Origin of the sequence: Micromonospora sp. D93 (assembly GCF_018070365.1) — a bacterium.
GTDB lineage: Bacteria > Actinomycetota > Actinomycetes > Mycobacteriales > Micromonosporaceae > Micromonospora > Micromonospora ureilytica.
Window position 1 is genome coordinate 1 of record NZ_JAGPXW010000016.1, and the last position, 56821, is coordinate 56821.

Consider the following 56821-nt stretch of genomic DNA (forward strand, 5'->3'; position numbering starts at 1 on the left):
GGCAACGGACAGCATGCTCTTACGGAAGATCGTGTTCATGAGGGGTAGCTCCTTCGGGGGTAGGACACCCCGACCGCCAAAGGGGGGCGGCGGCAGGGTGTGAGCACCTCGTCCGGCGCTGCACAAACAAGGGGAAAGTCTTCGGGGGGGGGGCGCCTACGGTGACTCGGCGTCTGCCGGCGGCCTACGGGCGGGGGCTCGTGGCGCCGGGTCCAGGTGTAACGACCGGGGGGGCCGGGGTCATTCCGGGGTTGGCCCATCCGTTGGCACCCGCATCGCGGCGGTGCCCGGTGCTCGTTCGTGGGGACTCCAACGACCGGGCGGAGGCTGGCATTCCCACCTGCGCTACCAGCCCCGCAGGGCCGGGCGGCGGGTCGGTGGTGCTGCGATCGTCAGGGTATGTAACGACCCCGGCCCGGCCACGATTCCGGCCCACGGGTGCGACCGGTCACCACCCACAAACACCCACCACCGGACAAACCCCGTACCCAACACCCGGAACGCGGCGTCAAATCGCCTCACACTCGCATGATCCACTCAGGTTCACCGAAGTCGCGGTGTCCCGGACGCCCGGACACCCGGACACCGCGACTTCATGAAACCCGAGTCGATCACGATTTGCCGACGGGCACCGGGTCGCATGAAACGGACAAAACTCGCGGGGGTCAGGGTCATGCGGGAGTCTTGGGGCAGCTCGCTGGGGTCGTCCTGAGCAACACCGGCTTGGGTGGGAGTTACCCTGACACCATGCAGGCCGTCTCCCCCACCGCGACCGGCGTGGCTTTCCTGGCCCGCCCGGGTCGCCCGGCTGTGGTGGCGCGGACGCTCGCCGAGCTGACCGGGCCCACCCGAGGTGCGGTGGAACTGCCGGTACGGCTGATGTGGAACGCCGAGCGCACCTTCGACCTTGGTGACCCGGACCAGCTTCTCTGGATGTACGAGAACGTGCTTCGCGAGACCACTCGGGCCGACGATCTGCGCGCCCTGATCAACGGGCGGACGCTGCGTCGGGTGTGGCGACTGCTCAACCTGCCTCGGGGCGTACGCCAGGCGTGGGAGAGCCGGCACCGCGGCCTGCGCGCGGCGTGATCGAGCCTCATCTGCACGAGTTCTACCGGGAGGTGGCCCGGGTGGCGCTGGCCGCCGCCGGGCCGTACCGGTTCGTGCTGGGTGGTGGGGTGGCGTGGGCGGCGCACGGGCTGGTTGCCCGACCGACGGAGGACGTCGACCTCTTCGCGGACGTGGAGGGCGCCGCAGCGGCGGCGTCCGCCGGAGTGCGGGTGGCACTGGAGCGGGCCGGGTTCATCGTCAGTGATGCCGACCCGGACAGTGACCTGGCCGAGCTGTTCGACGGGTACGAGCAGGACATGAAGGACTTCGTGGTGAGCCGCGACGGACGGCAGATCCGGCTCAGCCTCGCTCGGTTGGACCGTCAGCAGAGCCCGGTGGTGATGGACCTCGGCCCGGTGATGGACGTCCGTGACCTGGTGGCCAACAAGATCGCGGCCCTGGTCAATCGGCGGGAGGTTCGCGACTTCATCGACGTGGCCGCGGCCCTCGACCACTATGACGTGACCGAGCTGCTGGTCCTGGCGCGGCAGGTCGACCCCGCACTGGACCCGGACGACGTACGCGCCGCCGGCCGTTACCTGGACCGGCTCTCGGATCAGCGCTTCGGCAGGTACGGCCTGGGTGCCGCGGACGTCGCCGAGATCCGGCAAGGCTTCGCCGCCTGGCCACGCTGACCGGGTGGGCATCCGCGCGGACGCCCACCCGGCGGCGGATCACTTGGTCGGTCGACCGCCGGTGACCCCCAGGATCTCGCCTGTCACGTAGCTGGACTCCTGCGAGGCGAAGAAGACGTACGCGGGCGCCAGCTCGGCCGGCTGCCCGGGGCGACCCTCCGGGGTGTCGGTGCCGAACTGCTTCGCCTTCTCCTCCGGCATGGTGGATGGGATCAGCGGCGTCCACACCGGGCCCGGTGCGACAGCGTTGACCCGGATGCCCTGTTCGGCCAGGTCGGCGGCGAGGGCCTTGGTGAAGTTGGCGATCCCCGCCTTCGTGGTGGCGTAGTCCAGCAGCTGCGGCGACGGGTCGAAAGCCTGGATCGACGACGTGTTGATGATCGCCGACCCCTCGGCCAGGTGGGGAACGGCGGCCTTGCAGAGCCAGAACATCGCGTACAGGTTGGTCTTGAAGACCCGGTCGAACTGCTCGGTGCTGATCCCGAGGATTCCCTTGTCCTGCGACATCTGGTACGCCGCGTTGTTGACCAGGATGTCGAGGCCGCCCAGGTCCCGCACCGCCCGATCGACCAGTTCCTGGCAGTGCGCCTCGTCGGTGATGTCACCGCGTACCGCGACGCCCCGCCGTCCGGCGGCCTCGACCAGCCGGATGGTCTCCCGGGCGTCGGCGTCCTCCTCCTCGCCGAGGTAGGAGATGAGCACGTCCGCGCCCTCCCGGGCGAAGGCGATCGCGACCGCCCGGCCGATCCCCGAGTCAGCGCCGGTGATCAGCGCCCGCTTGCCGTCGAGCTTGCCGCTGCCCCGGTACGACTCCTCGCCGTGGTCCGGCCTCGGGGTCATCTCCCTGGTCGACCCGGGCGTCGACTGCTGCTGTGCGGGTTGACCGGACTGCTGGCCGTACTGGCTGGTCGGGTCCTGCTGGGTGTGCTGGTCCTCGCTCACCGATATCTCCTCGCGCCGCGCGGGAAGCGGGGGCTGTCCCGCGAGTTCTCGTTCCTCATCGGCCTACCCCGCCTCGGCCTGCGGAAACCGCTGCGACGGTCGGGGCTGGCGTGGCGGGAGCGCCGGCTGCTGGTTATGGTGCGCAAGGCGCTCACGAGGCGCGTCCACCCCCATGGAAAGGCACGTCATGACCTCTCCCTCCGGCCCGTCGCGCCGCCAGGTGCTCGTCGCCGCGGCGGCCGCGGCGACCACCCCGCTGATCGCCGCCGCGCCCGCGCAGGCGGCCGGCGCGGCCCGGCCGCGCACCTGGGACCTCACCCTCCTGGGCACGTCGGACACGCACGGCAACGTCTACAACTGGGATTACTACCGCGACGCCGAGTACGACGACAGCAAGCAGAACGACATCGGCGTGGCGAAGCTGGCGACTCTGATCAACCAGATCCGTCGGGAGCGGCGCGGCCAGGCGACGCTGGTGCTCGACGCCGGCGACACGATCCAGGGCACGCCGCTGGCCACGTACTACGCCAAGCAGGAGCCGATCACCGCCACCGGGGAGAAGCACCCGATGGCACGGGCGATGAACGTCATCGACTACGACGCGGTGACCCTGGGCAACCACGAGTTCAACTACGGTCTGCCGTTGCTGGACCTGTGGATCCGTCAGCTCGGCTTCCCGGCGCTCGCCGCGAACGCCGTGAACGCGAAGACCGGCAAGCCGGCCTTCCTGCCGTACGTCATCAAGAAGGTCTCCCTCGGTTTCGCCGCGCCGACCCTGCGGGTCGGCATCCTGGGATTGACCAACCCCGGTGTGGCCATCTGGGACAGGGGCAACGTCGAGGGCAGGCTGCGCTTCGACGACATGATCGCGACCGCCGCGAAGTGGGTGCCGATCATGCGGGCCCGCGGCGCGGACCTCGTGCTGATCTCCGCGCACGGTGGTGACAGCGGCACCTCCAGCTACGGCCCCGAGCTGCCGAACGAGAACCCGGTGGCGCTGATCGCCCAGCAGGTGCCGGGGATCGACGCGATCCTCTTCGGTCACGCGCACAACGAGGTGGTCGAGCGGTTCGTCACCAACGAGCGCACCGGCACGCAGGTGCTGCTCTCCGAGCCGTCGAAGTGGGGCCAGCGGCTCACCCGGATGGACTTCACCCTCGCCCGCGAGCGTGGCCGGTGGACGATCACCAAGAAGGCCGCCACCATGCTGAACACCAACACGGTGGTCGAGGACCCGAAGGTGCTCGCCGCCGTGCGGGCCCAACACCAGAAGACCGTGGCGTACGTCAACCAGGTCGTCGCGACCTCCACTGTGGAGTTGTCGGCCGCGGAGTCACGGTACAAGGACACGCCGATCCTGGACTTCATCAACCACGTGCAGACCGAGGTGGTCGGCGCGGTGCTGGCCGGCACCGCGTACGCCGACCTGCCGGTGCTGTCGATCGCGGCGCCGTTCAGCCGGACCGCGGTCTTCCCCGCCGGTGACGTCAAGATCCGCGACGTGGCCGGCCTGTACGTGTACGACAACACCCTCGAAGCGGTCGTGCTCAGCGGGGCCGAGGTCCGCGCGTACCTGGAGTACTCGGCGAAGTTCTTCCGCACCCTCGCCCCGGGCACGCCGGTCGACCCGGAGCAGATCAGTGACCCGGCCGTGCCGGACTACAACTACGACGTCTTCTCCGGCGTGGACTACGACATCGACATCTCCAGGCCGGTCGGGCAGCGGATCACCCGCCTGGTGCTGGCCGGCACCGACACTCCGGTGGCCGACAACGCCCAGTTCGTGGTGGCGGTGAACAACTACCGGCGCAGCGGCGGCGGCAACTTCCCCGGCATCGTGAAGACCCAGGTCTACAACGCGCAGCAGGAGATCCGTCAGCTGCTCATCGACTGGGCGCAGGCCAAGGGGACGATCGACCCGGCCGACTTCTTCCAGCCCAACTGGCGTCTCGTCCGCGAGGGCGTGCCGGTCTTCTGACCGCAGCGCAGCACATACGGGCCGTGGGTGGCGTCACCCGCGGCCCGTCGCGCGTTCTCAGCCCTGCACGTTCCAGCGGATCGGGTCCTCGGACTCCTCCGGCCGGTCGCGCCCGGGATCAGTCTCGGTCAGCGCCACCCGCTCGTCGGGACGGACGGCGGGCGGCAACTCCCCGAACCGCGCGTGGCGCAGAAACGCGTACTCGTCGTCGGTGAACGGCTGCTCGTCCATCAGCGCCTCCTCCTGCTCCCCTGCGATTGTCCGGCGGCCGAGCTGGTCGACACCAGTAGCCGCGCGCACACCCTGTAGGGCGTCCTAGGATCCTGGGTGAGCGGTGGTGGGCTGGCGCGATCGGTGCGGTAACCGGTCGAGGACCGCGAGGGCAGCCCGGATGGGACGGCGGCGCAGCATCTCGTCGAAGCTCGCCCGCCCCTGGCAGAACTGAACGAACATCCGCCAGCCCGGCGGGGTAGCCAACAGGGCGTGGAACACATCCGGGCGGCGGGTGAACACGTCGAGCAGCCGAAACCCCGCCCGCATCTCCGGCAGCAGGCTCTCGGCCACCGCCCGTTCGTACCCGGCCAGATCACCGCCCGCGACCGCCGCTCCGGCCAAACCGCCGGAGCGCAACGCGAAGCTGATGCCCTCCCGACTCCACGGCTCCAACAGCCCCGCCGCATCCCCCACGACCAGCACCCGGCCGTTGCGCAACGGTGAATCCTCCGCTCGGCAACGGGTCAGGTGGCCGGAGTCGTGCTCCGCCGGCAACCCGGTCAGACCCAACCGGTCGACGAACCGCCGCAGGTACTCGCGGGTCCCCTCCCCCGCGCCCCGACCGGCGATCACGCCGACGGTCAGCCGATCACCCTTGGGAAAGACCCAGGCGTACGACCCCGGCATGGCGCCCCAGTCCAGCAGCAGCCGACCCCGCCACTGCTCCTGCTCGACAGGGGACACCGGAATCTCCAACTCCAGACCCAGATCCACCTGCCGGTACCGGACCCCGACGTGCCGGGCGGTCACCCCCGACGAGCCGTCCGCCCCGATCACGGCACGAGCCGCGATCGTCGTACCGTCGGCCAGCCGCAGGCGTACCCCCTCGGGGTCCTGCTCGATCGCGCGGACCGCGACCCGCTCCCGCACCTGCGCGCCTGCGGCGACCGCCGCCGCGCGCAGCCGGTCGTCGAACTCCTCGCGGCGCACCATCGTCACCACCGGACTGTCGTTGCGGCGGGTGAACTCCCGACGGCCGTCGCGGGTGAACGTCACCCGGTCCACCCGGTCGTGCGCGGGCACCTCGATCCGACCCTGGACGGCCGCCAGAGACGTGCCGATCAGGCCACCGCCGCAGGTCTTGTACCGCGGGTGCGCGGCGCGCTCGACAACGAGTGTGGAGACGCCCGCACGAGCAGCGGCGTGCGCCGCGGACAGCCCGGCGGGGCCAGCGCCGACGACGACGAGATCCCAAATGATCACGGAAGCAGCCTAGGGCACCGCCGCCGCACGACCGGCGGACCCGCCCGCCGCCGCGACCGCCCGATCGGGTGTGCATCTTCGGGCACCGAGGGGGTAACCGGCGCACGGCAACCGCCACCGCAGTGGCGGACGAGCAGAGGAGGAACCATGCAGCAGGTGCAACTGTCGGAGGCCGAGCAACGGGTGTACCAGGCGGTCACCACCCTTGAGGCACGCGGGCAGGTGCCCTACCCGGATCTGATCGCCGAGGAGTCCGGGCTGACCGGGGAGCAGGTAGCCAGCCCCCTGCACCTGCTCACCGAGAAGGGCCTGCTGCACCGCGAGGACTCACCGATGGCCGGCCTCGACTTCGGTCCCCGGTTCTGCGCCCGCCAAATGGCGTGACCGACGGAACCAGCCGGCACGGTTCGCCCCCCGAAGACCCGGGTAGCGGTCAACCATGGATGACCGAGGGTCGACGGGGGGCACGATGAGCGCAGCGCAGACGCCGCAACCGGTGACCGCTGCCGAGAACCGACGACGCTGGCAGGCGGTCGGCGTCGGACTCGTCGCCGCGTTCATGACGCTGCTCGACGTCAGCATCGTCAACGTCGCAGTGCCGTCCATCGACCGGGCGCTGCACGCGTCGCCGAGCGACCTGCAGTGGATCCTCTCCGGGTACGCGCTCACCTTCGGCCTGGCACTGGTGCCCGCCGGCCGCTTCGGCGACGCCCGCGGTCGGCGCAACGCGTTCGTCTTCGGCATCGCGCTGTTCACCATCACCAGCGCGCTCGCCGGCCTCGCCACCACCCCGACGTGGCTGGTCATCACCCGACTGCTGCAGGGCGCCGCCGCCGGCATCGTCAACCCGCAGGTCATCGGGCTGATCCAACAACTGTTCCGCGGGCCCGAACGCGCCCGCCCATTCGGGCTGCTCGGCGCCACCATCGGCATCTCCACAGCCGTCGGGCCGCTGCTCGGCGGGCTGCTCATCGCCATCGGCGGCCAGGAACACGGCTGGCGCTGGGTCTTCTTCGTCAACGTGCCGGTCGGTGTCCTCGCGGTGATCCTCGGCTGGCGACTGCTGCCCGGCCGCCCCGCCGGTCAACCCGGCTGGCGTCGACTCGACCCCGTCGGCGTCCTGCTACTCGGCATCGGTGTCGTCCTGGTCCTGCTGCCACTGGTGCAGGAACAGCAGTGGCGGACCCCCTGGAAGTGGGCGCTCATCCCGGCCGGCCTGGCAGTGCTGGTCGCCTTCGGGCTCTGGGAACGACGGTACGCACGCCACCACCAACCCCTGTTCGACCTTCGCCTGTTCAGCCTCCAGTCGTACACCCTGGGCTCGATCCTGGCGCTCGTCTACTTCGGCGGCTTCACCGCGATCTTCTTCATCTTCACCCTGTTCCTGCAGATGGGTCTCCACTACAGCGCCCTCGTCGCCGGCCTGGCCATCACCCCCTTCGCCCTGGGTTCGGCGGCCGCCGCCGTGCTCGGAGGCCGCATCGTCAACCGCTTCGGCCGACCACTGGTCGCCATCGGACTGCTCACCGTCGTCGTCGGGCTGGCCGCGACGGTGATCGCGCTGCACCTCGCGCCGGACGCCCCAGCGCCCTGGGTCGCCGCCGGGCCCCTGCTCGTCGCCGGCATCGGTAGCGGACTGGTGATCGCCCCGAACCAGACGATCACCCTCTCCGAGGTGCCGGTGGACCAAGCGGGCAGCGGCGCGGGCATGCTCCAGACCGGTCAGCGGATCGGCGCCGCAGCCGGTATCGCCGCCGTCGGCTCGGTGTTCTTCTCATCCCTGGCCGACAGCCGAGGCGACTGGACCAGCGCCTTCGAACGGTCCCTCATGCTGGCCACCGGCATCATCGCGCTCGCGCTGATCGCCGCGCTGCTCGACATCTGGCGCAGCCACAATCACAAAACCTGATCTGGGTACGCCGCTGGCCGGCACCCCGGGTTCCGGGTGCCGGCCAGCGGTCGGTGTCGTGCGGCGGTGCTGCCTTGCGGGCGCGGTGGTGCTGGCGTGCTGTGGTGCTGGCGTGCGGGTGGTGCCGTTTGGTGGTCAGCTGTTCCAGTGCTGGGCGACGAGGTCGGTGGCCTGCTGCTCCCACTGGGCGTACGCGTCCGGGTAGGCGGAGACCTGGACGGTCTGCGCGGCGTCGGTCAGGGGCATGTCCTGCCAGCCGTCGACCTGCTTCAGACCCTTCAGGAACGCGGTCGTCGAGTAGGCGGGGTCGGTGATCTGCTCCGGGGTGCCCCAACCGCTGGACGGGCGCTGCTGGAACAGGCCCAGCGAGTCGTGGTCGTTGATGTCGCCGAGGTGGCCCAGGTTCTCCAGCTTCGACTCCTGCAGGCTCGTGGCGATGGAGATGACCGCGGCCCGCTCCGGGAGACCGGCCTTCTTCGTGGCGGCGATGATGGCCTTGACGTTGGTGGTCTGCTCGTCGTTGAGGGTGATGTGGGACTGGTCGCCCTGCGGCTTCGACGCCTGGACGGCCACCGCGACCGGCTTGGCGTCCACGGGGTTGGCGTGGGCGGCGATCGGGCCGGCGAACACACCGCCGGCGAACGCGAGACCGGCAACGGACAGCATGCTCTTACGGAAGATCGTGTTCATGAGGGGTAGCTCCTTCGGGGGTAGGACACCCGCACACACCGATCGGGGGAACGGCGGTGACGGGTGTGAGCACCTCGTCCGGCGCTGCACAAACAAAAGGGAAAAGTCTTCGGGGGGTGACGCCTACGGTGACTCGGCGTCGGGGCCGGCGGCCTACGGTGGGGGGCTCGTGGCGCCGGGTCCAGGTGTAACGACCGGGGGGCCGGGGTCATTCCGGGGTTGGCCCATCCGTTGGCACCCGCATCGCGGCGGTGCCCGGTGCTCGTTCGTGGGGACTGTAACGACCGGGTGGAGGCTGGCATTCCCACCTGCGCTACCAGCCCCGCAGGGCCGGGCGGCGGGTCGGTGGTGCTGCGATCGTCAGGGTATGTAACGACCCCGGCCCGGCCACGATTCCGGCCCACGGGTGCGACCGGTCACCACCCACAAACACCCACCACCGGACAAACCCCGTACCCAACACCCGGCCTGCGGCGTCACGTCGCCTCACACTGGCATGATCCACTCGGGTCTACGGAAGTCGCGGTGTCCCGGGCGCCCGGACACCCCGACTTCATGAAACCCGAGTCGACCACAATGGGCTGGCCCCATCAAAGCCTACAAAACGGACACGGCCTCTGTTGCGGTCGGGCGCGATCATCGCAACTCCCCGGGGACCGCCTCCCGCTGCCGGGTAGACCCTCCTGGTGGGTACGCCGAGGCCGCAGTCGGCGAGCGCACCGGCCGTACCGGCCGTGCGTCGACGTCGGGTGTCGGCGGGCATCGGCCGCACCGGGGGCGGGTCGGTCGGAGGGGCAGTGCTGGAGGGGTCTGCGTCCTTCTGGACGGGCTGGCGCCCGTCGGAGTGTTCCGACGGGCGCCAGCTTGCGTGCGATCCGGGCGCGGCCCGGTGGTGTTGATTAGTGCGCCGCACCACCGAAGCGCTGGCGGCGACGCCAGGCCAGGGTCAGCAGCAGCATGACCGCTCCGGCGCCGACCAGGCCGCCGCCGAGCTTCATGGGTGTGCCGAGGCTGTCACCCGTGACGGGCAGCGGCTGCTTCTTGTGCAGCACCCGCAGCTCGGTGGTGGCGGTCCGGCCGGACTCCCGGCCGGTGGCGGTGAAGGTCAGCAGACCCGTCACCGACGGCTTGTAGCTCTTGGTGAAGCGACCCTGGGCGTTGGTGTACGCCGTGAAGTTCAGGGGCGCGCTCGCCTGGTACGCCACCGGGGTCATGGCCACGGTGCTGCCGTCGCTCCGGCGGGCCGGAGCCTGACCGCCAGCCGGGGCGGCCAGCGGAGTCACCGTCACCGAGATGTCGACGGTCTCGTTCGGGCCGAAGCCGGTGCCGGTCAGCAGTACCGTCTCGCCGAGGAAGATCGTCGGCCGGTTGACGGTCAGCGAAGCGGCTGCCGGCGGGTACGGCGGCGGCTGGGGCGGGTCGGTGGTCGCGCTGGGCGCCGGCTGCGGCTGTGCCGCCCCCGCTGCCGTCGGCACGGCCACCACGGCCAGGCCGACCGTGAGCGCCATGATGATGCGGGATAGCCGCATGATTGGTTCCCTCCTACTGGTCACAGCTTGGTGCGGAATGAACTTGGGTGGTCCAGGGGCTGGCGGTGGGGGTCAGCCACAGCTCGGCCTGTCCGACGCCGGTCTTGGCCGTCAGCACGGTGACCTCCAGCGCCCTCTCGGCGCCGGGGCCGACATCCACGCTGGCCGTCGCCACCTGGCGGCGGCGTTCGGTGCCGCTGCCAAGTGCCGTCTCGACCCCGTCGAGCCGGGCCTCGAGCACCGCTCCACCAGCCGGGCTGAAGATCGACACCAACGTGCGTGCGGTGTACGGATCACCAGCCAGGCCGAGGCCGAGGACCGACTCGCTGAGTCCGGACTTCGGCGCCGTCGAGCGGAGGGTCACCCGCAGCCGGAGCTCGCGGCGGCCGTCAGGCCGGCATTCGCCGACCGTCAGGTTCGCCGTCGGCCGCAGGTAGTAGCCGAGCTTCGCGCCGCTGCCGTCGTTGAGGAACACTCCGACCGTCGGCACGGTGTCCTGTTCCGGAAGCGTCCCGGCCATCCGGCTGTCGCCGAATGTCCGCTGTTCCTCAGGTCGGGCACTCCAGAACAATATCCGCCGTTCGGTGATAGCACGGTCAAATGCGGACAACAACACCTTCGGGTTGACATTCTTCTTGAAGAAGGCGTCGAAGACCGCCGACGCCGACGCCGCGAAGAACTCGTCCTGCTGTTTGATGTCCAGTCGTTGGTAGCTGTCGTTGAGCAGCGTCTGCACGACCTTCTCGCTGGCGAGCGGCACACCACCGGGCACGAGCACCGGGCCGGTCGCCTTGAGCAGGTAGGACAGCACCACCGGGTCGACGGCGAGCACGCCGTCGACAGTGGTGCCGGTCTTGCGCCGGAACATCTCGCGGTAGAGCGCGGCGGCGGTCGGGAAGTGCGGGGACAGATTGACGTCGGCGGGGTAGATGCCGGGTAGGTCGGTCCAGAGGGCACGGGTCTCGGCGGGCAGCTTCAACGCCGGGGTGAACTGACCGAGCGAGGCACTGCTGCCCTGCTTACCCATCTTGACCTTGCCGTTCTCGGCCTCGATCATCGCGTACGCGCCGAACATGCCGCCGGTCGCACGCAGTTCGGCGAGGTTCTGCGAGACGAGCAGGTAGCGGCGCGGGCCGTTCGCGCCGAGAAGCGGCGGTAGCAGGCGGGCTCCCTGGTCGGCGGCCGTGGTGAGGCTGGCCAGCCGGTCGATCTCGTCACGCAGGTCGGTCAGCGCCTGCCGGATCTGGCTGACGAGCCGGTCGGCGGGCACCGCGGCCAGGTCCTGGCGCGTGCGCTGCACCGACTCGTCCACCCGGGTCAGCTCGGCGGAGACGGCCGTGAGTCGGGCCAGGTCCAGCCGGCCGCCGGCCGGCACCAGGCTGGTCAGGTCCGTGCGGAGCAGGGTCGGGAACGCCTGCCGGGCCAGGTCGTCGATGGCGACGGCGATCTGCCGGACGGCGTCGAGGTCGTCGCCGGCGATCGGCGTACGCCGGCCGAGCTGCCAGCTCGGGTCGGTCGTCGCGGTTCGGGCGGCGCCGGCCTGCTCCTGAAGGGCGGCAAGCGTCCGCAGGGCGCGGTCGGTGTCCCCACCGACGACCTGGGCGCTCAACTCTCGGGCCAGTCCAGCGGCGTTGATCAGGTGAGCGCGCGCCTGCCAGCCGCGGAAGCCGATCCACCCGCCGGTCGCCAGCAGCAGCGAGCCGACCACCAGGGCGCCCAGGAGGGCCCGTCGCAGTCGGGCACGCCGACGACGCCGGGACCGGCTCCGCCGCCGGATCGGTCGTTCGCTCACCGTCACACCACACTCCCGTTCACGGAACCGGACAGAAGGTCGATTCCCTGACGTTCTTAGCATGCCTCAGGGAATGTCGTACTGTTATTGCGTTTGTCGCCCTTTAAGTAAGTTTTCTTCGTGACTCCGTGCGGGCTGCGCTTCTCGTCCGGCCGCCTCGTGCAACAGCCGTTCGATCTGGTCCACCCCGGCGGGCAACGACATCTCGCGCAGGTACGCGGCCCGCCCCCGGCGACCCATCTCGGCACGGGTCGGCGGCGGAATGGTGGCGGCCAACCAGAACCGGTCGGCCAACGCCGCCCAGTCCTCCGGTGGGCAGGACAGCCCAGCCCGGGCCCGTTCGACCAGCTCGGCCGTGTCCCCGCCGGCCGACGCGATCACCGGTGCGGCACAGGAGAGCGCCGCCTGGAGCTTGCCGGGCACCGTGCCGCGCAGCTCCGGGAGGTCGCGCAACATGACCAGCTGGTAGTCGGCGGCGGCGTACAGCTCGGGCATGTCGACAGGCGACCGCCGCTCCAGGAAGCGGACGTTGTCCGCGCCCAACTCGGCGGCGAGCCCCCGCACCCGCCGCTCCGCCGTGCCCGAACCGACCAGGACCAGATCCATCGTCCGGTCCAGCGCCGCGGCCGCGCGGACCGCGGTCTCCAACCCCTGCCGCGCCCCGATGGTCCCGGCGTGCATCACCACGCACCGACCGTCTCGACGGACGAGCTGACGGGCCGCCGCGTTGGGCGTCGCCGGGTGGAAGATCCGCTCGTCGGTCCAGTTCAGCACCAGCCGAACCCGGGCCGGGTCGGCGCCGGCGGCGACCACCAGGTCCCGCATCGACGGCGCGGCGATCGCGATTCGCGCCGCGGTGCGGTAGATCCGGGTCATCGTGCTGCCCATCCGCGCCGCCCAGCGCCCCTCGCCCCCCTCGTCCGCGCCGTCGCGGGCCCAGACGTCCTGTACGTGCAGTACCGCCGGCACTCGCCCGAGCAACCGGAGCACACCGGCGGCGGCGAACGTCGTCGCCGGCAGTTGGAACACGTAGAGCACGTCCACGTCGCCGAGGAACCGGCGCGCGACCAACCCCGCGCTGCCGGCGAAGGAGAGGTAGCTGGCCATCCGGCCGCGGATCGACGCACCGCCCCCGGGGTACCGGGGCACCCGTCGGACGCTCAACCGCTCACTGTGGGTCTCGTGGTGCCACCGCTGTCGCCAGCCGGGATAGACGTGCCCGCCGGGGTAGTCGGGGAAGCCGGTGAGAACCCGTACCTCGTGCCCACGCGCGGCCAACTCCTCGGCGAGGCTCCCGGGGATGAACGCCGGCTCGGGTGGAAAGTGGTACGACAGGATGCCGATCTTCACCGGTCCGCCCCCGTCCCGCAGGGATCGGCGCCGGTCGGCGCGGCACCACGGCCGGTGAGCGCGCGGCCCGCGTACGATGCCGACAACCCCTCCCCGCACGGCCACCGGCGTCGACGCACCGCCCTCGCGGTGCGAGCGCCCGTGTCCGTACCGATGAGAGGGGCACCGATGGCTGATCGCGTGTTGTTCGTCTGCCACGCCAACCTGTGCCGGTCGCCGATGGCCGAGTACCTGGCCCGCCGGTTGCTGGCCGACCAACCCGTCGAGGTGGCCAGCGCCGGCACCGACGCGATCGACGGGCTGGTCATGCACCCGTACGCCATGGAGGTCGCGACCGAGAGCGGCGCGGACGCGGCGGCGTTCCGGACCCGGGGTTTGCGCCCCGAGTACCTGGTCGACGCGACGCTCGTGCTGACCGCGACCCGACGCCAACGCTCGGTCTGCACCTCGTTGGCGCCGGGAGCGCTGCACCGGACGTTCACGCTGCGCCAGTTCGGCCGGCTGGCCGCCGCGGCCGAGCCGCCCGCCGACTCGGCCGACGACCCGTTGCGGGCGGCGATCGCCGCCGCCGCCCAGGCCCGGGGACGGCTGCAACCCGCCGCCCCGGACGAGGACGACCTTCGGGATCCGATCGGCGGTACCGAGGCCGACTTCCGACGCTGCGCCGAGGAGATCGAACGGTCGCTGCGACCCCTCGCCGCGCTCATCGGGGCAGCCGGGTGAGTTCCTGGGTGTGGTCGGGGACACCGTTGACCCCGTCGGCGGTAGCGCTGTGCCGGCCGGACGCGGCCCGGTCGGCCGGCACCGACGCACCGGCCGTCGTGGCGACCACCCGGTAGGCCTCGTACTGGTACGCCTCGGCCTTGGCCACCTTGGCCATGTTCAGCACACAGCCGAGCAGCCGGACCGAGACCGAGTGCAGTGACCGGGCCGCCGCGGCCACCTGGGTCCGCGACGTACGGCCCTGCTGGGTCACCAGCAGCGCGCCGTCGGCCTGCACGGCCACGACCACGCCGTCGGTCACCGCGAGCAGCGGCGCGGTGTCGATGATCACGATGTCGGCCGACTCACGCAGCGTCAGCAGCAGGTCCGACATGGCCTTGGAGCCGAGCAGTTCGCTCGGGTTCGGCGGGGCCGACCCGCTGGGCAACACCAGCAGCGACTTGTCTCCCCAGCGCTGCACGACGTCGCCCACCTTCACGTCGCCGACCAGCACGTCGGTGAGGCCGACGCCAGCGTCCAGGCCCAGGTAGTCGTCGACCTTCGGGCGGCGCAGATCCGCGTCGACCAGCAGCACCCGCCAGCCCGCCTCGGCCAACGCGATGGCCAGGTTGCAGGAGAGCGTGGTCTTGCCCTCGCCCTGTAGAGCGCTGGTCACCGCGATGACCCGGGCCGGCTCGTGGACGTCCACGAAGCGCAGGTTGGTCCGCAGCTTGCGGACCGCCTCGGCGCGTGCCGAGGTCGCGGCGTCGCCCACGATCAGCGGGGCGTTGCGGGCGTTGGCCTCGAACGGAATCTCACCGAGCAGCGGGCTGCCGGTGGCGCGTTGCAGGCCGGCGGCGTCGCGCAGCCGGACGTCGGCGACGCCCCGCAGGATCGCCAGGCCGATGCCGAGGATCAGGCCGACCAGGCCACCAAGGGCGAGGTTGCGGACCGGCTGCGGCGAGACGGGGCTGGCGGTGACCCGCGGGCCACTGACCACCTCGATCTTGATGGGCGCCTTGCCCTCCGGCGTCGTCTCGACCTTCTGGACGAGTTCGACGAACTTGTTGGCGAGGCTCTCCGTCACGCGCAACGCGCGAGTCTGGTCGGTGTCGGTGACCGTCGCCCGCAACAGAACGGTGCCCGTCTCGGTGGTGGTGCTCACCCGGCGCTGCACCTCGTCCGCGGTGAGGCCAACCGGAGTCTCGGCCACCACGCTCTGCGCCAGCCGGTCGCTGCTGAGCAGGTCGGCGTACGACTTGACGCGCTGCTGGAGGAAGAGCCCGCCCTGGTAGGCGTCGGTGACGCCCGTGTTGGGGGTGGTGACGAAGAAGGTCACCGAGGCGACGTACCGAGGTTGGGCCCGTACGGTCAGAAACGCCGAGACGCCGAGAGCCACCATGACCGTGACCAGCGCGACCCACCAGTGCCGACGCACGTGGCGCAATTGGCGGAGCAGGTCCATCAGGCGCGCCCCCGTGCCGGTCCGGTTACGGCAAAGAACTTCACGAAAACCCCCAAGGTCGTCTCTAAACTCGTGAAACCATTAAAGCGGCTCATACGGCTTATGTCCGGAGTTATGTATTTTCCGGCGGCGAGATGTGCGTCCGCATGACCAACCCGACAAACGTCCATTCGGCTGCGGCGTGACAACGGGGAAAAAGTCGAAGGCCGATCGGCCCAGCGTCCGATCGGCCCAGCGGTCCCCGCCGACCGCGCCGCCGGATAGGGTCGACAGCGGTGTGCCGGGAAGTCTGGTCGGCGACTGGATTCATGCTGTCCCGACTCTCGTAGGTGAGCACGCAGATGACCTCCCACACCCCACCACCGGGGCAGCGCCCGCCGAGGATGCGGCTGTTCTCGCGATCATCCTGGCCGGAGGCCCGGCACCTGGCCGACGTGCTGCGTACCGAGACCGTCGGTGGCGTGCTGCTGCTGTCGGGCGCCGTAATCGCGCTGATCTGGGCCAACTCCCCGTGGTCCGACTCGTACACCCGGCTCGGCGACGTCGTGCCCTGGCCCGGCGCGCCCTGGCACCTCGACCTGGACCTGGCCACCTGGGCGGCGGACGGCCTGCTGGCGATCTTCTTCTTCGTGGTGGGCCTGGAGCTCAAACGGGAGTTCGTCGCCGGTGACCTCCGCGACCCGCGCCGCGCCGCGCTGCCGGTGGCGGCCGCACTCGGCGGGATGCTGCTGCCGGCGCTGATCTACGTGGCGGTGGTGCTGAGCGCGGGCGGGGAGGGCCTGCGCGGTTGGGCCATTCCGACGGCCACCGACATCGCTTTCGCGCTCGCCGTGCTCGCGGTGGTCAGCTCACATCTGCCCCAGGGCCTACGCGCATTCCTGCTCACCCTGGCGGTGGTCGACGATCTGTTCGCGATCACCATCATCGCGATCTTCTACACCGCCGACTTCCATCCCCTTCCATTGCTCGCCGCGTTGGCACCGATCGGGCTCTTCGCGGTGCTGGTGCAGCGGGGGCGTACCTGGTGGTGGGCGCTCATCCCCCTCGCGGTCACCGCCTGGGTCCTGATGCACGCCTCGGGCGTGCACGCCACGGTGGCCGGCGTCCTGCTCGGCTTCACGGTCCCGGTGCTCGCCCGCCGACCGGCGGGCGGCGACCAGCCGGTCACCGGCGACGCGGCGCCGAGCGCTGCGGGGGCGGGCGAGGGAGGTCTCGCCGCGCGCCTGGAGCACCGCTGGCGGCCGGTCTCGGCAGGCGTCGCAGTGCCGATCTTCGCCCTGTTCGCCGCCGGGGTCACCCTGCGCGGCACCGACCTGGGCGCCCTGCTGAGCGACCCGATGGTGATCGCCATCGCCGCCAGCCTGGTGCTCGGCAAGAGCATCGGCATCTTCGGCTCGACGTACCTGCTGGCCCGGTTCACCCGCGCCGAACTGGACGAGGACATCACCTGGGCCGACCTGCTCGGGATCGCCCTGCTGGCCGGCGTCGGGTTCACCGTCTCGCTGCTCATCGGCGACCTGGCCTTCGGAACGGACAGCACGGCCGACGACCGGGTCAAGGCGGCCGTGCTGCTCGGCTCGGCGATCTCCGCCGGACTGGCCGCCACCGTGCTCAGCCGCCGCAACACGGCGTACCGGAGGGTGGCCGAGCGGGAGCGGCTGGACGCCGACGGAGACGGCGTACCCGACGTCTACCAGCGCCCCGACGCCCGCTGACCGCGTCGGCGCCGGCCTACGCTCAGTGGCGACGTTCGGCCGGCGGCAGGTCCTCGGTCTCCTCGACCAGCGCCTCGGCCGTCGGCCCGGTGAGGTCGTCACCCGGCACCGCCACCTCCTCGACGCGATCCCGCTCGTCGGTCTTCCCGCCGGGCGGCGGCTCCGGAGCGGTGCCGTCGCCTGCGAAGCCGTACTCATTCGGTTCGTCGTGCCGGCCCATGTGGTCATCCTCCCGCTTTTCCGGTTTCACCTGTTGAGGCCAACGGTAGGTGGTGATCGTCGTCGGCGCAGGGCGCCGAAGATTGTCGGCCGGACCACGGTGGTGGTCTGCTCAGCGCCGCCCCGAGCAGTTGACGCAGGGCGATGATCGCCACCGCGCCGGCCAGGCCGTTCCAACCCGGCTCGCCGACGAGCCGGAGGAGGCCGGCCGCGGTGAGCAGGTCCAGCAGTACGCGGACGCCGCTCCGTAACGCCCCGGTGCTGAGGGTGGTGACCACCCCGGCGACCAGTGCCAGGGCGGTGACCGCCGTGACCAGGGCGTCCATCACTGACGACGCTGCCCCTCGGCCACCTGGTGCTGCTCCTGGCGGATCTCGCGGCCCAGGAAGTAGTTCAACGCCGTTCGGATCGTCGCGATGGCGGCCAGTTGGCCGATCTGCGCGAACGACGGGGACACCGCCGTGCGCAGCACGTCGGCCGCCAGCTGGAATTCCAGGCCGAGGGTCAGAAACCGACCGAGCGAGAGCCGGATCGACGTGAAGCGGGCGGCGGTGCGGTGTCGCAGCCCCTCGACCACGAACCGCGCCGCCGCCCACACCGCGCCAACGAAGATCACCAGCGCGCCGGCCACCTCCACCACGGCAACCAGCACCTGGTCGCCCTGGCGCAACAACTCGGCCGGCTCCACCCAGGGCCGTTACCCGCCCTCGGGGCAGCTAGTCGGCGCTCAGGTCAGCTCGTTCACCGCCTCCAGGATCAGCCAGAGACCGGAGATGGCGAAAAGGATCGCGGCACCGTACTTGATGGTCTTCTCCGGCAGCCGCCGACCGAGCATCCGGCCGACCAGGATGGCCAACGCGTCCGCGGCCACCATGCCGATGGTGGAGCCGAGCCAGGTGCCAAACCAGCCGTACTTGGTGGCGAGCGTGATCGTGGCGAGCATCGTCTTGTCGCCCAACTCGGCCAGGAAGAACGCCACCGAGACCGCCACGATCGCGGTCTTGCTGGTCTTCTCCGCCTTGCGCTTCTCCTCCTCGGTGAGCTTGTCACCGCGCAGCGTCCACGCGCCGAAGCCGAGGAACGCCACGCCGGCCACCAGGGAGATCCACTCGGTCGGCAGCACCGCCCCGAGACCCACGCCGATGGCGACCGACGCCAGGTGCACCACAGCGGTGGCGACCGTGATGCCGATCAACACCGGGATCGGTTTGAACCGCGTGGCGAAGGTCAACGCCATCAGCTGGGACTTGTCCCCCAGCTCGGCGACGAAGATGACGCCGAAGCTGATCACCAGCGCGGCGAAAAATCCCTCCATGACATCCTTCCCGTTCACGCCGGGAGGAGGTACAGGGGCGCCCTCGACCCGGCTGCAACAGCCTGAGTCGAAGGTCTCGCCCGCCCCGGACAAGACCGGGGCCGCGTGGCCGGGTGCGGAACGCACCAGTATGTCGACCACGACATTGGGGGCTACTCCCCTTCGCGCGATCAGCCTATCGGATCACCACCCGGCCCGACCGAGGCGGGTGAACAGGCTCACCGCGCCCGCGCCAGCGTGACGCCGAAGAGCGCATCCGGGTCGGTCCAGAACTCCGCCGTGGCGAAACCGGCAGTGGCCAGCTCGGCGGCGATCCCCTCCGGGTGGAACTTCGCCGAGACCTCGGTACGCAGCTCCTCCCCCGCCGCGAAATCGACTGTCAACCCCAGCACCCGCACGGTCATCGACCGGGTCGCCCGCAACCGCATCTCGATCCACTCGTGATCGGAATCCCAGACGGCGACGTGTTCGAAGGCGGCCGGGTCGAAGTCGGCGCCCAACTCGCGATTGATCACGTGCAGCACGTTGCGGTTGAACTCGGCGGTGACCCCGGCGGCGTCGTCGTACGCGGGCACGATCACCGACGGGTCCTTCACCAGGTCCGTGCCGAGCAACAGCCAGTCACCGACCTCCAGCGCGGCGCGCATCGCCGTGAGGAACTCGGCCCGCTCGGCGGGCAACAGGTTGCCGATGGTCCCGCCGAGGAACACCACCAACCGCCGGCCGCCGGTGGGCAGCCGGTCCAGTTGCCGGGTGAAGTCCCCCACGATGCCCCGGACCCGCAGGCGGGGATAGTCGGCGGCGATCTGGGCGGTGGACCCCCGCAACGCGCTGACCGACACGTCCAGGGGGACGAACGTGCCCAGCTCACCCCGGCGGGTGAAGGCGTCCAGCAGCAGCCGGGTCTTCTCCGACGAACCGGAACCCAACTCGATGAGCGTCTTGGCCCCGGTCAGTGCCGCGATGTCGGGAGCGTGCGCGGCCAGCACGGCCCGCTCGGCCCGGGTCGGGTAGTACTCGGGCAGTCGGGTGATCTCCTCGAAAAGCTCGCTGCCCCGGGCGTCGTAGAACCACTTCGGCGGCAGCCACTTCCGCCCGGAGCTCAGCCCCGCCCGGACGTCGTCGCGCAGGCCGCGCTCCAGGTCACCCTCTTCGAGGTAGATCTCCAGTGGTTCCGCGGTCATCGGTTCGCTCCTCTCGTTCGATCAACCGTTGCGTGCCTGCGCACCGGGGCCGGCAGTGGACGTACCCGCACCTCGCCCGCGGTGGCGACGACCAGGTGCCCCTCCGGCACCGACCGCCACCCCGGATCGTCGTCGTGTGGCTCGGAGGCGAGCAGCACCGAACCCGGCGTCTCGCGGACCGACAACGCGTGCCCGGCCACGCTGGCCACCACCCGGTGCCCGTCGGTGAGCAGCAGGTTGAGCCGCGACCCGGGTGCGGCGGCGGCGACGTCGGTCACCGTCCGCCCGACCGCCTCGGCCGCGTCGGCGCCAGCTCGCAGCAGATGCCGCACCAACGCCCACAGCAGCGCCGAGTCGGTGGCCGCGTCCAGGGTGAGCAGGTCACGCACCGGCAGCTCGGCGGCGAGCGGCACCACGGCGTCCGGCCAGCCGCGGACCACCCCGTTGTGGCTGAACAGCCACCGCCCCTCGGCGAAGGGCGCCGCCGCGCCGTCGAGCAGCGCCATCCCGACCGTGGCCGAGCGCACCGCCGCCACCACCGCCGCGCTGCGGGTCACCGCCGCGAGCTGGGCGATGGTCGGGTCGCTCCAGATCGGCTGCGCCCGCCGGTACCGCACCGGCTCACCCTCACCCGGGTACCAGCCGACACCGAACCCGTCGGCGTTGATCGTGCCGCCGCCACGCATGTCGCGGGGCGCCCAGGACTGCCGCACCAGCGAGTGCGGAGGGTCGAACAACAGCTCGGCAAGGGTGACCGGCGGCCCCAGGTAGGCCAGGTGGCGACACATCAGCGCCCCCGGCCCGCCGCCGGGCCGCCGGTCGTGCGGTGGCTCACCGGTACGACTCGTCCGGTCGCACGTCCCGGGCGCAGCGGAACCCGCTGAAGATCTGCCGGCGGATCGGGTAGTCCCAGTTGCGGAAGGTGCCCCGACAGGCAGAGCGGTCGGTGCCGAACGAGCCGCCGCGCAACACCCGGTAGTCGTCGCCGAAGAAGACCTCCGAGTATTCGCGGTAGGGAAACGCGGCGAACCCCGGATGCCCGTCGAACGCCGTCGACGTCCACTCCCAGACGTCGCCGATGAGCTGGTGCACACCCAACGGCGACACGCCGGCCGGGTACGCGCCCACCGGCGCCGGCCGCAGATGGCGCTGGTCGAGGTTGGCGTGCGCCTCGGTCGGGTCGTCGTCCCCCCAGGGGTAACGGCGCGACCGCCCCGTCGTCGGATCCCACCGGGCCGCCTTCTCCCACTCCGCCTCGGTGGGCAGCCGCTTGCCGGCCCACGCCGCGTACGCCTGCGCCTCGTACCAGCACACATGCACCACCGGCTCGTCGGCGCGGACCCGAGCCCACTGACCGAAGCGCCGATACGACCAGTCGTCGCCGTCGGAACGCCAGTGCATCGGCGCGCTGAGCTGCTCCTGAACCCGATGCTCCCAACCGGCCGGGCTCCACCAGCGCCGCTCGGAGTAACCGCCGTCAGCGATGAAGGCCGCGTACTGGCCGTTTGTCACCGGGGCGGCGTCGATGACGTACGCCGGCAGGTCGACCCGGTGCGCCGGACGTTCGTTGTCCAACGCCCACGGATCGGTGTCGGTGCCCATGGTGAACTCGCCCGCCGGCACCAGCACCTCCGCGCCGGCCCGGACCGACGGCTCGGGCGGCGCCGGGGCGTGCAGCACCGCCGGACCCGACCGCAACTGGTGGGTGGCGAGCATGGTCTCGTCGTGCTGCTGCTCGTGCTGCACGATCATGCCGAAGGCGAACCCGTCGGCGACCAGCGGCCGTTCGGTGAAGGCCATCGCGTCGAGCAGGTCGTGCACCTTGTCCCGGACGGTGGCCAGGTAGGCGCGCGCCTCAGCGGGCGGCAACAGCGGCAGCGCGGGGCGGTCCCGGCGCGGCTGCTTGAACGCGTCGTACAACTCGTCGATGTCACACCGGACCGGCTCCCGGCCCCCGACGTCACGGACCAGCCAGAGCTCCTCCTGATTTCCCACGTGAGCGAGGTCCCAGACCAGCGGCGACATCAGCGGTGAGTGTTGGCGCGTCAGGTCGGCGTCGTCGACCACCTCGGTCAACAACGTGGTACGAGCCCGGGCCCGCGCCAACTCCACAGCGATGCGATCGCGCAACCCCGGCTCACTCCTCGCGCTCACCGAACCGCCCTCCGTTCGCGACTGCGAGGCTCGCAACCCCGGCTCACTCCTCGCGCTCACTGGTCCCTCCTCTCTGTGGCGGCCAGTCGCCGCCGTACACCTCTTTGAATCTCGTCGTGAGTGCTGGCCGGCAGCTCCAGTCGGGGTAGCGCGGTCAGGGCCAGGTCGAGCAGGGCCGCCGCGGCCCCGGCCAGCGTCGGGTCGGCCAGGCCGTGCCGGGCGGCGGCGGACCAGCGCTGCGCCACAGGCGTGGCGATCGTGTACGCCGCACGGACGGTGCGCGGGTCGCCGAACAGGGCGGTCAGCACCGCCAGCGGCAGCCGCCAGTCCCGATCGGGTTGCGCGTCCAGGTAACGCAGCTCCAGGTAACCGCGTGGTCGCACCGGCGGGAAGATGGTGCTGACGTGGTAGTCGAGGTCATCGGTGGTGGGCGGTTGTGGCAGCGCGCCGTCGAGCCAGTCGGCGAAGGTCACGCCGGGTGGCGCGGCCCAGTCGGCGTCGTGCCGGCGAAGACAGAGCAGCGGCGCGGCGAGCACGTACCTGGTCCAGGCGTCGATCGGATCGTCCCCGGCGCGGGCGGGCGACCAGACCGGGCGGGTCCGGGCCGGGTCGATGGCCAGCCAGGCGGCCATCCGGGCGGAAGCCCAACCGGTGCGCCGCCCCGCGTGTCGAGCGGCGGAGGCGAACGCCGCGAGCAGTGGGGGCCCGACCGCGTGGGCCGCGGCCCAACGGTCGGCGACCTGGTCCGGTTCACCGGCGTCGAGGCAGATCTGCAGGCCGGCGGTGCTGTACATCATCGTGCGGCCGGCCGGGCCATGGCGGTCGAAGGCTCCGCGCATCGCGCGGTAGCGGGGGGTTTCCACCACCGGGCGAGGCCGTCGGTGGGGGTCGATGCCGCTGCGGCCGAGGACCAGCCCGGCGGCGGCCAGCAGGTCGGTGACCTGGGCGATGTCAGCCTCGGTGGCGCGGATCAACACGGCGACCGAGGGGCGGGGCGGGGTGGAGATCTCCAACTGGCCACCCGGCTCCAGGGTGACCACGCCGCCCTGTCGCAGCGGCTCGGCCGGGCTGGTGGCATCCAGCGTGGCGGGGCTGTGCCGCCCGAGCGCCGTCCGCAGCCGCGTCGCGTCGACGGGTCGGGCGGGATCGGCGGCGTCGTGCACGGTCCATTCCAGTTCGACACCGGTGTGGGTGGGTGGGCCGGTCTTGAAGCAGATCCGGGCCAGGTGTCGGACTGCGGCTGCGGACTCGCGCAGGATGGCGCTGCGGTCCAGGTCGGGTGACGTCACCAAGAGTCGGGCCCCCTCTCCGTGCGCCGGGTCCGGCACACCGTGCCACCGTAAACTGACCCACCGACACCGTCGGGGGCGTGCACGGTGCCACCAACCTCTGTCTAACAGAGGAATTTCCGATCCAGGGCGGAACCAACGGGCTCCGGCCGGCGACCGTTCAGCCGGCGGCGGGGTGGCCCGCTCGCGGCGGTGACGGCGGGGTCTTCGCCGACGGGGACGGCCCGCCCTTCGCCGACTCGGAGGGCTTGACCTTCGCCGACTCGGTGGGCTTCGCCTCGGGCACCAGCCGCTGGCAGTACGCCTCGACCTCGGCGGGGCCGCCGGCGGCGGTCACCAGCCGCTGGAAGGCCGGCGTACGCAGTGCCTTCTCCCGCTGGTCGGGCTTCTTGGCCCGCCACGCGCGGCACAGTCCGTGCAGTTGGTCGGCGGGTGCGGGAACGGCCGACGGTGTGGCGGTGACGGGCGACGGCGCGCCGGGGACCACCGACCGACCGGGCTCGGCCGACCGGGGCACGCCATGGTGCGGTGTGGGCGACGGGCGCGACGGGGCCGGCGCCACCGGGTCTGGCGCACGGTCGCGGGTGACCGCGGCGAAGGCGGCCCCCGCGGTGGCGGTAGCGGCCACCGCGCCGATCCAGGCCACCGCGCCGGTGGTCACCCGACGACGGCGTGGCCGCTGCGGCACGGCCGGCACCGGGTTGGCCCGGGCGGCCCGGAACGCGGCCAGCGCGGCCTCCTCGCCGGCCAACTCGCCGGGGCGGACGGGGCCGGTCGCCGCGGCGAGCAACGCGGCCACCGGCTCGGGCGGGGGCACGTTCGGGTCGGCCAGGTGCGCCTCGGGTGATGTCGCGGCCGCTTCCGTGGGCGTCGCGGAGTGCCAGTGATCAGGCGTGTTGTCCATCCGGGCGTGGGCCGAGTCGAGCAGCCGCTCGGTGTCGGCGTGGTCGGCCCGCCGGAACGGGTTCATCGGGAGTCCCCTCACGTCAGCCGTCCGCCGCTTCGGCGTGCGGTGCTCGCAGGGCGGGGCCGCTCCCCGTGCGCGGCGGCGGCACCCCCTCGACCCCGACTGGCGACCCGGCCGGGCTCTGCCGCTCCAACAGGACCGCGAGCCGGCGTAGACCTCGGTGAGCGGCGGTCCGCACGGCCCCGGCCCGACGGCCCAGCACCCGGCCGGCGGATCCCGCGTCCAACCCGATCACCGCCCGCAGCAGGACCGCTTCGGCCTCCCGTGGCGGAAGGGTGGCGATCAGCGCGAGAGCGGTTTCGGTACCGATCGTCTCGCTGGCTCGCTCGGCGGTGTCCGCGTCGCTGGCCACATCGACGAGCGCCTGCACCGGGACCGGCAGCGAGGGGCGACGGCGCATCCGACGCAGGTGGTCCATCGCGCGGTTACGGGCGATGGTGACCGTCCAGGCCCGGAACTCGCCCCCGGTGAAGCCGGGCAGGTCACGGGAGATCTGAAGCCAGGTCTCGGAGGCGACGTCCTCGGCGTCCGCCCCGACCAGGGCGGTCAGATAGCGCAGCAGCCCGGGCTGGAGGCTGCGGTAGAGGAAACGGAACGCTTCCTCGTCTCCGGCCTGCGCGGCGCTCACCACCTCCGACAGGTCGGCGGTCATCGGCGGCCCACGCATGACCCGGGGCGAGCCGGCCCGCCCCGGCGCACGGAGGCGCGCCACGCGGCACGAGTCGTCCGCCCGATCAGCACCCGCACCGCACCGCCCTCCGCCGCTCTGATTGTCCCCGCGACCACGATTGTCGGGGCGGCGTGTCCGGGGCCAACGCCAGGGTGGTCGATCGGCGCGCTGCCCGCCGAGGTAGCCGGGCGGCCCGAGCCGGGCTAACGCTAAGAGGGGGCTCACCACGCGACAAGTCGGCGTCGCGTCACGGAAGAGTGACAATTATCAACCGCGCGGAACGGCGCGTCGTCGTAACGGGATGTGAGCAGGGGACGCCAACCGTGGCTGAAGGCGCTTTCTTGCCGCCGTCGACCACCCGGACGACGGAAATTGTCGCTTTTCGTGACACCGCACATCCGCAGCGTCACCGAGACCGATCGTCCACACAGGTCAAGCCGGATCAGTCGGTCCGAACCACCCGCCCGGCGGCCCTGCCACGGCGCGCCGCCCCGCGCCACTCTAGGTACGGTAATGCGGTGTTGTCATCGGAGGTCGTGCTCAGCGGTCGCTACCGCTTGGACGAACGTGTCGCCACGGGCGGCATGGGCGACGTTTGGCGTGCCTCCGACCTGATCCTCGGCCGGCAGGTCGCGGTCAAGGTTCTGCTGCCGGCGCTGGTGTCCGATCCCGACTTCATCGCCCGGTTCCGCGCCGAGGCCCGGATCATGGCGGCGCTGCGGCACCCCGGCATCGTGCAGGTCTTCGACTGCGGCGAGGACGACCTTCCCGGCGGTGGTCGGGCTGACTACCTCGTCATGGAGTTCGTCGCCGGCGAGCCGTTGTCCAAGCGGATCGAGTCGGCCGGGCGGCTCGACGTGGCCGAGACGATGTCGATCGTGGCCCAGGCGGCCGCGGCGCTCAACGCGGCGCATCGCGGTGGCATCGTGCACCGCGACGTCAAACCCAGCAACCTGCTGGTGCAGGAGGACGGCACTGTCGTCCTGGTGGACTTCGGCGTGGCCCGCTCCACCGACATCACCAGCATCACCAGCACCAACGCGGTTCCGGGCACCGCGCTCTACATGGCTCCCGAGCAGGCCGCCGGCCGGCCGGTCAGCGGTGCCACCGACATCTACGCCCTGGGCGCGGTCACCTACTGCTGCCTCACCGGCAGTCCGCCGTTCACGGGTGACAATCCGCTTCAGGTCGCCGTCCGGCACCTGGACGACGAGCCGCCGGAGCTGCCGCACGACATTCCGGAGGCGGTCCGCGCCCTGGTGTCGCGTGCCCTGGCGAAGGATCCGCTGGAGCGGTTCTCCAGCGGATCGGCGATGTCCGAGGCCGCTCGGACGGCGGTCACCGGCGGCGAGCCGCCGACGGCGATGGCCACGCCGGTCGCGCTGCGCGACGCTGGGCCGGGCACCCGCACGGACGTGCCGGCCGGCGCCGCGGTGGCAAACAGGCGCCAGCGGCGGCGGGGTCCGTTGGTCGGCGCGGCGGCGGCCATGCTTGTCGCGCTGGTCGGGCTCGGCGCGGCACTGGCCGCGACGCGCAACGCCAGCGAGGACCCGGCGGTCAATCTGCCGACCACCTCCCCGACGGTGGCGCCGAGCGGCCCCGTCGACCTGCCCGCGGCGAACGAGCAGATCACCAGCGTCGAGCCGGGCCGGCCGAACCGGCCGAACGCCCCCGGCAACTCTCCGTCGGCCTCGGTCTCCGCGACGCCGAGCCTGCAGCCGAGCGAGACCGCCACCTCGCCGACGCCGACGGCGGCCGTCACCACGGGGGCGCCGACCGGTGCGCCGACGGCCACCGCGACGGCGAGTGAACCTCCGCCGCCGTCCGACCCGCCCACCACCATTGTCGCGCCGGTCGAGCCGGAGGTGCCGGCCGGCGACTGAGCCGCCCCCAGTCACCGACCCCGGCAACCCCAACAGCACCGATATCCCCAAAGCGGACTTACGTCGCCGAAGGCGCCTCTAGGCTCTCAGCAGGCCATTTACACCATCTGCTGCGGGAGCCTGGGTGAGCGCTGAAAAGCTGGTCGTCATCGGTCAGGGGTATGTCGGACTGCCACTGGCCATGCGGGCCGTCGAGGCGGGGTTCGACGTGATCGGCCTCGACGTCGACGCCGACCGGGTGAAGCGTCTCGCCTCCGGCGAATCGTTCGTCGAGGACATCCCGGCTGATCGGCTGGGCCGGGCGTTGGGCAGCGGCCGCTACCACCCCAGCACGGAGTACACCGACGCCGACGGGTTCGACATCTGCGTCATCACGGTGCCGACCCCGCTGCGCGACGGCACCCCGGACCTGAGCTTCGTCGAACAGGCCGGCATCGGTATCGGCCCGTACGTACGCTCGGGCTGCACGGTGATCCTGGAATCGACCACGTACCCGGGCACCACCGAGGAACTGCTGCGCCCGCTGTTGGAGTCGGCCAGCGGTCTGACCAGCCCCGGCGACTTCCATCTCGGCTACAGCCCCGAGCGGATCGACCCGGGCAACCCGACCTGGCGGCTGGAGAACACCCCGAAGGTGGTCTCCGGTGTGGACCAGGCGTCACTGGCCCGGGTGGACGAGTTCTACAAGCGCCTCGTGGAACAGACCGTACCTGTGGACTCCACCCGCGTCGCCGAGCTGACCAAGCTGATCGAGAACACCTTCCGCCAGGTCAACATCGCACTGATCAACGAGCTGACCATGCTGTCGCACCACCTCGACATCGACGTCTGGCAGGCGATCGACGCCGCCTCGACCAAACCGTTCGGCTTCCTGCCGTTCCGGCCCGGCCCCGGCGTTGGCGGGCACTGCCTGCCGATCGACCCGTGCTACCTGTCGTGGCAGGTCAAGCGCCGCCTCGGTCGGCAGTTCCGGTTCATCGAGCTGGCCAACGACGTCAACCACGAGATGCCCGAACACGTCGCGCAGCGGATCATGGGAGGGCTGAACCGGGACGGCCGGGCCGTCAGCGGCGCCCGACTGCTGCTGCTCGGTCTGGCGTACAAGAAGAACACCGGCGACATGCGCGACTCCCCCGCCGTCGACGTGGCGCGGCGGCTGCAGGCCCTCGGCGCCGAGGTGCACGCCGTCGAGCCGTACGCGGAGGCGCACCAGATCCCCGCCGGGGTCACAGTGGTCGGGCTCACCGAGCGGGAGGTGCGGGCGGCCGACGCGGTGGTGGTGGTCACCGACCATGACGCCTTCGACTACGACCTGGTGGTCAAGCACGCCCGCTACGTCTTCGACACCCGCAACCGGTGCGTCGGCCCGATGGTCGAGCGCCTGTAGACCCGGCGCCGCTGGCCGGTCCCGCCGCCCGGGGAAGATGGCGGGGCCGGCCGGCGGATGTCCGTCCGGTCGCCGGGGTCAGACCCGGTCACGGTCGCCGACGGCGACTGGATCACTGGTCGGCGAGCGCCTCGACGACCGGGCGGGACAGCGCCCGACTGGCCGGCAGCACCGAGCCGAGCAGGGCGGCCAGCACCGCGACGCCGAGGATCAGCCCGAGCTGACCGAGCGGCAGCACCACGTGGAAGTCGCCGCCGAGGCGGTCCAGCAGGGCCATCGTGGACGCGCTGACTCCGGTGCCGAGCCCGATGCCGAGCACCGCGCCGACCAGCGCCATCAGCACCGCCTCGACGGCGAGCACCGCCCGCATCCGCCCTCGGGTGAGCCCGACCGCCCGCAGCACGGCGTTCTCCCTGGTCCGTTCGACCACCGACAGGCTCAGGGTGTTCGCCACGCCGACCAGGGCGATGACCACGGCCAGGCCGAGGAGCGCGGTGACCAGGGCGAGCAGCATGTCCACGGTGCCGGTGAGCATCTTCTTGTACGCGCCCTGGTCCATGAGGTTCACCGTCGGGTAGCGGCTCAGCACGGCGGCGATCGCGTCGCGGGCCCGGTCGGGGCTCACCCCGGCGGCCGGGTCGATCTCGGCCAGGTAGCCCCGCTGGGCGGGGAAGAGCGCGGCGAAGTCCTGGTCGGACAGATCGATCACGTGACCGGCGGTCACCTCGCCGCCGGGGGTGTCGTCGGTGACCACGGCGGCCACCCGGAATGACCTGCCTTTGACGGTCACCGGGGAGCCGACCTGCCAGCCGCGTGCCCGTGCCAACTCGCGGTGTACCAGCACCTGCCCCGGCCCGACCCGGCCGGCGTCGCCGGCCAGCACCCCGCTCAGCGTCCGACCGACCAGCGCCGGGTGGGCGGCGCGGATCTCGACGTCGTCGACGACAGTGCTGCGTTGCTCGTGCACCACACCCAACTCGGGGCGGGAGGCGAGTTCACCGACAAGCGCGGCCGGCAGGTCCTGACCGATTCCGCTGACCACGAAGTCGGTCCCGATCCGGGCGTCCACGCTGCGTTCGATGCCGTCCTTGGTGCTGCGCGCGCCAACCATGAACGCCGAAACCAGTCCGATGCCGACTACCAGCGCGGTGGCGGTCGCGGCGACCCGCCGCGGATTGCGCACCGTGTTGGCGACCGCCAGCTCACCGATGGTGCCGAGCACGCGTCGTACCGGCCAGCCGAACACCCGGGCCAGCGCCGGGACGAGCACCGGCCCGAACAGCACGATCCCGAAGAAGGTGAGCACCCCGCCGAGCGCCACCAGCAGCAGCTGACCGGCGCTGGCGGCGCCGGCCAGCGCGGCGACACCGACGGCGAGCACCACCGCGCCGACGATCAGTCGCCCCCGGCCCGCACCCCGGCTCGGCTGCACCGCGGCGTCGGTGAGCGCCGCCACCGGGGCGATCCGTGTGCCCCGCCAGGCCGGCAGCAGGGCGGAGCACACGGTGAGCCCGGTGCCCAGCAGCAGGCCGGTCAGCACTGTCGAACCGGTTACGGTCAGGCCACCGGTGATCGGCACGTCCAGTCGGGACAGCAGCAGCCGCAACCCGCCGGCGAGGGCCACCCCGAGCAGCACCCCGAGCGCGGAGGCGACCAGCCCCAGCACCGCCGACTCCAGCACTGTGGACCGGAAGACCTGTCCCCGGGTGGCGCCGATCAGACGCAGCAGCGCGGTCCGTCGGGTGCGCTGGGCCAGCACGATCGCGAAGGTGTTGGCGATCACGAAGCCGGCCACCGCGATCGCGACCCCCACGAAGATCAACAAAAGCATGCGAAACTGGTCCACGTTGCGGACCGCGTCCTCCACTGCCTCGTCGAGGATCTGCTGACGACTCTTCACTGTGGCTTCGGCGTCGGCCACGGCGCGTACCTTCTCGGTCAGCGCCGCGACGTCGGCGCCCGGTCGGGCCGCCACCAGGACGCGGCCGTAGCCCCGCTCGCCGGTGAGAGCCAACGCGTCCGGCCCGACCAGGCCGACGAACGGACCGCCGACATCGCGGGAGGTGCCTGCCACGTCCACGGTGCCGACCAGGGTGTACGGGCGGGCCGCCCCGCCGGTGGCACCGATCCGGACCGCCGCGCCGAGCGGAAAGCCCTGCTCGGCCACCGTCGGCGCGTCGAGCACCACCTCCCCGGCCCGGTCGGGCAACCGGCCGGCCACCACGTCGTACGAGCGCAGCGCGTCCTCGGTGGGGATGGCGACGAGCATGGTGAAGCCGAGCACCGGCCGACCGTCGGCGCCGACGATCCCGGCGGTGTTGGTCAGCTCACCCGCTGCGGCGGCCACCCCGTCGACCGCCCGCACCCGGTCGACCAGGGCCGGGGGCAACACCTCGCGGCCGGCCGAGTAGACACCCAGGTCGGTGTGACGGTCGAAGGTGCCGGCCCGCTCGTACGCCCCGGTCCGCATCCCGTCGACGAAGATCATCGTGCCGGCGACGAACGCGACGCCGAGCACGACGGCGAGCGCCGAGAGCAGCATGCGCACCGCCTCGGCACGCAACGAGCGCAGGGTCAGGCGGATCATGCGGAGCTCCCGGTGCAGGTGGCGGATCAGACCCCTCCGACGCTATGGCCGGCACCGGTCAGTCGATCTCCACCTGCACGCTCGACCTGCCTGCGCCCCGGGTCGCGGTGCGCCCGCCGGCGGCTACGACCCAGGTCGTACGCGGTGTCATCCGCCGGGCGTGACCAGCCCGCTCTCGTACGCCAGGACCACGGCCTGGACCCGGTCGCGCAGCTGGAGCTTCGCCAGGATCCGGCCGACGTGGGTCTTCACCGTCGCCTCGGCCACGTGCACCCGGGCGGCGATCTCCGCGTTGGACAGCCCCTGGGCGACCAGCAGCAGCACCTCCCGTTCCCGTTCGGTGAGCTGCGCGAGCCGAGGGTCGGCGCTCGGAGCGGCGCCGAGCTGCCCGGCGAACCGGTCCAGCAGGCGTCGGGTGATCGACGGGGCCACCACCGAGTCGCCCTGGGCCACCACCCGGATCGCGGCCAGCAGCTCCTCCGGCGGGACGTTCTTGAGCAGGAAGCCACTCGCCCCGGCCTGCAGGGCCGCGAACGCGTCCGCCTCGGTGTCGAAGGTGGTCAGCACCAGCACGCGAGGTCCACCCGCGGGTCGCTCAGCGCAGAGTCGCCGGGTCGCCTCCACCCCGTCCATGGTGGGCATCCTGATGTCCATCACGACCACGTCGGCCTCGGTGCGGGCGAGCACCCGCAGGGCGTCCGCGCCGTCGATCGCCTCCCCCACGACCTCCAGGTCGGGCTGGGAGTCCAGCACCATTCGGAACCCGGCGCGGACCAGCGCCTGGTCGTCCACGATCACTACCCGGACCGTCATGCCGCGATCACCTCCGTTGCCGGCTCGAACGGTAGCGGCAGCCGGACCTCGACCTGCCAGCCCCCGGTCAGCCGGGGACCGGCGGCGAGGGTGCCGTCGTACACAGTCACCCGTTCCCGCATGCCGAGCAGGCCGTGACCGCCGGACGGCGCCGGGCTGACCAGCGGGCGGCCGCGACCGTCGTCGACCACCCGGACCACGACGGCCTCGGCGGTGTACGACAGGACGACCTCGACGCGGGCGCCGACGCCGGCGTGCTTGAGCGCGTTGGTCAGCGCCTCCTGCACCACCCGGTAGACGGTCAGTTCCAGGCCCGGCGGCAGGGCCGGTGGCGTATCGGTGACGGTGCTGCGGATGTGCAGGCCGGCGTCGTCGAACCGGGCCAACAGGTCGGGCAACTCGGCCAGGGCGAGGCGCCGGTGCTCGGGGTCGGCCGCCACCGCCAACCCGTCGGCCCCGTCCGCGCCGGACGGCCCGGCGTCGCGCAGGACGCCGACCAGCCGGCGCATCTCCTCCAGCGCCTGCCGGCCGGTGTCCGCGACCACCTTCACGGCGGTACGGGCCTGGGCGGGGTCGCGGTCGAGCATGAACCGGGCGCCGTCCGCCTGGACGATCATCACGGCCATGCTGTGGGCGACCACGTCGTGCAGCTCACGAGCGATCCGGGTGCGTTCCTCGGCGACCGCCGCCCGGGACTCGGCCTCCCGCTCGCGTTCCAGCGTCGTGGCCCGCTCCTCGAGGCTGAGCACGTAGAGCCGGCGGGTCCGCACGTTCAGCGCGACCAACCACACCGCGCCGGTGACCAGCGCATACCACAGCGCGGTCACCCACCACTGGATGACGTTGGGGGTCTGCGCGGCGGCCAGCAGCACACCGACGGCCGCGACCGCGCCGGCCAGTACGCCGTCGCGAAGCCGTTCGCCGTACTTCACCACGCTGTAGAGCGCGATAAGGACGGCGACGTCGTAGACGAGCGGGCCCCACTCGGCGATCACCTGGATCAGGGCGAGCGCCGCGACCGCCACCGTCACCACGCTCGGGTGGGTGCGGCGGAACAGCAGCGCCACCGCCATTCCCACACCGACCAGGGTGGCCGCCCAGCCGCCGGGCTGGTTCACCGCCGCGGTCAGGCTGACCAGCGCCACCAGGGCGGCGACGGCCACGTCGAAGGCGACGCCGCGCAGCGGGCGACCGAACAGGGTGCGTCTCACGGTCACCCAGCGTACGTGGCGGGCGGGTGGACGCCTGTCGCGTGACCGGTCAGGGTGGGGTGAGTTCGCGCAGGCGGACGATCTCGATGGCCTGCTCGGTCGCGAGCGAGGTGGCGAGCTCGTTGAGGGTGGGGTCGAGGCCGACCGAGAGCAGGTCGGTGGCCATGGTCACCGCGCCCTGGTGGTGCTCGCTCATCATGTGCACGAAGAGCCTGTCGAACTCCGTGCCACGGGCGTCGGTCAGCTGGCGCATAGCCTCGGGCGACTGCATGCCGCGCATGCCGCTGTGGTCGTGCCCGGGCGCCGACGTCGGCAGACCACGGGTGCTGAGCCAGGTGCGCAGGACGGCGATCTCCGGGCCCTGCCCGGCCCTGATCCGGTCGGCGTAGGCCCGGATGCGGGGATCGGACGCCCGCTCGTCGGCCAGCGCGGTCATCTCCAGCGCCTGTTCGTGGTGCGGGATCATCATCTGGACGTAGACGGTGTCCAGGGCGTTGAAGCGGGGCGGGCTGTCGTCGCGGACCTCGTGGGCGGGCCGGGTGACAGCTGCCTCCCCCGGTCGGCCGGGAACGATCACCGGCGGCGGCTCGGGGCCGGTCGGGGTGGGCGACGGGCTGGCCGACGCCGGGCTGGGCGACGTCGTGGCGGCAGCCGATCGGGGCGAGTCGCCGGTGGCCCGGACGGCCACCACCACGAACACCGTAAGGACGACCATCGTTATGACGACGATCAGTAACCGACCACGTCGGACAGTCATGCCGCACCCCCCTCAGGTCGAGGTCGCAGCGATCTTATCGATTGATGAGTCCACTTTAACGTGACCCAGGTCACATCGATGAAGTCCGACGGTCGGTAAGGTACCGGACATCGCCATCCCCCTTTCGAAGGGCGTCGCCGATGATCAAACTCATCACCCCCCGGCTCCGACAGATCCGGATCGTCAGCCTGGCCGCCGCAGGTCTCCTGCTGACCAGCGTCGCCGTCGCGACACCGAGCAACGCCCAGGAGGCGGCGCCACCGGCAGCGGCTCCGGCCAGCACGATTCCGGGCGTCGACGAGATCCGCAGCAGCCCCAACCTGCGCCAGATCGCCAACGTGCCCAAGCAGGCGCCGTTCGACACCACCGCGGCGCTCAACAGCGACATGGCGTTCCAGGGCAAGTACGCGTTCGCCGGCAACTACAACGGGTTCGTCATCTACGACATCTCCCGGCCCAGCGCACCGAAGATCACCTCACAGGTCAACTGCCCGGGATCCCAGAACGACATCTCGGTCTACGACAACCTGCTCTTCGTGTCCACCGACTCCTCGCGCAGCGACGACTCGTGCGCGAGCGTCGCGCAGCCCGCCTCCGTGAAGGAGTCGTGGGAGGGCATCAAGATCTTCGACATCAGCAACAAGGCCAACCCGCGGTACATCAAGTCCGTGGAGACCGCCTGTGGGTCACACACCCACACGCTGGTGCCGGGCAAGGACCGCAAGAACGTCTACCTGTACGTCTCGTCGTACAGCCCGCGGGCCGAATTCCCGGACTGCCAGCCGCCGCACGACTCCATCTCCATCGTCAAGGTGCCGGTGAAGAAGCCGACCCAGTCGGCGGTCATCTCGACGCCGAACCTCTTCCCGGACGGCGGTTTCCCGGGCAGCGAGACCGGCTCGGCGACCGCCGGTTGCCACGACATCACCGCGTACCCGTCGAAGGACCTGGCCGCCGGCGCCTGCATGGGTGACGGCATCCTGCTCGACATCAAGAACCGGGAGGCGCCCCGGGTCATCACCCAGGTCCGGGACACCGTCAACTTCGCGTTCTGGCACTCGGCCACCTTCAACAACGCCGGCACCAAGGTCGTCTTCACCGACGAGCTGGGCGGCGGCGGGGCGGCCACCTGCAACGAGACCGTCGGACCCAACCGGGGCGCGGACGCCATCTACGACATCGCCGGCCGCGGGAACTCCCGCACCCTGGCCTTCCGCAGCTACTACAAGATCCCCCGTACCAACGCGGACACCGAGAACTGCGTGGCGCACAACGGCTCGCTGATCCCGGTGCTCGGACGCGACATCATGGTGCAGGCGTGGTACCAGGGCGGCATCTCCGTCTGGGACTTCACCGACTCGCGCAACCCCAAGGAGATCGCGTACTGGGAGCGGGGCCCGCTCTCCGCCACCGAGGCCGTGACCGGCGGCTCCTGGTCGTCGTACTACTACAACGGCCACATCTACTCCAACGACATCCAGAAGGGCCTGGACGTCCTGGAGCTGAACGACTGGCGGACCTGGACGGCCAACCTGACCCGGTTCCGTGAGCTGAACGCGCAGACCCAGCCCAGCTACCTGAGCTGGTAGAACCGACGCGCCATCCGGGCCCGGTCCCTCGTCGAGGGGCCGGGCCCGACCGCGTCGGACGCCGCTCGGCCGCACACCGTCGGTGGGGCCCGTCACCTGGGCGGGGGTTGCGGTCCGGCTGGTCGGAGGCTGTGCCAACGTGAGCAGATGTGAAGACCGCAGCCCCGCCCGAGCCCACCGTGCGCTGGCGGCCGCACCCGCTCGACCTGGTAGCGGTCGTCCTCGCCGTGGTCGGGGCCGCCTGCGCGCTGAGCGGGCTCCTGCCCCGCGCGGAGACCACCGCGACCCTGCACCGGATCCTGCCGCTGCTGCTCTTCCTCGGCACCGTGATCGTGCTCGCCGAGTTGACCGCCGTCGCCGGTGTCTTCGACGTGCTGGCCAGCCGGCTGGCCATCGCCGCCCGGGGCCGTTGGGCGGCCCTGTTCCTGCTCTGCGGCGGCCTGGCCACGGTGACCACCCTCGTGCTCAACCTCGACACCACCGCCGTGCTGCTCACCCCGGTGCTGCTCGCGCTGGCCCGTAACCTGCGCGTCCCCGCCGCCCCGCTCGCGGTCACCACCGTCTGGCTGGCGAACACCGCAAGCCTGCTGCTACCGGTGTCGAACCTGACCAACCTGCTGGCCGCCGACCGGGTCGGACTGTCACCACTGGCGTACGCCGAGCGGATGGCACTGCCGCAGCTCGCCGCGGTGGCGGTCACCATGGCACTGCTCTGGTACGCCTGGTGGCGGCGCGAGCGGCCGGTCGGAGGACGATTCGTCCCGCCGGCCCGGCACGTGCCGGCCGATCCGGTGCTGCACCGCACCGCGCTCGCCGGCTGCCTGCTCTTCGTCGCCGGCATCCTCGCCGGGGTGGAGATCGAGTTCGCCTCCACCGTCGCGCTCGCGTTGGTGCTGCTCGGCTTCGTGGTCCGGTCCCCCGCCACGCTGCGACCCGGGCTGGTGCCCGTACGGCTGCTGCTCTTCGTCACCGGCCTCTTCCTCGTCGTGCAGACCCTCGGCCGGCACGGGCTGGACGACCTGGTGGGCGGCCTGCTCGGCGCCGACGGCGGGGCGCTGGGCGCGCTCCGCGCGGGTAGCACCGGTGCGCTGCTGTCCAACACGGTGAACAACCTCCCCGCCTACCTGGCCGGCGAGTCGGTGCTGCCGTCCGGCGACCACACCCGCCTGCTGGCCCTGCTGATCGGCACCAATGTCGGCCCGCTGGCCGCCCCCTGGGCGTCACTGGCCACCCTGCTGTGGTTCGAGCGGTGCCGGGCGGCCGGGGTGAGCGTGCCGGTGACCCGGTTCGTGCTGACCAGCACCGTGCTCGCGATCACCGGCACGCTCGCCGCGGTCGGCGCGCTGCTGCTGGTGAGCTGAGCACCCCACGTCAGTGGCGGGCCGGGCGCGGGCCGACCAGTCGGCGGACCATCGGCGCGGCGTTCCACTTGGCCGCTCCGACCAGGTCGCGGGCATGCTCCAGGACTGTGTAGTCGGGTCGGGTCAGCCCGTCGGCGATGGCCCGGTCCAGGTCGTTGCCGCAGCGACTCAGCACGGTGTCGAAGTCCCGACGGACCGGCTCCTGCAGGTCGTAGCCGAACGCGCGGTGCAGCCGGGCGAAGAGCGGCTTGTAAAGCCGGACCCGCTCGTGCAACCCCGACGAGTACGACATCGGGTTCTTCGGACGACGCAGGACGTAGTCGGGCAGCACGTCGGCGAACGCCCGCCGGACGATCCACTTCTCCTGCCCGTCACGCAGCTTCAGATCAACCGGCAACCGCATCGCCAGCTCCACCACGCTGAGGTCGAGGAACGGCACCCGGGCCTCCACGCCGTGTGCCATGGCGGCCCGGTCGACCCGCTGCAACTCGGTGCGGCACAGGTTGCGGATCCGGTGCAGGAACAGCCGGCGGGCCGCCGCCGGACCGACCTGGTGGTACATCGGGTACCCGCCGAACAGCTCGTCGGAGCCGTCACCGGTCAGCACCACCTTGATACCCAGGTCGCGAAGCCGCCGGAAGATCGGCACCGAGACGACCGCGTTGATGATGTCGCCGTACTCGGTCAGCTCGGAGATCCGGATGGCCTCGCGGACGTCGGCGAGCCGGATGTCGCGCGGACGCAGCTCGACCACCACGTGCGGCACGTCGAGGTCGGCGGCGAGCCGCCGGGCGTACGCCACGTCGGGGCTGTCCGCCACTCCGACCGTCACCGCGACGCAGTCCGGGTGGATGTCCCGCACCTGGCGCAGGGTCAGCGAGCTGTCCAGGCCGCCGGAGAGCACCACCCCGACGGTCAGGTCGGTCTCCACGCGCATCCGAATAGCGTCGCTGAGCGCGGCGCGGACCAGCAGCGCGGCCTCGTCCGGGTCGTCGACGACCGGCAGGCCGTCGCCGATGGAGAGCAGGTCGACGTACGGGCTCAGACGCACGTGCCCGTCCGCCTCCGCCCAGCCGTGGTGCCCGGGAGGCACCTCGGCGATCGGGGCGCCGTGCCCGACGAGGGCCTTGACCTCGGAGGCGAGATACAGGCAGCCGGGCCGACGGGACCAGTACAACGGCTTGACGCCGAGCGGGTCACGGGCCAGGTACGCCCGGCCGGTGGCCCGTTCGACGGCCGCGAAGGCGTACTCACCGCGCAGCCGGGTCACGGCTGCCTCGCCCCACTGCTGGAATGCGGCGAGCAGCACCTCGGTGTCGCTCTCGGTGCGGAAGGCCTGCCCCAGGCGGGTCAGCTGCGCCCGTAACTCGCGGTAGTTGAAGATCTCGCCGTTGAAGCAGAGCAGCCAACGCTCGTCGGTCGACGTCCACGGCTGCACCGCCCGGTCCCGGTCCACGACCCGCAGCCGTCGGGTGCCGGCGAGCAGCCCGTTCTCGGACCGGGTCTCGGTGACCTCACCGCGTGGGGCCAGGGCGGCGAGCATCCGCCGGAAGGTCGCCGGGTCAGCCTCGGGACCGATGCTCAACGCGATGCCGCACACCGACTCAGACCCCCATCTCGGCCTCGTACGCCCGGCGTAGGCGACGCCGTGCGGTGGGCGCGACACACAGGTGCCAGGCCTGCCCCTCGTCGATCACGTTCAGCTCGCCGGCCTCCTGCCGGTTCAGCAGCAGTTCCGCCAGGGCGTCCCGCGCACCGAAGCGTTCGAACCAGGCCAGCTCGACGTCGACCGAGTAGCCGAGGCAGTGCCCACTGGGCAGCATCGCCGCGTAGCCGAGGCGGCGCAGCCGGTACTGGTGTTCGGTGCTGCGGACCAGGCTGGTCACCCACAACGGCGGGGTGGCCGGCGGCGCGATGGCGGTGAACTCACGTCCGATCTCGTTGAGCAGCGCCACCACCTCACGCCGGGCGCGGCGGAACAGCAGTCCCGCGGTGTGCGGGGTGGCGTCGGGTCGCAGTCGGCGACGCAGGCCGCGTGCGGCCCGGCCCAGCATCGTGGCGGGCTGCTCCTGGTAGCGGAAGCGCAGCAGATCGCGGCGGCGCAACCACTCCAGGTCGACAAGTTCGGCGCTGCCGTTGACCTGGTCGTCGGTGACGAAGGTCGGCGCGTCCTGCCACCACAGCACGTCGATGCGGGAGAGCAGGTAGATCCGGACCAGCGCGCCAAGGTCACGCGCCGAGGTGCGGTCGTTCGGCTGGTAGCGGGCCATCTCCAGCAGCAGCGTCTCGCGCGCGCCGATCAGCCCCTGCGGGGTGGCGTCGAGGACCGCCGCGAGTGCCGGCTCCCGCAGCCGCTCGTCGATGAGCACCTGCCGGGCACGGGTGCTCGCCGCGTCGGCCAGGGCGCCGACCTCGACCAGCAGTTCGGCGACGGCGGCCCGGTACGCGGCCAGGTCCGGCGCGGGGGCGGGAGGGCGGCGGGGGGTCGCGCCGGAGGGTCGACGGCGGGCCGGAGCGGTGGGCGACGGAGGCGAACCGGGCTGCTGTCCCGGGCTACGGCTGGGCACTCGCATGACGGGGTCCCTTTCTCCGGTCACGGCACTGGGTGGTTCGCCCTGAAACACACCGTAATCATCGGGACCGGAGCGGACCGAACATTCCTCCTATCTCCCCCCTAACGGAGCGTGGACGTCGCACTCGTCCGGGGTGTGACCAGTTGGGTGGGGTGCCTTTGGAGCTGATGTCGTCAACGAATCACCGCCGCCGGCTTCGCAAGCGGGCCCGTGATGTCACAAACGACTCAGCTCCAAAGGCACCGACCCCAACACGGTCACCCCACCGGCGACCGCCGACCGGGCCGCCCCGCGCGAGCCGCCGAGCGTGGGCCACGCCCGTCAGTCACCGCCCGTCAGTCGCCGCCCGTCAGTCACCGCCCGTCAGTCACCGCCCGTCAGTCACCGCCCGTCAGTCGCCGCCCGTCAGTCACCGCCTGTCGACACCAGGGCCTGCACCTCGGCGTACGACGGCAGCCCCGCCGGTGCGGCGGACCCGCCGAGGCGGACGACGTCGGCGGCGGCGAGCGCGGCGCCCAGGGCGGCCCGGAACAGCAGCGAGCCGGTGCTGACCCGGGCCACCCCGGCGGCGCCCAACTCAGCCAGCCCTGGGCCGCCCGGCTGGTACAGCGCGTTCACCGGAGCGTCGATCCGCTCGGTGAGGACGCGCAGCGTGGCCAGGTCGACGGTCCCGGGCACGAAGATCCCGTCGGCACCGGCCACCCGGTAGGCACGCGCGCGAGCGAGGGTCTGCGGCAGTGGTTCGTCCACCCTGAGCCACCAGGTGTCGGTGCGGGCGTTGACGAACAGCTCCGGCACCGCCGCCTTCACGGCCGTGACCTTGGCAGCGGTGACCTCGGTGTCGGCGAGGGTGCCATCGGCGCGCCCGTCCTCCAGGTTGATCCCGACCACGCCCAGTCCGGCCAACTCCGCCACGTACTCGGCGACCTCCGCCGGGTCGTCGCTGAACCCGGCCTCCACGTCCACGCTCAGCAGCACCGGCAGCCGGGCCAGCCGGCGGGCCAGGGCGAGGGTCTCCCCCGCGGTGGCCGCCGCGCCGTCGGGAAGGCCCGCGGTCGCGGCGACCCCGAGGCTGGTGGTGCCGATGGCCGGATGTCCCCGCGCGGCGAGCGCCGCCGCCGAGGCGTGGTCCCACGCGTTGGGCAACAGCAGCGGGCGGCCGGCGCGGTGCAGGGCGTGGAACGCGGCACGACGGTCGATCATCGGACGCTCACCTCCAGACCCGTCGGCACCCGCAGGGTGGGGTGCGGCTCGTGACGCAACGGGTTCGGACCACGCCGGCACCGTTCCCGCAGCACGTCGAGTACCCCGGTGGCCAGCGCCAGGGCGTGCCGGTCGCCGGGGCAACCCCGCTCCCCCGTCCCGAACGTCACCATCCCGGCACCGGGTCGACCGGGCTGGAACGTCGCGGCCTCGGCGAATGCCTGCGGGTCACGGTTGGCCGCGTCGAAACGCAGCAGGACGGAGCTGCCCGCCGGCAGATCGCGTCCGCCCAGCCGTACCCCGTCGACGGTGACCCGTCGGGTGGCCCGGACCGGCGGGTCGAGGCGCAGCACCTCGGCCAGCAGGTCGGCGGTCCCCGCCGTGGTCAACGCGCGCGCGGTGGCCGGGGACAGCAGGTGATGGGCGGCGGCGCCGATCAGACCGGCGGTCGCGTCGCACGCCTGGACCAGCAGACCGATCAGGTTCGCCCGTACCACCGGTGGACCCTGCGGCGCGAGCGCCAGCAGCGCCGCCACCGCCCGGTCGGCGCGCGAGGTCACCGCCGGGTCCACCCCCGGGTGGTACGCCGCCGCGACGACAGCGACCGCCGTCCCGGCGGCTGCCGGATCAGCAAAGCCGAGTCGATCGGCCAACGCCCGCAGCGGCACCGGCCGGGCCAGTTCCCGCATCACGTCGACGCGGTCGCCGGAGCGGTCGAGCACGGCCACTGTCAGCCGCGCCGCATCCTGTCGCAGGTCGACCGGGTTCAGCGGGGTCAGCGCCGCCACCGCGACCGCCCGACGCTCAGCGTGCCGTCGCGGTGGACTGAACCGGCTCACCGTGGCGCGCAGCCAGGCGAGCGTGCCAGGCGGCCCCGTGTCGACGGCCGGCACCTGGAACGCCGGGTCGGTCAGCGCCGTGCGCAGGTCAGCGTTGCGTGTCACCGACCAGCCGCGCTCCGGTTCGAACGAGGGCGGACCACACGCGGGGGTTCCCGGGGCGGGCGCGATGAAGGGCCAGTTGTCAGTCACCGCCCGACCGTAGGGTGCGAACCGTTCGCTCCACACCGAACGATCCCGCCGCGGTCACACGCTGCTCGCCGGTCAGGCGCGGCCGCTCGTCGGCGCCGGGGCCACCGGCGGGTCGAGGGTGTGTTCGGGGATGGACAGGGCCGCGGCCAGGCCGGAACGGCCGGTGGGAGTGAGACGGACGGCGCGACCGGTGCCCTGGCTGATCCAGCCGAGGTCGGTGAAGCGGCGGCAGAGCGCCGCGCCGAGCGCCCCGGCCAGGTGCGGGCGGCGTTCGGTCCAGTCCAGGCAGTCGCGGACCACCGGGCGGCGGGCGGCACGCAACACGTCCACGGGTACGCCGAACTCAGCCACCCAGGCCCACCCGTCCGGCGTGAGCGCCAACCCGCTGGACCGGTCCAGTCGGCGTTCGCTCAGCAGCGCGTCGTACATCAGCACGCCCAGCCGCCCGGCGAGGTGGTCGTAGCAGGTCCTCGCGTACGCCAGGGAGGCAGCGGCGGTGGTCGCGCGCAGCGACCCGGTCGGTGTGGGCGCGACCGGGGCGTGCCCAGCCAGGTCCTCGATCAGCTGGGCCACCGCCGGACCGGCCAGACGCAGGTAGCGCTGCCGGCCCTGTCGTTCCTCGACGAGCAGCCCACCGCGGACGAGTCGGGTGAGGTGGTCGCTGGCCGTCGACGGGGCGACACCGGCGCGTCGGGCCAGCTCACCGGCGGTCCATGCCCGCCCGTCGAGCAGCGCCAGGCACATCCCGGCGCGGGTGCCGTCGGCCAGCAGGGCCGCCAGCTCGGCCATCCCCCGACCGTCGGTGCCAACGCTCATCGCCCAAGTCTAGGAAAACGGCAGGCCGGCCTGATTGCCCTACTGCCCTACTCTGAAGGGGCCGCGACGCCACTTCGGCAAGTCGGGGCCTTAGCGCCTGCACCGCCGGGCGGATAGAAGTAACCGGATGATCTGGACGAAGTTCAGAAGCGACCGCACCCCTCGCCGACTCCGCGCCGTTTCCGAGCTGCGGTTTCCCGCCAGCGGGCGTCAGCATCTACGAAACCGGTATCCCCATCTCAGCGACGACGACATCCTTCTCGTCGAAACCGCGGCCCGGCAGTGGTTCCGGATCATCGCCCGTCAGCCCAACGCGAAGCTGTCGATGCCGTCGGTGGTCGTGGACGACCTGTGGCAGGAACTGACCCTGCATGAGCGGGACTACGCCACCTTCTGCGACGCCGCGTTCGGGCGCCCTCCGCACCAACCAAGGTCCGCCCCAGGCGGCGACGCGGCCGACGACAATCGACGCCCCCTGCTGCTCACCACGCTGAGCTACGGCCGCCGGGACGAGGGGTGCGGCCCGAACGGCCTTCCGCTGTTGTTCCGAGTGGACCAAGAGCTACAGATCCACGACGGCAACCGCTACCTCGCCGACTGCGGAGGCCGTGGCGAATGCTTCCCGGTTTCCGGCCGGGTCTGCCTGCAACACCTCGCAGGGCCGGGCAAGCGGCCCAAACCACCAGGCATTCGCGGCGACCTGCCCTTCCTCGACGGACGCCACGGCTACGCCGGCGGTGCGGGCGGCAGTGGTGGTGGCGGCGAGTTCAGCGGCGGGGGCGACGGCGGAGGCGGCGACGGCGGTGGGGGCGGCAACTGAGGCTCCGGACGCCGCGCGACGGCCTCAGCCGCGCCTGGCCAGCGAGGTCAGCGACCGGTCCGTGCCGTCGTAGCTGCGCGCGGCGTCGAAGTTCCCCGTCGGACGCTGCCCGCCGGCGACGGCACGAGCCAGCCGCAGGTCCGCGTTGCGGAACCGCAACGCCAGACTCAGGTGCGGCACCCATGCGTCGGGCGCGTGCCACGGGCGGTGTCCGTCGGCCTCGGCAAGAACATCCCAGACGGCGGCGTGCAGCGCGGTCAGCGCCGGACGGGGTCGAACGAGCCAGACCAGTGGGGCGCTGCCGTCGAGGACGACGACCCGGTCGAGAGTGACCGGCACCGGCAGCGCGGCGTCGAACAGCTCGACCAGGCGGTGCTCGACCCCCGGTGGGAACTCGTCGACGGCGGCGAGGGTGAGGTGCGGCCGGTTGGTCGGGTGGGTGTTGCGGGCCAGGCTGGGCAAACCGGCGGCGGCCAGACGGCCCCAGACCGCCCGGAGCGCGACCTCCAGGCCAGCCGAGCAGACCAGTTCCACCGTACGCACGCAGACACGTTAGCCCGGCAGTCCGTGCCACCCCCCACGGATCGCGACCGAGCCACACCTTCAGACGGGGTTCGGTCAGCGACAGGCCCTCGGCCGAGGGCCTGTCGCTGGAGTTGGGTCAGTGTTGGGCTCGCGCGAAGGCGACAAAGCCCCGCCACGCCTCCGGCTGGAAGGTCAACGTCCCGCCGTCACGGTCCTTCGTGTCGCGAACCAGGACAACGCCCGGGAGATTGTCGGCGACCTCCACACACGACCCGCCGTTGTTGCCGCTCTTGGTGCTCTTGCGCCACTGCGCGCCGGTCACGTCCATGATGATGCCGCTTCCCTGAGCAGGTCTAGAGACTGTCCGCGAGAGAGAGCTTCGCCGCGAATGCGTTCCCATCGTCGGTCAAGGGTAGCAATTTCTGGCTGCTGCTCAGTTATTTGTGCATGCGCCTGACCGTCGATGTGTGCCACGCGCCCACCGCCTTTCAACTCGGCGACGATGAACGGCCCGCCCAGGCCCGAGTACATCCCGACCGACGCGGGCACCACATAAACCTGCACCGACGGAAGGTGCGCGCACGTGACGAGGTGGTCGCACTGGTCGCGCATCAAGTCCCGATCGCCGTACGCCGAGCGGCGCAGTACCGCTTCGTCCATCACGGCGATCAGCAGGGGTGGTTGGTCGCGATGGAGGATGCCCTGCCGCCCGATCCGGGCCTTCACGTATTGGTCGACCTCCTCGGCGGACAGTGGTTCGCCGGCCAGCGTCGCCCGCGCATACGCCTCGGTCTGCAAGAATCCAGGCACCCACGCCAGTTCGTACCAACGCAGCGCAACCGCTTCTCGCTCCCAGTCGATCCAAGCACGCAGCCATGTCGGATCCCTGCGCTTCAGGACGTCCGGCCACAGGTCGATTACCTCTCGGCCGAGGATCGTGGCGACCTGGGCGCGGTGCCGCGTCTGCGGAATCCGTTCGGGGTTTGCCCAGCGGGCGGCCGTCTTCGGATCGACCCCGGTTTGAGCGGCGAGAGAGTCCGCCGTCTCACCACATTGGATCATGGCTTCCACGACGGCGTGATTCATCCTTTGTCCTCCCCGGATATCCCGAACGTACAGAGGCCATAGTGCAACGCAGTGTAGTTGCATCGCAACAGTCAGCAGAGTGTTTCTAGACGGCGCGACCGGCGGGGACCCCGAAACCGGCGGGCGTGTTCGTGCCGGGGGCCGCCTCTGAGCGCGCACTCACGGGCGGCCCCTCCCAACGACCGAGAGGCAGAGCGACGTGTCCGAGGACGCCGCGCAGAGCGCCCGCCCGATCAGGACCGGCGACGTCCTGCACCTGACCCGGGCGGCGAGCCCGCAGTTCGTCCGTCCCCTCATCCTGCGGGTCGTCCGCGAGCTGACCGACCGGCATACTTACCACGGCTGGACGTGGGTCGAGGGTTACCGGCTCGCCACCCGTGGCCAGGCCGTGGCGAAACGGGAACTGTTCGTCCTCCGCGAAGGTCTGCGTTGGCTGCCAACGGCCGTGCCCGACCGCCAGCGGGCTTCGTGTGCCCGGAAGGCGGGGACGCCCCGGTGAGGCGTCGGCCCGTGCCCCACCTTCCGACCCATTCCACCTGGCGGTGCCAGTCGCGCGGGATTGCCTGGCCGTGCTCCACGGCGAAGCTGCGCCTCCTCGCCGAGTACCGCGACGACCGGGCAGCCCTGCTGGACCGTCTGACGGCCCTGCGGGACAGGGCCGCGATCCAGCTCGACGGTGCGCCGACGGCCAACCTCGACGACCGGTTCGTCACCTGGGCACACCCCCGGTAGCCGACGGACGCGCTCGTGAGGCGGTCAGAGCCAGCCGTTGTCCCGGGCGGTGCGGACGGCCTCGGCCCGGTCGGCGGCGCCGAGCTTCTGCACGGCGGCGGAGAGGTGGTTGCGCACGGTGCCGGTGGACAGGTGCACCCGGCGGGCGATCACGGCGACCGGGGCGCCGACCTCGGCCAGCCGCAGCGTCTCCAGTTCTCGTGGGGTCAGCGGGCACGGGGGCAGGGTCAGCGCGTCGGCGGCCAGCGACGGGTCGACGTAGCGACCTCCGGCGTGCACGCGGCGGATCACGTCGGCCAGGGCCCAACCCGGCGAGCCCTTGGGCAGGAACCCTCGGGCGCCGGCGGTCAACGCCTGGCGCAGGTGCCCGGGGCGGCCGTGTCCGGTCAGCACGACCACCGCGCAGTCGGGTCGGACCCGGCTCAGCTCGGCGGCTACCGCGATGCCGTCCAGGCCGGGCATCTCCAGGTCCACCACTGCCACGTCCGGGCGGTGCGCCAGTGCTGCGGTGACGGCCGCCGGCCCATCGGCGGCGTGTGCCACCACCTCGATGTCCGGTTCCAGGTCGAGCAGCGCGGCGACGGCGACCCGGATCAGGTCCTCGTCGTCGGCGAGCAGGACGCGGATCACGACCCCGCCGGCACTGTGGCTTCGAGGGTGAAGATCGCGTCCTCCCGGCGTACCCGCAGCTCGCCACCGGCAGCGGCGAGCCGGTCGGCCAGCCCACGCAGGCCGTGGCTGTGCGCGTCCGGGGCACTGTCGTCGGCGCCGTCGTTGGCCACCGTCATCCTGGCCACGTCATCCTCCCGATCGATGCGGATCCGACACCAGTCGGCCCGGCTGTGCCGCAGCACGTTGGTGCTCGCCTCCCGCAGCACCGCCGCCAACTCGATGGCGGCGGTCTGCGGCAGGTCCGCCGGTAGTGGCAGGACCGTGCACCGCACCCCGCAGGACCGCAGCACCCCCACCACCGCGCTGAGCTGTTCGTCGAGGTCGACGGCTCGATAGCCGTGCACGGTCTCCCGTACCTCGCTCAGCGCGGAGGCGGCCAACCGTTGCACCTCGGCGGCTTCCCGCCCGGCCCGTTCCGGGTCGACCGGGGCGAGCCGGGAGGCCAGTTCGGCCTTCAACGCGATCACCGTGAGGCGGTGCCCCAGTACGTCGTGCACGTCGCGGGCGAAGCGCAGCCGCTCCTCGGCGGCGGCCAGCCGGGCCTGGGCGGCCTGGCCCTGCCGGGCCTCCACGAGCAGGTCCCAGAACCAGACCTGGAACCCGTTGACGGCGGCCACGGCCACGCCGATCCCGCCGGTCACGGCGAGGTGGCGCGGAACGGAACCGCCGGTCCACCAGGCCACCGCGACCGCCACCGCCAGGACGCCGACCGCGACCGCCAGCGCGGCCCGCCACCGCACCAGCAGCGGCGTCATACCAATCAGCGCCGCACCGAGCCAGGCCCAGGTCGGCCACCTGCCGGCCGCCACCGGACCCACCAGCGGAACGGTCAGCAGCGCCACCCCGACCAGGCTCATCTCGGCCCGACGCCGCCAGCGCCTGTCGAGCCACGGCGTCACGGCCGCGTACAGGACGACGGTCTGGGCGATCACGAAGGCGAGGATGCCGACCGCGCCGAGCGCCACCCGGCCCGGGTCGGGCTCGCGGGTCAGGCCGACCGCCGGTAGCAGGACGCTCGCCCAGACGCCGGTGGCCAGCGACACCAGCGTCGCCTGCCGGGCGCGGTGCAACCGCCGGTCCGCCCGGGGAGTCACCGCCTCGCTCGCCACGCACCGATCCTAGGCCCGTCCCGCGCAGGCCCCACCCCTGCGAACCGTCACGGTCGGGCCGTGCGGTCCGCACGGTTTTCCCGTGACGAACGGGTCTGCCGGCCACACCGGGGGCACCGGCAGGGTCGAGGCATGGAAAACACCCGGATGTACGCGGACAGCGCCACCGCCGTACCGTCACCCGCTCCCCTGCCCACCGACGACCCGGCGCCCCCGGGCGCGGCACCGGCCAGCAGCAGTCGGCGGCGGCTGCTGTGGCACCTGGGCGAGATGGCCCTGGCGATGGTCGCCGGGATGCTGCTGCTCGCGCCGCTGTGGGAGCTGGCCGGCACCGCTCTCGGCGTCGGCGGGTCGCTGGCCCGGCCGGAGGTCGCCGCCCTGGTGATGGCCACGAACATGACAGTAGGGATGACGGTGGCGATGCGTTACCGGGCGCACCGTTGGCACGCGGTCGGTGAGATGGCCGCCGCGATGTACGTCCCGTTCCTGCTGCTGTTCGTGCCGTTTCGGGTCGGCCTGATCGACGCCGACGCGCTGCTGCTCGGCGGTCACCTGCTGATGATTCCCGCGATGGTGCTGGTGGCTCTCCGGCACCGACACGAGGCGTCGGCACCGGTACGCCGACACCGGGTCATGGTGGCGCTCGCCCACCGCTGGCCGGCCGGGTTGGCGCTGCTGCTGACCGTGGACATGTGGGTCGATCCAAGCGTGCTCAGCCCGTGGACGATGCTGGTGCTGCCCGGCGGCTACCTGGTGATCGGCATGGCCCGCCGCACGCTGGGCGGGCGGGGCGTGCTCGCCACCCAACTCGCCGGTCTGGCCGTCTGGGTGGCCCTGACGCTGGGCGCGGTGCTGGCCGGCGGGCGGACCGCCGACTGGCTGGTGGCGTTCGGGTGGTTGGCGCACGCCGGCTGGGACGTGGCGCACCACCGCGACCGTCGGGTGGTGCCGCGCGGTTACGCCGAGTTCTGCGTGGTGCTCGACGTGGCCCTCGCCGCGGTGATGGTGCTGGCCATCCTGACCAGCGACGCCTGACCGAGGCCGCCACCGGGATCATGGAACAGCCGCAGCACGAGCCCGGGGACAGCTCTTGTGGCGGTCGCCGCAACGGCCCGGACGGCGTGATGAAAGGCTTGGCACATGAGTTCCGCACCTGCACAGCACGATGCACCGATTGACGCCACGCCCGACGGCACCGACGAGGTGAGCGCCTTCACCGAGCTCGGGCTGCGCGCCGAGCTGTTGGGCGCGCTCGCCGCCCTCGGGTACGAGGAGCCGACCCCCATCCAGCGGGAGGCTATCCCACCGCTCCTGGAGGGTCGGGACCTGCTGGGTCAGGCGGCCACCGGCACCGGCAAGACGGCCGCGTTCGCGCTGCCGTTGCTGAACCTCATGACGCCCCACCGCCAGGGCGGCGACCCGGTGGCGCTGGTGCTGGTGCCGACCCGGGAGCTGGCGGTGCAGGTCTCCGAGGCGTTCCACCGCTACGGCAAGGACCTGGGCGCGCGGGTGCTGCCGATCTACGGTGGGCAGCCGATCGGGCGGCAGCTGCGGGCACTGGACAGCGGCGTCGACGTGGTGGTGGCCACCCCGGGGCGGGCCCTCGATCACATCGCCCGGGGCACCCTGCGCCTCGGTGGGTTGGCGACGGTCGTGCTCGACGAGGCCGACGAGATGCTCGACATGGGCTTCGCCGAGGACATCGAGGCGATCCTGGAGCACGCTCCGGCGCAGCGTCAGACTGTGCTCTTCTCGGCCACCATGCCGTCGCGCATCGACGGGATGGCCCGCCAGCACCTGCGGGAACCGGTCCGAATCGAGATCGGCCGCGAGCAGACGGTCGCGGGTGAGGCGCCCCGGGTGCGGCAGAGCGCGTACATCGTGACCCGGGCGCACAAGCCGGCCGCGCTGGGTCGGGTGTTGGACGTGGAGTCCCCGACCGCGGCGATCGTGTTCTGCCGCAGCCGGGAAGAGGTCGACCGGTTGACCGAGACGATGAACGGTCGGGGCTACCGCTCCGAGGCGCTGCACGGTGGCATGAGCCAGGAGCAGCGCGACCGGGTCATGGGCCGGCTGCGGGCGGGCACCGCCGACCTGCTGGTCGCCACGGACGTGGCGGCCCGTGGGCTGGACGTCGAGCAGCTGACCCACGTCGTCAACTACGACGTGCCGTCCGCCCCGGAGTCGTACGTGCACCGGATCGGTCGGGTGGGTCGGGCTGGCCGCGAGGGCGTGGCGATCACCCTCGCCGAGCCGCGTGAGCACCGGATGCTCAAGACCATCGAGCGGGTGACCGGCCAGCGGATCACCATCGACAAGATCCCCACCGTGGCGGACATGCGGACCCGGCGGTTGGAGATGACCCAGGCGGCCCTGCGCGAGAGTCTGCTGGAGGACGACCTCGACCCGTTCCGGGTGATCGTGGAGACGTTGACCGACGAGTTCGACCTGATGGAGGTCGCCCTCGCCGCCGTGAAGCTGGCCCACGAGGTGACGTCGCCGGGCTCCGACGACGAGCAGGAGATCCCGCAGGTTCCGGTCCGCGGGCCGCGCGAGGGTCGGCCGGAGGCCGGTGGCCGGGGCGGCGACCGGCGGGGCGGTGGCCGGCCACGCTCCGGCGGTGGCAACACCGTCCAGGTCTTCGTCGGCCTGGGTCGACGTGCCGGGGTGCGCCCGCAGGATCTGGTCGGCGCGATCACCGGGGAGACGGGCATCCGCGGCCGGGACATCGGTTCGATCGAGATCGCCGACCGGTTCTCGCTGGTGGAGGTGCCGCAGGGGGTGGCCGACGAGGTCATCTCCGGGTTGCGCTCCAGCACGATCAAGGGCCGCAAGGCCACCGTGCGCCGGGACCGCGGCGGCGACGAGCGCTGAGCACGCCGCCGGCGACCGCCGGCCTGAGCACGCCGCCGGCGACCGCCGGAGTACGACGGTCGCCGGCGTCAACTCTCAGAAGGAGTACGGGCCGAAGCGGCCCCACGCCACCACGGCGGCGAGCAGGAGCAGCACCGCGCAGGTGATCGCGCCCTGGATCTCGGTGCGACGCCCCTCAGCGGTGTCCTGCTTCTTCCTGTCGCGCAGGTGCACGAGGATGCCGCCGACCATGACGATGACCAGCCCGAGGGCGGCGAGCGGGGTGAGCACGGTGGCGATGTCGGTGAGTGGGGGCAGCACCAGCCCGAGGGCGGCCAGCAGCTCGACGGCACCGAGTGCCTTGACCTGGGTCGGCGGGACCGGGTCCACCCACCGCATCAGTTCGCGCAACTTGTCCTTGGGCTGGGTCAGTTTGGCGAAGCCGACGCCGGCGAAGACGACGGCGAGCAGGATCTGGATGATCCAGAGCACCAGGTTCACGGGGGTTCCTCCGGGGGGACGCCTCGCGGCGAAGAGGTAGTTGAGGATTCAAGCGAGACAGTAGACCTCACCCACGTACCAAAGGACCCCCGCCGTCTCCGATGACGGCGGGGGTCCTTGTGGTCGGAGCGTCAGACCGCGAAGAGCGCCGGACCGTCCAGCGTCTTCACGTCGGCCGGGCGCAGCGCCAGGGCGAGCACGTCGGCCACGTCGGCCAAGGTGTGCACGGTCAGCGCCTCGCGCACCTCGGTCGGCAGGTCGTCCAGGTCGGGCTCGTTGCGGGCCGGGATGATCACCTCGGTGAGGCCGGCTCGGTGCGCGGCGAGCAGCTTCTGCTTCACCCCACCGATCGGCAGCACCCGACCGGAGAGCGTCACCTCACCGGTCATCCCGAACTCGGGGCGGACCGGGCGACCGGTGACCAGCGACGCCAGGGCCGTGACCATGGTGATGCCGGCGCTCGGACCGTCCTTGGGCACCGCGCCCGCCGGGAAGTGGACGTGGATCCGGCGTCCCGCGAGAGCGTTCGGGTCGATGCCGAAGCGCCGCCCGTTGGAGCGCAGGTAGGAGAGCGCGATGTGCGCCGACTCCTTCATCACGTCACCGAGCTGGCCGGTCAGGGTCAGTCCCGGCTCCCCCTCCATGCTTGTCGCCTCGATGAAGAGCACGTCCCCACCGGCGCCGGTGACGGCGAGGCCGGTTGCCACGCCGGGCACGGCGGTGCGCTCGGCCGATTCCGGGGTGAACTTCGGCCGACCCAGGTAGCCGGCAAGGTTGTCGGTGCCGACGCGTACCGGCGTCGGGTCCGTCGCCAGCGTCACCGCCACCTTGCGCAGGATCTTGGCCAGGGCGCGCTCGAGCTGCCGGACGCCGGCCTCCCGGGTGTACTCCCCCGCGATCAGCCCGAGAGCCTCGTCGGCGACGCCGACCTCGTCGGCGGTCAACCCGGCCCGCTCCCGCTGCCGGGGCAGCAGGTGGTCGCGGGCGATGGCGACCTTCTCGTCCTCGGTGTACCCGTCCAGGGTGACCAGCTCCATCCGGTCCAGCAGGGGGCCGGGGATGGACTCCACCACGTTGGCGGTGGCCAGGAAGAGCACGTCGGACAGGTCGAGGTCGACCTCCAGGTAGTGATCCCGGAAGGTGTGGTTCTGGGCCGGGTCGAGCACCTCCAGCAGGGCGGCGGCCGGGTCACCGGCGTAGCCGGCGGCCAGCTTGTCCACCTCGTCGAGGAGCACGACCGGGTTCATCGAACCGGCCTCGCGCAGCGCGCGGACGATCCGACCGGGCAGCGCCCCCACGTAGGTGCGCCGGTGCCCGCGGATCTCCGCCTCGTCGCGGACACCGCCGAGCGAGACCCGGACGAAGTTCCGCCCGAGCGCTCGCGCCACGGACTCGCCGAGGCTGGTCTTGCCCACCCCGGGAGGACCGGCGAGGGCGAGCACCGCGCCGGAACCGCGACCGCCGACCACACCGAGGTTGCGCTCGGCCCGCCGGTTGCGCACCGCCAGGTATTCCAGGATGCGGTCCTTCACGTCGGCCAGGCCGGCGTGGTCGGCGTCGAGCACCGCCCGGGCCGCGGCCAGGTCGGTGTTGTCCTCGGTACGCGTGGCCCACGGCATCTCGAGCACGGTGTCCAGCCAGGTACGGATCCAGCCCGCCTCCGGGGAGGCGTCACTGGCCCGCTCCAGCTTGCCGACCTCGCGCATGGCCGCCTCGCGTACCTTCTCGGGCAGCTCGGCGGACTCGACCCGGGACCGGTAGTCGGCGGAGCCGTCCGGCTCGTCCTCGCCCAGCTCCTTGCGGATGGCGGCCAGCTGCTGACGCAGCAGGAACTCGCGCTGGGACTTCTCCAGCCCCTCGCGGACGTCACTGTTGATCTGCTCGGTGACTTCCTGCTCGGCCAGGTAGTCCTTCACCCAGCCGACCAGCAGCTCCAGCCGGGCGGTGACGTCCGGCGCGGCGAGCAGTTCGGTTTTCTGCTCCAGCGTCAGCCAGGGCGCGTAGCCGGCCGAGTCGGCCAGCTCGGAGAGGTCGGTCATCCGCTCCACCGCGTCGATGACCTGCCAGGCGCCCCGCTGTTGGAGCACGGAGGTCACCAGGGCGCGGTACTCGCGGGCTAGTTCCCGGGCCCGACCGGCGTGGGCGGGTTCGTCGAGTTCGGTCGCCTCGACCCAGAGGGCGGCGCCGGGGCCGGGCACGCCGGAGCCGATACGTGCCCGGGACAGGCCACGGATGACGGCGGCGGGCTCACCCTCGGGGAGCCGGCCGACCTTCTCGATGGTGGCGACCACGCCGACCGGCCCGTACTCGCCGTCGATGCGCGGCACGGCCAGCAGCTTGCGGTCGCCGGTCGCCCGCGCCGCGTCGATCGCGGCCTGGGTGGTGGGGTCGAGGGTCACCGGGATGACCATGCCGGGCAGCAGTACGGCGTCGGTCAGGGGAAGTACCGGAAGAGTTGCCATCGAACACCTCGCGTTGAGTTGAGCGTGTCTCACTCAAGTAACAAAGCGTTCCCCTTGTTCCGGCGTGTGACCTAGACCACTGGGTTGGTGCCGTACAGGCGGGGGTCACCCGGGGGCAGCACCGGTTCCGGCGCCTCCGGGGTCCTCCGAGCCATCGGCAGCAGCACCTCGAGCGCCACTCCACGGGGCCGCAGCCGGTGTGCCCGCAATGCTCCCCCGTCCGTCGCGACGAGCTGCCGCGCGATCCACAGGCCCAGGCCGGACATCCCGACGGCCGGCGCCGGACGCCGCAGCGCGACCAGTAACGCGTCATCGACCCGACCCTCGTCGGTGACCAGGATGCTCACGTCGGGGCCGCGCACCGTGGCGTAGAGCCCGACCTGTCCGTCCGGTGGCCCGTGCCGCAACGCGTTCTCCACCAGGTTGACCAGCACCTGTCGAGTTCGTCCGGCCGGCACCGGGCAGGAGGCCGCCCGGCGGGTGGCCCGTGCGCGCCGACGGCCGACCGGCACCAGCGCGGCGGCCTCCCGCAGGATGCCCGCCAGCGCAGCGGCCGGCTCGGGCTGCGGGGGCAGCGTCAGCACACCGGCGCCGGCGGTCGCGTCGCGCAGCAGGCTCTGCAGGTGGGCGGCCTGGTCGCGGGCCAGCTCACTGATCGCCCGCCGGTCGTCGCTGGTCAGCTCGCGACGCTCGTCGGCCAGCGCGCAAGTCAGCGAGGTCAGGGTGCTGATCGGGGTCCGGAACTCGTGGCACAACACCCGCAGCAGCGACTCCGGGTCGGCCTCCGTCGGGCGCCTCTCGCCGGGCGCCGGCTCGATGTGGCGCAACCCTCTCAGCAGGTCCCGCAAACCGTGCCGCACACGCATCCACCCAACTCCTCTCGTTCGGTGCGAACCCGCATGATCGGTACCCGCTGGGGAACGGCCCAGACATGCCGGGAGCCTCCACCTTGCGACTCGTCGTCGTGGACGATCACCCCCTTTTCGTCCGCGGCCTGGAGTTGCTGCTCCCGATCACCACCAACGGCCGCGCCGAGGTGGTCGCCTCGACCGGCGACGCCGCCGCGGCGGCGGCGCTGGTCAGCAACTGCCGCCCCGACCTGGCCCTGGTCGACCTGCACATGCCACCGCCCGGCGGCATCCGGGCGGTGGCCGCGATCCGGCGGACCACCCCACGGGTACGAGTGGTCGCGATGTCCGGTTTCGCCGACCCCGCGTCGGCGGTGGAGGCGCTACGCGCCGGCGCCGTGGGGTTCCTGCCGAAGACCAGCGAACCGGAGGAACTGCTGCCCCCGCTGCTGGCCGTCCTCGACGGCTGGGCGGTGCTGCCCGCCGACCTGCTGCGCGCCATGCTGCGGCCCACGCGCTCCGCCCCCGTCGACCTGGACGGCGGGGAACGGCGACTGCTGCGGGCGATCGCCGCCGGCCGCAGCACCGTCGACATCGCCGAAGAACTGCACGTCTCCGAACGGACGGTGAAACGCATGACCGCCGCGTTGCTGCGCAAGTTGCGGGTCTCGAACCGGGCCGAGGCGGCCGCCGTCGCCGGTCACAGCGGCATCCTCGGGGAATGAAGCCTCGCCATCGGACCGATTCACGGTTTTGCTCGGTAACGGAATCGCGACGCGCCGAATGAATGGAAGGCATATTGTTGCGGATTACCGGGGTGATAGGTCAGACTTTGGACACATCCCGCCGCACACAGGGAGTAATCGGCAATGGCGAGAAAAGTAATCACGGTCCTGACCGACGACCTCGACGGTGGGAAGGCCGACCGGACGGTCGAGTTCAGTCTCGACGGCGTGGCCTACACGATCGATGTCTCCGACGAGAATGCCGGCGTCCTGCGCAAGGCGCTCGACCCTTACATCAATGCGGGCCGGCGGATCGGACGCGGCCCGGTGGAGAGCACCCGTTCGGTCCGGCGGCCGGGGCGACCCGCTGGCGCGGGAATGGATCGGGAGCAGAACCGGGCCATCCGGGAATGGGCCGTCAAGAACGGCTACAAGATTTCCGAGCGGGGCCGGATCCCGGTTGAGGTCGTCGAGGCGTACAAGAGCCGCTGACGCGACTCGACGGGGCCCCGCCGGAAACGGCGGGGCCCCGTCGTTTGTCCGGACATCCGAAGTGAGCGGCGGCCGACCACCCCGGGTTGTCGCCCCGGGTGGCCGGCCGCCGTTGGTACGTCAGGTCAGTTGACGTCGATGCGCACCGAGTCGAAGGCGGGGGTCTGGTTGGCCCGCTCCATCATCGGCAGGCGGTGCGAGCCGTCACCGGCCCAGACGGAGCACTGGGCGGTACCCGACTCCGGCAGGCCCGGAATCTGGATCGTCACCTCGTCGGGCTGGGCGCCACCGCCGCCGTCCTCGGTCGCGACGAAGAACGCGGGCACCTCCTGCGGCTCCGGCGGAGCGGTCACGCTGTCCAGCATCCGGCAGGCGGTGTGGAAGTGACCACGGACCAGCCCCTGGTCGTTGAGCAGCGAGCTCTCCACGTAGTAGCCACCCTGGCCGGCGGCCAGGAAGCGGTCCCGAACCAGGTTGCGGGTGCTGACCCGCAGGGTGAAGGGCTGGTTCTGACCGACCTGGTCGGGGAACTGGGTGATCAGCAGCGACGGGTTGTTGGCTGCGGCGCCGACCTCACCGAACTCGGTGCTGACGCAGCGATCGCCCCTCTGGAAGCCGTCGTGCGGTTGGAGCCGGCTCTCGTCGCAGTCGTTGGCGAGCACACCGAGCCCGGCACCGGGCTCGGTGCCGCCACCGTTGTTCCCGCCACCGGGCGTCGTGGTGGGGGTCGTGGTGGGCGTGCTACCGCCACCGTTGTTGCCGGTGGGCTGCACCTGGCACTCGGCCAGCTGCGCGAGGCCCTGCGGCCGGGGTCCGACCCGGTCGATGGCTGTCGTGATCCGGTCCAGCACGGCGCGCCGCTTGCCGGCCAGCGGCTGCAGGATGGCGTTGCGGATGAACGCCTCACCCTTGTTGCCCTCGGCGGCCAGTCGGCGGTCCGCCTCGGCGATCTGGGTCTGCAACTGCGCGAGGTTACGGTCCACCTCGGCCCGCGCCCGGTCCGGCACCTGCGGCAGTTTGGCCGCCACATCCGGACAGGCGATGGCCGTGCCGGTGCCGACAGTGCCGTCCTTGCCGTCCTCACACTCGGGAACCGACTGCTGTCCGTCACCCCAGTGATTGCGCACCCACCGACCGTTCTGCCAGGTCCGGCTGGTCGAGCCGCCGCCAGTTGGCGCGGTCGCGCCAGGGCTCGGCTCCACGCACTGCCCGGAAGCCGGACGTGGCTTATTTGTCCGCCGGTCCTGGGCCGACGAAATCTGAGTCACGGCGACAACTCCGCCGAAGACCGCGAGCGTGCCGACAACTGCCAGCAGACGCTTGCTCCGCGCGTTGCCGGAAGGCCGGCGCGCCCGAGTGGACCTGCGCATCGAATTGCTCTCCTTCTCGATCCGGTAGTGGATTTCTGCCCTCGGCGGACCGACGGATGTGTGTTGGCACGCCGCGGCGGGGGACCCACCGTGACCTACCCGGTAATGCGTCGATGGCCGACGATGCCCTTTCCGCACCGTCTCCCGCGCCGGTGGACGCGGATGGGGAGATCCTGTTCATTCGCGCAGGAGTACGGGGCGGCGACCGGGAAGGTTCAACAGACGTACAGGAAATTGCCGCGACCCGACACGGAGCCGGCGCGGAGCGGGGATCAGCAGGTGAAACGGGCGCTGGTCAGTCGGCGCAGAGGTGGTCGAAGGCGA

Annotated in this window: 55 protein-coding genes (1 of these 55 cut by a window edge); 18 read left to right on the forward strand and 37 right to left on the reverse strand. The window is 71.9% G+C overall.

The annotated features are described in order from the left end of the window. Nucleotides 1-747 precede the first annotated feature (747 nt). Together KBX71_RS18870 and KBX71_RS18875 are read left to right on the forward strand one after the other, a co-directional pair. Nucleotides 748-1089, forward strand: coding sequence for a hypothetical protein (locus KBX71_RS18870; protein WP_210819321.1), 342 nt, complete (start codon nucleotides 748-750; stop codon nucleotides 1087-1089). Continuing rightward, nucleotides 1086-1745 carry a nucleotidyl transferase AbiEii/AbiGii toxin family protein gene (locus KBX71_RS18875; RefSeq protein ID WP_307847169.1) on the forward strand — a complete coding sequence of 220 codons (660 nt, stop codon included), beginning with the start codon at nucleotides 1086-1088 and terminating at the stop codon, nucleotides 1743-1745. The genes KBX71_RS18870 and KBX71_RS18875 overlap by 4 nt, the downstream gene beginning before the upstream one ends. Nucleotides 1746-1784: 39 nt before the next feature. Here the strand turns inward: KBX71_RS18875 and KBX71_RS18880 are convergent, their stop codons facing one another. After that, nucleotides 1785-2687 (reverse strand): SDR family oxidoreductase, encoded by a 903-nt coding sequence (locus KBX71_RS18880; RefSeq protein ID WP_210819322.1) that lies wholly within the window; start codon nucleotides 2685-2687, stop codon nucleotides 1785-1787. A 187-nt stretch (nucleotides 2688-2874) separates the two neighbouring features. Here KBX71_RS18880 and KBX71_RS18885 point away from each other — a divergent pair, with 187 nt between their 5' ends. Then, nucleotides 2875-4665 carry a bifunctional UDP-sugar hydrolase/5'-nucleotidase gene (locus KBX71_RS18885; protein WP_210819323.1) on the forward strand — a complete coding sequence of 597 codons (1791 nt, stop codon included), beginning with the start codon at nucleotides 2875-2877 and terminating at the stop codon, nucleotides 4663-4665. Nucleotides 4666-4722: 57 nt separating this feature from the next. On the opposite strand, the gene KBX71_RS18890 is transcribed toward KBX71_RS18885, so the two are convergent. Both KBX71_RS18890 and KBX71_RS18895 read right to left on the reverse strand, forming a co-directional pair. Then, nucleotides 4723-4896 carry a hypothetical protein gene (locus KBX71_RS18890; RefSeq protein WP_196926721.1) on the reverse strand — a complete coding sequence of 58 codons (174 nt, stop codon included), beginning with the start codon at nucleotides 4894-4896 and terminating at the stop codon, nucleotides 4723-4725. Between the two features lie 84 nt (nucleotides 4897-4980). Continuing rightward, nucleotides 4981-6141 (reverse strand): geranylgeranyl reductase family protein, encoded by a 1161-nt coding sequence (locus KBX71_RS18895; protein ID WP_210819324.1) that lies wholly within the window; start codon nucleotides 6139-6141, stop codon nucleotides 4981-4983. A 147-nt stretch (nucleotides 6142-6288) separates the two neighbouring features. On the opposite strand from KBX71_RS18895, the gene KBX71_RS18900 reads away from it, so the two are divergent. Then, on the forward strand, nucleotides 6289-6525 hold the full coding sequence (locus tag KBX71_RS18900) for a hypothetical protein (RefSeq protein ID WP_210819325.1): 237 nt from the start codon (nucleotides 6289-6291) through the stop codon (nucleotides 6523-6525). Between the two features lie 85 nt (nucleotides 6526-6610). After that, nucleotides 6611-8050: an MFS transporter gene (locus KBX71_RS18905; protein WP_210819326.1), complete on the forward strand. Its 1440-nt coding sequence runs from the start codon at nucleotides 6611-6613 to the stop codon at nucleotides 8048-8050. Nucleotides 8051-8185: 135 nt separating this feature from the next. Here the strand turns inward: KBX71_RS18905 and KBX71_RS18910 are convergent, their stop codons facing one another. The 4 genes from KBX71_RS18910 to KBX71_RS18925 form a co-directional block, all read right to left on the reverse strand. Continuing rightward, nucleotides 8186-8740 (reverse strand): hypothetical protein, encoded by a 555-nt coding sequence (locus KBX71_RS18910; protein WP_210819327.1) that lies wholly within the window; start codon nucleotides 8738-8740, stop codon nucleotides 8186-8188. 899 nt (nucleotides 8741-9639) lie between these two features. After that, nucleotides 9640-10269, reverse strand: a complete 630-nt coding sequence (locus KBX71_RS18915; protein WP_196926726.1) for a hypothetical protein — start codon at nucleotides 10267-10269, stop codon at nucleotides 9640-9642. 13 nt (nucleotides 10270-10282) lie between these two features. Next, nucleotides 10283-12061 (reverse strand): DUF4012 domain-containing protein, encoded by a 1779-nt coding sequence (locus KBX71_RS18920; RefSeq protein WP_307847170.1) that lies wholly within the window; start codon nucleotides 12059-12061, stop codon nucleotides 10283-10285. A gap of 84 nt (nucleotides 12062-12145) precedes the next feature. Then, the gene (locus KBX71_RS18925) at nucleotides 12146-13411 is read right to left on the reverse strand and encodes a glycosyltransferase family 4 protein (protein ID WP_210819329.1); all 1266 of its coding nucleotides are present in this window, start codon (nucleotides 13409-13411) and stop codon (nucleotides 12146-12148) included. Between the two features lie 168 nt (nucleotides 13412-13579). Between KBX71_RS18925 and KBX71_RS18930 the strand changes: the two genes are divergently transcribed. Continuing rightward, nucleotides 13580-14134, forward strand: coding sequence for a low molecular weight phosphatase family protein (locus KBX71_RS18930; protein WP_210819330.1), 555 nt, complete (start codon nucleotides 13580-13582; stop codon nucleotides 14132-14134). Here the strand turns inward: KBX71_RS18930 and KBX71_RS18935 are convergent. Next, the gene (locus KBX71_RS18935) at nucleotides 14115-15578 is read right to left on the reverse strand and encodes a polysaccharide biosynthesis tyrosine autokinase (protein ID WP_210819331.1); all 1464 of its coding nucleotides are present in this window, start codon (nucleotides 15576-15578) and stop codon (nucleotides 14115-14117) included. The genes KBX71_RS18930 and KBX71_RS18935 overlap by 20 nt on opposite strands. Before the next feature lie 341 nt (nucleotides 15579-15919). Here KBX71_RS18935 and nhaA point away from each other — a divergent pair, with 341 nt between their 5' ends. Beyond that, on the forward strand, nucleotides 15920-17293 hold the full coding sequence (gene nhaA, locus KBX71_RS18940) for a Na+/H+ antiporter NhaA (RefSeq protein ID WP_210819442.1): 1374 nt from the start codon (nucleotides 15920-15922) through the stop codon (nucleotides 17291-17293). A gap of 22 nt (nucleotides 17294-17315) precedes the next feature. Here nhaA and KBX71_RS18945 read toward each other — a convergent pair whose 3' ends face one another. The 10 genes from KBX71_RS18945 to KBX71_RS18990 form a co-directional block, all read right to left on the reverse strand. Next, on the reverse strand, nucleotides 17316-17513 hold the full coding sequence (locus tag KBX71_RS18945; protein WP_210819332.1) for a hypothetical protein: 198 nt from the start codon (nucleotides 17511-17513) through the stop codon (nucleotides 17316-17318). 4 nt (nucleotides 17514-17517) lie between these two features. Further along, nucleotides 17518-17838 (reverse strand): hypothetical protein, encoded by a 321-nt coding sequence (locus KBX71_RS18950; RefSeq protein WP_210819333.1) that lies wholly within the window; start codon nucleotides 17836-17838, stop codon nucleotides 17518-17520. Beyond that, nucleotides 17838-18200: a DUF1622 domain-containing protein gene (locus KBX71_RS18955; RefSeq protein WP_196926734.1), complete on the reverse strand. Its 363-nt coding sequence runs from the start codon at nucleotides 18198-18200 to the stop codon at nucleotides 17838-17840. The genes KBX71_RS18950 and KBX71_RS18955 overlap by 1 nt, the downstream gene beginning before the upstream one ends. Before the next feature lie 39 nt (nucleotides 18201-18239). Further along, complete coding sequence (locus KBX71_RS18960; RefSeq protein ID WP_124816196.1) at nucleotides 18240-18827, reverse strand: TMEM165/GDT1 family protein; 588 nt, start codon at nucleotides 18825-18827, stop codon at nucleotides 18240-18242. A gap of 218 nt (nucleotides 18828-19045) precedes the next feature. Then, nucleotides 19046-20011 carry an L-histidine N(alpha)-methyltransferase gene (gene egtD, locus KBX71_RS18965; RefSeq protein WP_210819334.1) on the reverse strand — a complete coding sequence of 322 codons (966 nt, stop codon included), beginning with the start codon at nucleotides 20009-20011 and terminating at the stop codon, nucleotides 19046-19048. After that, nucleotides 20008-20799, reverse strand: coding sequence for an ergothioneine biosynthesis protein EgtC (gene egtC, locus KBX71_RS18970; protein WP_210819335.1), 792 nt, complete (start codon nucleotides 20797-20799; stop codon nucleotides 20008-20010). The genes egtD and egtC overlap by 4 nt, the downstream gene beginning before the upstream one ends. A gap of 43 nt (nucleotides 20800-20842) precedes the next feature. Then, on the reverse strand, nucleotides 20843-22165 hold the full coding sequence (egtB, locus tag KBX71_RS18975) for an ergothioneine biosynthesis protein EgtB (protein ID WP_210819336.1): 1323 nt from the start codon (nucleotides 22163-22165) through the stop codon (nucleotides 20843-20845). Nucleotides 22166-22221: 56 nt separating this feature from the next. After that, entirely contained in the window at nucleotides 22222-23457 is a 1236-nt protein-coding gene (gene egtA / locus KBX71_RS18980; protein WP_210819337.1) for an ergothioneine biosynthesis glutamate--cysteine ligase EgtA, read from the reverse strand. Between the two features lie 157 nt (nucleotides 23458-23614). Next, nucleotides 23615-24424, reverse strand: a complete 810-nt coding sequence (locus KBX71_RS18985; protein WP_210819338.1) for a hypothetical protein — start codon at nucleotides 24422-24424, stop codon at nucleotides 23615-23617. 16 nt (nucleotides 24425-24440) lie between these two features. Beyond that, entirely contained in the window at nucleotides 24441-25073 is a 633-nt protein-coding gene (locus KBX71_RS18990) for an RNA polymerase sigma factor (protein WP_210819443.1), read from the reverse strand. A gap of 536 nt (nucleotides 25074-25609) precedes the next feature. Between KBX71_RS18990 and KBX71_RS18995 the strand changes: the two genes are divergently transcribed. Then, on the forward strand, nucleotides 25610-26974 hold the full coding sequence (locus KBX71_RS18995) for a serine/threonine-protein kinase (RefSeq protein ID WP_210819339.1): 1365 nt from the start codon (nucleotides 25610-25612) through the stop codon (nucleotides 26972-26974). 124 nt (nucleotides 26975-27098) lie between these two features. Continuing rightward, complete coding sequence (locus tag KBX71_RS19000; RefSeq protein ID WP_210819340.1) at nucleotides 27099-28361, forward strand: nucleotide sugar dehydrogenase; 1263 nt, start codon at nucleotides 27099-27101, stop codon at nucleotides 28359-28361. A gap of 112 nt (nucleotides 28362-28473) precedes the next feature. Here KBX71_RS19000 and KBX71_RS19005 read toward each other — a convergent pair whose 3' ends face one another. The 4 genes from KBX71_RS19005 to KBX71_RS19020 form a co-directional block, all read right to left on the reverse strand. Continuing rightward, entirely contained in the window at nucleotides 28474-30948 is a 2475-nt protein-coding gene (locus tag KBX71_RS19005) for an ABC transporter permease (protein WP_210819341.1), read from the reverse strand. Nucleotides 30949-31095: 147 nt separating this feature from the next. Further along, a complete protein-coding gene (locus tag KBX71_RS19010) occupies nucleotides 31096-31761 on the reverse strand; it encodes a response regulator transcription factor (RefSeq protein ID WP_124815676.1) in 666 nt (221 codons plus the stop codon). Next, entirely contained in the window at nucleotides 31758-32978 is a 1221-nt protein-coding gene (locus tag KBX71_RS19015) for a sensor histidine kinase (protein WP_210819342.1), read from the reverse strand. The genes KBX71_RS19010 and KBX71_RS19015 overlap by 4 nt, the downstream gene beginning before the upstream one ends. Before the next feature lie 43 nt (nucleotides 32979-33021). Further along, the gene (locus tag KBX71_RS19020; protein WP_210819343.1) at nucleotides 33022-33729 is read right to left on the reverse strand and encodes a DUF305 domain-containing protein; all 708 of its coding nucleotides are present in this window, start codon (nucleotides 33727-33729) and stop codon (nucleotides 33022-33024) included. Nucleotides 33730-33869: 140 nt separating this feature from the next. Here KBX71_RS19020 and KBX71_RS19025 point away from each other — a divergent pair, with 140 nt between their 5' ends. Then, nucleotides 33870-35318 (forward strand): LVIVD repeat-containing protein, encoded by a 1449-nt coding sequence (locus KBX71_RS19025; protein ID WP_210819344.1) that lies wholly within the window; start codon nucleotides 33870-33872, stop codon nucleotides 35316-35318. Nucleotides 35319-35467: 149 nt separating this feature from the next. Next, nucleotides 35468-36679 carry an SLC13 family permease gene (locus KBX71_RS19030; protein WP_210819345.1) on the forward strand — a complete coding sequence of 404 codons (1212 nt, stop codon included), beginning with the start codon at nucleotides 35468-35470 and terminating at the stop codon, nucleotides 36677-36679. A gap of 10 nt (nucleotides 36680-36689) precedes the next feature. Here the strand turns inward: KBX71_RS19030 and KBX71_RS19035 are convergent, their stop codons facing one another. The 5 genes from KBX71_RS19035 to KBX71_RS19055 form a co-directional block, all read right to left on the reverse strand. Next, the gene (locus tag KBX71_RS19035; protein WP_210819346.1) at nucleotides 36690-38279 is read right to left on the reverse strand and encodes an asparagine synthetase B; all 1590 of its coding nucleotides are present in this window, start codon (nucleotides 38277-38279) and stop codon (nucleotides 36690-36692) included. Between the two features lie 4 nt (nucleotides 38280-38283). Further along, complete coding sequence (locus KBX71_RS19040; protein WP_210819347.1) at nucleotides 38284-39252, reverse strand: DUF5715 family protein; 969 nt, start codon at nucleotides 39250-39252, stop codon at nucleotides 38284-38286. 405 nt (nucleotides 39253-39657) lie between these two features. Further along, nucleotides 39658-40455 carry an isocitrate lyase/phosphoenolpyruvate mutase family protein gene (locus tag KBX71_RS19045; RefSeq protein ID WP_210819348.1) on the reverse strand — a complete coding sequence of 266 codons (798 nt, stop codon included), beginning with the start codon at nucleotides 40453-40455 and terminating at the stop codon, nucleotides 39658-39660. Then, nucleotides 40452-41486: a cytochrome P450 gene (locus KBX71_RS19050; RefSeq protein ID WP_307847172.1), complete on the reverse strand. Its 1035-nt coding sequence runs from the start codon at nucleotides 41484-41486 to the stop codon at nucleotides 40452-40454. Before KBX71_RS19050 ends, KBX71_RS19045 begins: the two co-directional genes overlap by 4 nt. Before the next feature lie 72 nt (nucleotides 41487-41558). Beyond that, nucleotides 41559-42302: a helix-turn-helix transcriptional regulator gene (locus KBX71_RS19055; RefSeq protein ID WP_210819350.1), complete on the reverse strand. Its 744-nt coding sequence runs from the start codon at nucleotides 42300-42302 to the stop codon at nucleotides 41559-41561. Nucleotides 42303-42429: 127 nt separating this feature from the next. On the opposite strand from KBX71_RS19055, the gene KBX71_RS19060 reads away from it, so the two are divergent. Further along, the gene (locus tag KBX71_RS19060) at nucleotides 42430-43122 is read left to right on the forward strand and encodes a hypothetical protein (protein WP_210819351.1); all 693 of its coding nucleotides are present in this window, start codon (nucleotides 42430-42432) and stop codon (nucleotides 43120-43122) included. Nucleotides 43123-43146: 24 nt separating this feature from the next. Here KBX71_RS19060 and KBX71_RS19065 read toward each other — a convergent pair whose 3' ends face one another. The 3 genes from KBX71_RS19065 to KBX71_RS19075 form a co-directional block, all read right to left on the reverse strand. Further along, nucleotides 43147-43665: a 2'-5' RNA ligase family protein gene (locus KBX71_RS19065; RefSeq protein WP_210819352.1), complete on the reverse strand. Its 519-nt coding sequence runs from the start codon at nucleotides 43663-43665 to the stop codon at nucleotides 43147-43149. 118 nt (nucleotides 43666-43783) lie between these two features. Then, entirely contained in the window at nucleotides 43784-43969 is a 186-nt protein-coding gene (locus KBX71_RS19070) for a DUF397 domain-containing protein (RefSeq protein WP_210819353.1), read from the reverse strand. Further along, nucleotides 43966-44733, reverse strand: coding sequence for a DUF5753 domain-containing protein (locus KBX71_RS19075; RefSeq protein ID WP_210819354.1), 768 nt, complete (start codon nucleotides 44731-44733; stop codon nucleotides 43966-43968). Before KBX71_RS19075 ends, KBX71_RS19070 begins: the two co-directional genes overlap by 4 nt. Nucleotides 44734-44932: 199 nt before the next feature. Between KBX71_RS19075 and KBX71_RS19080 the strand changes: the two genes are divergently transcribed. Then, the gene (locus KBX71_RS19080; RefSeq protein WP_210819355.1) at nucleotides 44933-45232 is read left to right on the forward strand and encodes a hypothetical protein; all 300 of its coding nucleotides are present in this window, start codon (nucleotides 44933-44935) and stop codon (nucleotides 45230-45232) included. A gap of 11 nt (nucleotides 45233-45243) precedes the next feature. Then, a complete protein-coding gene (locus KBX71_RS19085) occupies nucleotides 45244-45465 on the forward strand; it encodes a flavin reductase (protein WP_247683729.1) in 222 nt (73 codons plus the stop codon). Between the two features lie 24 nt (nucleotides 45466-45489). Here the strand turns inward: KBX71_RS19085 and KBX71_RS19090 are convergent, their stop codons facing one another. Both KBX71_RS19090 and KBX71_RS19095 read right to left on the reverse strand, forming a co-directional pair. Next, complete coding sequence (locus KBX71_RS19090; protein WP_210819357.1) at nucleotides 45490-46095, reverse strand: DNA-binding response regulator; 606 nt, start codon at nucleotides 46093-46095, stop codon at nucleotides 45490-45492. After that, entirely contained in the window at nucleotides 46092-47246 is a 1155-nt protein-coding gene (locus KBX71_RS19095; protein WP_210819358.1) for a histidine kinase, read from the reverse strand. The genes KBX71_RS19090 and KBX71_RS19095 overlap by 4 nt, the downstream gene beginning before the upstream one ends. Before the next feature lie 132 nt (nucleotides 47247-47378). Between KBX71_RS19095 and KBX71_RS19100 the strand changes: the two genes are divergently transcribed. Further along, on the forward strand, nucleotides 47379-48281 hold the full coding sequence (locus KBX71_RS19100) for a hypothetical protein (RefSeq protein ID WP_210819359.1): 903 nt from the start codon (nucleotides 47379-47381) through the stop codon (nucleotides 48279-48281). Nucleotides 48282-48386: 105 nt separating this feature from the next. After that, nucleotides 48387-50120, forward strand: a complete 1734-nt coding sequence (locus KBX71_RS19105) for a DEAD/DEAH box helicase (RefSeq protein ID WP_196926762.1) — start codon at nucleotides 48387-48389, stop codon at nucleotides 50118-50120. Nucleotides 50121-50195: 75 nt separating this feature from the next. On the opposite strand, the gene KBX71_RS19110 is transcribed toward KBX71_RS19105, so the two are convergent. From KBX71_RS19110 to KBX71_RS19120, 3 genes are all read right to left on the reverse strand, one after another. Beyond that, nucleotides 50196-50600, reverse strand: a complete 405-nt coding sequence (locus tag KBX71_RS19110) for a DoxX family protein (RefSeq protein WP_210819360.1) — start codon at nucleotides 50598-50600, stop codon at nucleotides 50196-50198. Nucleotides 50601-50731: 131 nt separating this feature from the next. After that, nucleotides 50732-53062: an endopeptidase La gene (gene lon / locus KBX71_RS19115; protein WP_210819361.1), complete on the reverse strand. Its 2331-nt coding sequence runs from the start codon at nucleotides 53060-53062 to the stop codon at nucleotides 50732-50734. A gap of 71 nt (nucleotides 53063-53133) precedes the next feature. Continuing rightward, nucleotides 53134-53928 carry a sensor histidine kinase KdpD gene (locus tag KBX71_RS19120; protein ID WP_210819362.1) on the reverse strand — a complete coding sequence of 265 codons (795 nt, stop codon included), beginning with the start codon at nucleotides 53926-53928 and terminating at the stop codon, nucleotides 53134-53136. Nucleotides 53929-54026: 98 nt separating this feature from the next. Between KBX71_RS19120 and KBX71_RS19125 the strand changes: the two genes are divergently transcribed. Both KBX71_RS19125 and KBX71_RS19130 read left to right on the forward strand, forming a co-directional pair. Then, nucleotides 54027-54635: a response regulator transcription factor gene (locus KBX71_RS19125; protein ID WP_307847173.1), complete on the forward strand. Its 609-nt coding sequence runs from the start codon at nucleotides 54027-54029 to the stop codon at nucleotides 54633-54635. Between the two features lie 144 nt (nucleotides 54636-54779). Further along, entirely contained in the window at nucleotides 54780-55127 is a 348-nt protein-coding gene (locus KBX71_RS19130; protein WP_091397759.1) for an Lsr2 family protein, read from the forward strand. Between the two features lie 125 nt (nucleotides 55128-55252). Here KBX71_RS19130 and KBX71_RS19135 read toward each other — a convergent pair whose 3' ends face one another. Both KBX71_RS19135 and KBX71_RS34425 read right to left on the reverse strand, forming a co-directional pair. Then, nucleotides 55253-56254, reverse strand: a complete 1002-nt coding sequence (locus KBX71_RS19135) for a hypothetical protein (protein ID WP_374102616.1) — start codon at nucleotides 56252-56254, stop codon at nucleotides 55253-55255. Nucleotides 56255-56792: 538 nt separating this feature from the next. Further along, nucleotides 56793-56821, reverse strand: the 3' portion of a protein-coding gene (locus tag KBX71_RS34425) for a DUF2726 domain-containing protein (RefSeq protein WP_210819365.1). The gene runs 850 nt beyond the window's last position; 29 of the gene's 879 nt are visible here — the last part of the coding sequence; its start codon lies beyond the right edge, outside the window; the stop codon is at nucleotides 56793-56795.

Excerpts from the sequence above, each read along its gene's own strand:
- KBX71_RS18985 (WP_210819338.1), bottom strand. The coding sequence starts at position 24,424 with ATGAACCCGTTCCGGCGGGCCGACCACGCCGACACCGAGCGGCTGCTC.
- KBX71_RS19025 (WP_210819344.1), top strand. The coding sequence starts at position 33,870 with ATGATCAAACTCATCACCCCCCGGCTCCGACAGATCCGGATCGTCAGC.
- KBX71_RS18890 (WP_196926721.1), bottom strand. The coding sequence starts at position 4,896 with ATGGACGAGCAGCCGTTCACCGACGACGAGTACGCGTTTCTGCGCCAC.
- KBX71_RS18950 (WP_210819333.1), bottom strand. The coding sequence starts at position 17,838 with ATGGACGCCCTGGTCACGGCGGTCACCGCCCTGGCACTGGTCGCCGGG.
- KBX71_RS18935 (WP_210819331.1), bottom strand. The coding sequence starts at position 15,578 with ATGGACCTGCTCCGCCAATTGCGCCACGTGCGTCGGCACTGGTGGGTC.
- KBX71_RS19010 (WP_124815676.1), bottom strand. The coding sequence starts at position 31,761 with ATGACGGTCCGGGTAGTGATCGTGGACGACCAGGCGCTGGTCCGCGCC.
- KBX71_RS18915 (WP_196926726.1), bottom strand. The coding sequence starts at position 10,269 with ATGCGGCTATCCCGCATCATCATGGCGCTCACGGTCGGCCTGGCCGTG.
- KBX71_RS19020 (WP_210819343.1), bottom strand. The coding sequence starts at position 33,729 with ATGACTGTCCGACGTGGTCGGTTACTGATCGTCGTCATAACGATGGTC.
- KBX71_RS19005 (WP_210819341.1), bottom strand. The coding sequence starts at position 30,948 with ATGATCCGCCTGACCCTGCGCTCGTTGCGTGCCGAGGCGGTGCGCATG.
- KBX71_RS18900 (WP_210819325.1), top strand. The coding sequence starts at position 6,289 with ATGCAGCAGGTGCAACTGTCGGAGGCCGAGCAACGGGTGTACCAGGCG.
- KBX71_RS18910 (WP_210819327.1), bottom strand. The coding sequence starts at position 8,740 with ATGAACACGATCTTCCGTAAGAGCATGCTGTCCGTTGCCGGTCTCGCG.
- KBX71_RS19105 (WP_196926762.1), top strand. The coding sequence starts at position 48,387 with ATGAGTTCCGCACCTGCACAGCACGATGCACCGATTGACGCCACGCCC.
- KBX71_RS19040 (WP_210819347.1), bottom strand. The coding sequence starts at position 39,252 with ATGCGAGTGCCCAGCCGTAGCCCGGGACAGCAGCCCGGTTCGCCTCCG.
- KBX71_RS19100 (WP_210819359.1), top strand. The coding sequence starts at position 47,379 with ATGGAAAACACCCGGATGTACGCGGACAGCGCCACCGCCGTACCGTCA.
- KBX71_RS19060 (WP_210819351.1), top strand. The coding sequence starts at position 42,430 with ATGATCTGGACGAAGTTCAGAAGCGACCGCACCCCTCGCCGACTCCGC.
- KBX71_RS18885 (WP_210819323.1), top strand. The coding sequence starts at position 2,875 with ATGACCTCTCCCTCCGGCCCGTCGCGCCGCCAGGTGCTCGTCGCCGCG.
- KBX71_RS18990 (WP_210819443.1), bottom strand. The coding sequence starts at position 25,073 with ATGACCGCCGACCTGTCGGAGGTGGTGAGCGCCGCGCAGGCCGGAGAC.
- lon (WP_210819361.1), bottom strand. The coding sequence starts at position 53,062 with ATGGCAACTCTTCCGGTACTTCCCCTGACCGACGCCGTACTGCTGCCC.
- KBX71_RS18905 (WP_210819326.1), top strand. The coding sequence starts at position 6,611 with ATGAGCGCAGCGCAGACGCCGCAACCGGTGACCGCTGCCGAGAACCGA.
- egtC (WP_210819335.1), bottom strand. The coding sequence starts at position 20,799 with ATGTGTCGCCACCTGGCCTACCTGGGGCCGCCGGTCACCCTTGCCGAG.
- KBX71_RS19055 (WP_210819350.1), bottom strand. The coding sequence starts at position 42,302 with ATGAGCGTTGGCACCGACGGTCGGGGGATGGCCGAGCTGGCGGCCCTG.
- KBX71_RS19045 (WP_210819348.1), bottom strand. The coding sequence starts at position 40,455 with ATGATCGACCGTCGTGCCGCGTTCCACGCCCTGCACCGCGCCGGCCGC.
- nhaA (WP_210819442.1), top strand. The coding sequence starts at position 15,920 with ATGACCTCCCACACCCCACCACCGGGGCAGCGCCCGCCGAGGATGCGG.
- KBX71_RS19120 (WP_210819362.1), bottom strand. The coding sequence starts at position 53,928 with ATGCGTGTGCGGCACGGTTTGCGGGACCTGCTGAGAGGGTTGCGCCAC.
- KBX71_RS18870 (WP_210819321.1), top strand. The coding sequence starts at position 748 with ATGCAGGCCGTCTCCCCCACCGCGACCGGCGTGGCTTTCCTGGCCCGC.
- KBX71_RS19130 (WP_091397759.1), top strand. The coding sequence starts at position 54,780 with ATGGCGAGAAAAGTAATCACGGTCCTGACCGACGACCTCGACGGTGGG.
- KBX71_RS18930 (WP_210819330.1), top strand. The coding sequence starts at position 13,580 with ATGGCTGATCGCGTGTTGTTCGTCTGCCACGCCAACCTGTGCCGGTCG.
- KBX71_RS19075 (WP_210819354.1), bottom strand. The coding sequence starts at position 44,733 with ATGAATCACGCCGTCGTGGAAGCCATGATCCAATGTGGTGAGACGGCG.
- KBX71_RS18960 (WP_124816196.1), bottom strand. The coding sequence starts at position 18,827 with ATGGAGGGATTTTTCGCCGCGCTGGTGATCAGCTTCGGCGTCATCTTC.
- KBX71_RS18945 (WP_210819332.1), bottom strand. The coding sequence starts at position 17,513 with ATGGGCCGGCACGACGAACCGAATGAGTACGGCTTCGCAGGCGACGGC.
- egtD (WP_210819334.1), bottom strand. The coding sequence starts at position 20,011 with ATGACCGCGGAACCACTGGAGATCTACCTCGAAGAGGGTGACCTGGAG.